The following is a 57671-nucleotide window of genomic DNA, read 5'->3' as shown; positions in this document are numbered from 1 at the left end:
ATCGGGGCCGGTCACGGCATAGATGCAAAAGGCCCCGCCGCGGCGCTTGTCAAACGCGCCGATGTCGATCCAGATTCGCGCGGTTTCGAACAACATTTCAGCGCAATCGCGCCGAAGCGCCTCGTCCCCCGTCGCATCGACATACAGCGCCAGCGCATGGGCGATATCGCCGTTGATATGATATTGCGCCGACCCCGTGGGGTAGTGCGAAGAACATTCGGCCCCCGCGATCGTCCGCCAGGGATAGAGCGCGCCCCGCCCATGCCCCATCGCGGCAGCATGGGCGCGCGCCGCGTCCAGCTTTCCGCGCCGATAGTCCAGCAGCGTGCGCGCCCGGTCGGGCGCCTGGAGCGCCAGGACGGGCAACATGAACGCCTCGGCGTCCCAGAAATAATGCCCCTCATACCCCTCGCCCGACAAGCCCTTGGCCGCGATGCTGTGATTGGGGTCGCGACTTGCCGACTGATGGAGCTGAAACAGATTGAAGCGCAGCGCATCGGCGAGCGTATCGTCGCCGTCGATCGACAAAGCCGCACCCGCCCATAACGCATCGACCGCCACGACCTGTTCGGCGGCAATTTCATCGAAGGATTGCGGCGGCGCGGCGGATGCCATCAGCTCGACCGGGCGGCCCCGCGCCGAAGCGACATGAACCACCCGGTCGACGGCCAGAACCTCGCCAGCGGCCACCCGCCCCCACACGGCATGCCCAGCCGCGACGGCGGCGACCCGCGCGCTCGGCGCATGGACATGCTGACGATAGGCCAGCTCGACGACATCCTGTCCGAACCGGGTGACATCTTGGTCCCCACCCGGCGTGTTCGAACGCAAGACCCAGGCCGAATCCAGCCGCGCCGCGATGCGGGGATCATTGGCGTCGGCCGCCGCCCCCGCCTGGGTTCCAAAGGTCAGGAAAAGTTCGACGTCGGCATCGAAATCGACCGGCACGATCCGAAGGCGCGTCGCCACACAGGCTTCGCCGCCTAGCGGCACGATGCGCCGAACCTCGATATCGATATGTCGTCCGTCGACAAGCCGCCACCGGGCATGCCGACGCAGCTGCCCCGACGCCAGGTCGAGCATGCTCGTTATGTCGACCAGCGTTGCAGCCGCAAAGTCGACCGGCGTGCCGCCGATCGACAGGCGCAACAGGACGGGGCTGGGACATTTGATCCGCGTATCTGTCGCGGTCGCATAGCCAGGAAAGCTCTCATGATAGGCGATGGGGCGACGGACATAGGCGTCGGGCACGTAACAGGCCGGGGCATCGGCGAGTTCATCGAGCACCCCGTCAACGCCGATCAGGCCATTTGCGAGCGCGAAGAGAGCAGGAGCCGTGGCATCGGTCGCGGCATCACCCCGCCGAACCAGACGCACCGCATCACAACCTGCCCCCAAAGTCGCCATCATCACCCTCGCCCACGGCACGCCGTTCCCCGGCGCGCCTTTCAGCGACGGTTTCGGACAAAATGGTATCGATGTCAAGATATCGATACCATTTATGGAAACGCTTAGATTTTCCGGCGTTTCTTCTCAACTTCGATCAGCTTTCGCGGAGGATCAGATCCACTGCCATGGCATGCGATTCGGACGCCCGCCCCGCGACAAGCTCCAACACCTTGGCCGCCAACAATTCACCGCCAGCCGCCCAATTTTGACGGATTGTGGTGAGCTTGGGGGTAAAGATTGCCGCCCCCGGTGAATCGTCGAACCCGATCACCGACACATCACCCGGGACATTGCGCCCCGCCGCTTGCAACGCCTCTATCGCCCCCATCGCGATCGCATCGCTGGCGGCAAAGACGCCATCAAAGTCGCTGCCACGCGCCAAAAGCGCGGCAACCGCCGCGCGCCCCGCCGCAACGGTAAAGGTCGCGGTCAGCCGGTCGACAATGACGGCATCCGATCCCGCAAGCCCCGCCTCGAAACCGGCGAGCCGGTCCTCCGCCTCGCCATGTTCGGCGTCGCCCAGGAACAACAGCCTGCGCCGCCCGGCCGCAAGCAGATGAGCCGCGGCCAATCGCCCTCCCTCATGATTGTCACTACCCACAACGACACGCTCGGGCGGCCCATGCGCGGCCCCCCAAACCACATAGGGCAATCCCGTCTGAGCAATGGCGCCCGCCGCATCGTCATGGACGCCCTGACCCAGCAGGATGACCCCATCGACCGACGGCGGATGCTGAAGAAACAACTCCAAAGTGGTCAGCACCATATTCTGCCCCGCCCCGGTCAATATCTGCATGATCCCACCGAGCAGGGAGAGCGGATAGGGCTCGCTCATCAACCGATCGTGCGACGGCGCCATTTCGATCACCACCGCGATCGTCCGGCTGCGTTGCTGTCGCAGATTCCGGGCCGACACATTCAGCCGATAGCCCATGCGTTCGGCGGTCTCGCGGATCAGCCGCCGCGTGCTTTCCTTGACCGTCGTGCTGTCGGACAGTGCGCGCGACACCGTAATCTTCGCGACGCCCAGTTCACGCGCCACATCGGCCATGGTCGGACGCGCAGCGCCGGATCCGGTTTCCTTTTCCATAGCCGCCCTTTAACGCGCCGCTTCCCCTGTTCACAACCCGTCATGCTGTACCTGCCGGGGCGCGGGATATTGCCAAAGCATCACCCCTCGCTAGGACAGGAACGCAAGGAAGGGAGAGCGTGGTGCGATGAGTCTGCAAGCTGCGGCGCTGCTCGCCCTGACCCTGATCCTGATACTGTTCGTCGTTGCGGCGCTGGTCGAGGCGCGCGGCGTCAGCATCGCCCGCCGCCCCGCCATACGCCACTATGCCTACACGCTGGCGCTCGGCGTCTATTGCACCAGCTGGACCTTCTACGGCGCGGTGGGCAGCACCGTGCGCGACGGATGGAGCTACCTGCCCATCTATGCCGCGCCGATACTGCTGTTGATCGCCGCCCCTCGCCTGTTGCGCCGCTTGGCTCAAGCGGTGGCAGAGGAACAGGCGAAGACGGTTTCCGACTTCATCGCGGCCCGCTTCGGCCACGACATCGTCGTGGCACGGCTCGTGACGGTCATCGCGCTGCTTGGCACCATCCCTTATATTGCCTTGCAACTCCGTTCGATCGGCGCGGCATTGTCGATCGTGTCGGGGTCCGACGTCGCGGTACAGGCCATGCTGACCGCCGCACCGCTTTTGGCGCTGTTCGCGATTCTGTTCGGCGCCCGCCGCTTCGAACTCGCCGGCCGCAGCGAAGGGCTGCTTTTCGCAATCGCACTCGAATCGGCGATCAAGCTCTTGGCGCTGGTCGCGGTCGCCGGACTGGCGCTGTTCGTCATTACCCGCGCTCCGACAGCCGACCTCGCCGAGGGGTTGGCGGCGCTCGGCGAGCGTTTCGATCCGGCTCGCCTGTCGCTCGACGTCGGCATCATCTTTCTGATCGCGATGACAGCGATCGTTTCGCTTCCCCGCCAATTCTACATGGGCCTGGTCGAGGCGCGCGGGCCCGACGATCTGGTCAGGGCACGCGGCGGGCTCGCGCTCTATCTCGCCGCGATGGCCGTGCTGGTCCTGCCGATTGCGCTGGCTGGCCTCACCATTTTCGGCCCCGGCGTCGCCCCGGATCTTTACGTTCTCGAACTTCCCGCCGCAGAGGGACAGGGACTAATTCTCGCCGCGGCGTTGCTCGGCGGGGTAAGCGCCGCGGCATCGATGGCGATCGTCGATTCGACGGCGCTGGCGACCATGGTGTCGAACGACCTGCTGTTCCCGACGCTGATCCGCAAACAGTCCGCGACCCGCCCCGGCGCCATCGGCCGGCGGATGCTGGCGGTGCGGCGACTGTCGATCCTCGTCATCATGGCACTCGGGCTGCTGTGGGCGCTATTGGTGTCGGCCCAGGATTCGCTCGCCTCGATCGGCCTGATCGCCTTTGCCGCGATGGCCCAGTTTACCCCTCACCTTCTTCTCGCCGCGACGGGCACCGGCCGCGATCCGCTCGCCGCGCGCGCCAGCCTGTCCGCCGGACTGCTGCTGTGGCTCTATACGCTCGCCTTGCCGCCGGTGATGCCGACGGGTTGGCTCGATGCCCTGTCGGGGACACCGCTCGACCCGTTGCGGCTGTTCGGCATCGGAAACGCCGCGCCGCTGTCGCATGGCGTGATCTGGAGTGTCGGGATCAATCTGGCCATCTATGCCGCCATCGCGGCTCGAAAGGTACAGACACCTCCGCTGCCGCGCCTGGTTCGCGCCGAAAGGCCGATCACCAATTTGGGCGATCTGGCCCAATTGACCGGAAGCTTCATCGGCGAGGAGCAGGCCGAACGCGCCTTTCCTGTCGCCGGGCGCGCATTGCCGGTCGATCGCGCGGCGGCGCGCCGCGCACGCGAGCTGATCGCCCAGGTGGTCGGCGCCTCATCGGCCCGCGCGCTCGTCGCCTCGGCGCTCGCCGGCGGCAAGCTCAGCCTGCCCGAGGTCACGCGCCTGCTCGACGAAGGCGGTCAGAGCCTGCGCTTCTCGCGCCGTCTGCTGGCCTCGACCTTCGAAAATGTCGGCGCGGGAATCAGCGTCGTCGATGCCGAACTGAACCTCGTCGCCTGGAACAGTCGCTATCTGGAACTCTTCCGTTACCCGCCAGGGCTTGTTCGCGTCGGCGTCCCGATCGCCGAGTTGATCCGCCACAATGCGATCGAGGGCGATTTCGGCCCCGGCGACATCGAGCATCATGTCGAAAAGCGGCTGGAGCATCTGCGGCGCGGGCAGGAACATAGCGTCGAGCGTCACCGCAACGACGGCCGGGTGATCAAGATCGTCGGCGGGCCGATGCCCGGCGGCGGTTATGTCATGTCCTTCACGGACATCAGCGAGGAAGCCCGTGTTCGCGAGGAACTGCGCCGCACGCTTGACGAACTGGAACAGCGGGTCGCCGACCGGACACGCGAACTCAGCGACGCCAACCGCCGCCTCGCGCGGGCCGATCAGGACAAGACACGCTTCCTCGCTGCGGCGAGCCACGATCTGTTGCAGCCCTTGCACGCTGCGCGCCTGTTCACCGCCGCGCTCGGTCGTGACGTCTCGGGCCCACAGAATGAACTGGTCGCACGGGTTGAAAGCGCGATTGTCGCGGCCGAGGATCTGCTGCGATCGCTGCTCGACATCAGCCGCATCGACGCTGGCGGCGTAACCCCGGAAACCAGCCCGATCGCGCTGGCCCCCTTCCTTGCCGATCTGGCCGCCACCTTTCGGCCGATGGCGGAGGCACGGGGCCTCGCCATGCGGACCGGACCGCTGCGCGGCACGATCGAAAGCGACCCCGGGTTGCTGCGATCGGTTATGCAGAACTTCCTCAGCAATGCCGTTCGCTATACGGCACGCGGCGGGGTTCTGATCGGTGTCCGGCGACGCGGCGATCATTGGCGTATCGACATCGTCGACACCGGGGTCGGCATCGCCGAAACGCGGATCGAGGAGATATTCTCCGAATTTGTGCGGCTTGGCGAAGTCGAGGTTGAAGGACTGGGGCTTGGGCTCGCGCTGGTTCGCCGTATTGTGCGCCTGCTCGGCGGACGAATCGAAGTCCGGTCGGCGCCAGGCAGGGGCAGCCGGTTCAGCCTCTATCTGCCGGCCGGCGACGACGACGCGGCACAGGCAGCGGTTACGCCGCCCATATCCTCCGCAACGGCGATTGACAGCCGCCGCCTGCGCCTGCTGTCGATCGACAATGACGAACGAATCGTCGAAGCCAGCCGCCTGCTGCTTGAACGCCTGGGACACGAGGCGCTGGGCGCGCGCAACATCGCCGAAGCCCTCGCCGTGACGGGACCGCTCGACGCCGCACTCGTCGACTATCAACTCGACGCGGGCGAGAACGGCCTCGACCTGATCGACGCCTTGCGCCGGATGCGTCCCGGCCTGCCCGTGTTGCTGGTGACGGCTGAGAATGATGCAAGGATGCGCGCCCGCGCCGCCCGGATGGGTGTCGATATCCTGCCAAAGCCGGCCGCGCCGGATGCGATCAACGCCTTCCTGGCCGCCGTATCAATGCGACAGATCGAGCCCGAGTGAACGCGCGACCAATGCCGCCTGCGTGCGGTTTCGCACGTCCAGCTTGCGCATGATTGCGGTCATGTGCGCCTTCACCGTCGCCTCGCTGATCCCAAGATTATGGGCGATCTGCTTGTTGAGCTGACCATCGAGCACCGCGAGCAGCACCTTGAGCTGGGTCGGGGTCAACCCCGCGACCGTTTCGCGGATGGCATCGACACCGGCATCGCCCGCCTCCCCGACGGCCATCGCTGCGCGCCGCGACGGCGCCCCGCCCAGCGCACCTGCGATCGCCGCCTCGATGGCGTCGAGGTCGCTGCCCTTGTGCAGAAAGCCAATGGCGCCAAAGGCGCGCGCCTCGTCCGCCGCGGCCGCGCCCTCTGCGCTCGACACGACCAGAATCGGGACGGTGGGGCATTCGGCGTGCAGCAACGCGATGCCCGAATAACCGACCGCGCCTGGCATTTTCAGGTCCAGCAGGATCAGCCGGAGATCCTCTGCGCCCGCCGCGGCAGAGGCAGCAGCGGCCAGCGTTCCCGCCTCGACGATCCGCACGGCGGGCAGGGCGCGGCCAACGGCGAGGCGCAAGGCCTGACGGAACAGCGGATGGTCATCCGCGATCAGGATGCTGCCGGTCACGCCTCCGCCGGATATGGCCGGTTGGCTAGCAGATGATCGACCACCGACGGATCGGCCAGCGTTGACGTGTCGCCAAGGTTGCTCACATCATTCTCCCCGATCTTGCGCAGGATGCGGCGCATGATCTTGCCCGATCGCGTCTTGGGCAGCGAAGGTGCGAACTGGATGACGTCGGGGGTCGCGATCGGACCGATTTCGTGACGCACCCATTGGACCAGTTCCTTGCGCAGCGCCTCGTCGGGGTCGACTTCGGCATTGGTGGTCACAAAGGCATAGATGCCCTGCCCCTTGATGTCATGCGGCATCCCGACCACCGCCGCTTCGGCGACCTTGACGTGCGCGACCAAAGCGCTTTCGATTTCGGCGGTGCCCATACGGTGTCCCGACACATTGATGACGTCGTCGATCCGGCCGGTGATCCAATAATAGCCGTCGGCGTCGCGGCGACAACCATCTCCGGTGAAATATCGCCCCGGGAAAGTCGTGAAATAGGTCTGGAAAAACCGTTCATGGTCGCCCCATACGGTGCGCATCTGCCCCGGCCAGCTATCGGTGATGACCAGGCATCCGTCGCCCGCTCCCTTGATCTCGACGCCGTCATTATCGACCAGCGCAGGCTGGACACCGAAAAAGGGCCGACTGGCCGATCCGGGTTTCATCGGCGTCGCGCCCGGGAGCGGGGTGATCATCGCTCCCCCTGTTTCGGTCTGCCACCAGGTATCGACGATGGGGCAACGCCCGTCACCGACGACCTTGTGATACCATTCCCAAGCCTCCGGGTTGATCGGTTCCCCCACACTCCCCAGCAGACGCAGCGTCTTGCGGCTTGTCCGCTTCACCCAATCGTCGCCCTCGCGCATCAACGCGCGCAGCGCGGTCGGCGCACCATAGAATATCTCCACCCCGAATTTGTCGACGACCTGCCAGAAACGCGACGCATCGGGAAAGTTCGGCACCCCTTCGAACATCACGGTCGTCGCGCCGTTCATCAGCGGACCATAGACGACATAGCTATGCCCCGTGACCCAGCCGATGTCGGCGGCGCACCAGTAAATCTGGCCCGGCCGATAATCGAAGACATATTGGTGCGTGACGGCAGTCCACACGGCATATCCGCCGGTGGTGTGAAGCACGCCCTTGGGTTTTCCCGTCGATCCCGATGTGTAGAGGATGAACAGCGGATCTTCCGCCTTCATTTCCTCGGCCGGGCAATCGCCGCTCTGTCCGGCGACCGCTTCATGCCAATCGATATCGCGGCCCGCCACCATCGGCACATCGGCACCAGTGCGACGAAGCATGATGACCGTTTCGACGCCAGGACAATGGGCCAGTGCGGCATCGACATTGGCTTTCAACGGCACGCGCCTGCCGCCCCGCAACCCCTCGTCGGCGGTCAGGACGATGCGGCTGTCGCAATCGACGATGCGCCCCGCGAGGGCGTCAGGCGAAAAGCCCGCAAAGACGATCGAATGAATCGCGCCGATCCGCGTACAGGCGAGCATCGCGACAGCCGCCTCGGGCACCATGGGCAGATAGAGGGTCACGCGGTCGCCGCGTCCGATCCCCCTCGCCTTGAGCAGATTGGCAAAGCGGCAAACATCCCCATGCAGTTCGCGATAGCTGATTGCGCGGTGCGGTTCGTCCGGATCGTCGGCTTCCCAAAGGATCGCGGTCGCATCGCCACGTTCGGCAAGATGGCGGTCAAGGGCGTTGACCGACAGGTTCAACGTGCCATCCGCGAACCAGGATATCCCGAAATCTGCCTCGGCGAAGCTCGTGTCCTTGACGCGGGTAAAGGGCTGCATCCAATCGATCCGCTGCGCCTGTTCACGCCAGAAACCCTCGGGGTCCTCGACCGACTGGCGGTACATGGCATTATAGTTGGCTTCGTCGACCAGCGCACCGGCCGCCCATTCGGCGGGAACCGGGTAAACCAATTCTCCCATCGCTTCCTCCTGTTGACCGGAAAGGACTTTGGGGACGGCGCCTAGCGCATTTTCCTGCCGCCGCGATGCTAGACAAAAGTCGTAGATATACGACCATGGTCCGGATAGTCGCCGTCCGCACCTCGCATCAATCTGTCCCCAAGCCCGAGATCAAACATCGGGAAGCGGGAGACATCCGATGCATAGGCAGAAAAAGACCCTGTCGGGACTGCTGCTGGCGGCGACGGCTCTGGCGTCGCCGGGCGTGGCCCAGGCACAATCCACAACGCGCGAAGCCGAGCTCGAAGCAAGGCTCGCCAGGCTGGAAGCCGAAATGCAGCAACTGCGCGGGGACCTCGCCAGCGCGCGCAGCACCCCGACGGACACATCGACTTCAACCCCGGCGGCACCGGCCGACGGCTTTCGTTCGGGCGCGACAACGATCAAGCTCGGCGGCTTCATCAAGCTGGTCGCGTCGAACAGCCGTTTCAGCGATGGCGAAGTCGCGACCAACTCGCTGGGTCGCGACTTCCATCTGCCGCAGTCGATCCCGACCGGTGGCGGCTCCGCCAGTCGGGTTCAGGATTTCAGCGCGAAGCAATCGCGCTTCTGGCTCAATCTATCGAGCGATGTCGCGGGGCATGCGGTAAAGGCCTATGTCGAAACGGACTTTCAGACCTCACCGGGAACGCAGGGGTCGCAGCGCACGACCAACGGATATAATCTCGCGCTGCGCCGCGCCTTTGTACAGGTCGACCGCTTCACGTTCGGCCAGGACTGGACGACCTTCCAATATGTCGGCGCCTTGCCCGAAAGTACCGATTTCGTCGGCGCGACCGAAGGAACGGTGTTCGTCCGTCAGCCGCTTGTCCGCTATTCGGCGCCGCTCGGCGGGGGGCTTACGCTGCACGCCGCGGTCGAGAATGCCGAATCGGGAACGGCCACCCTCGGCGTTCCGGCGCTGGTTGAAAATGGCGACGACGCCATGCCCGATTTCACCGCCCGCCTCGCCTATTCGGGAACCGTCGGCGAACTGTCGCTGGCAGCGCTGGCGCGCGAGGTGCGCGTCGACAATGGCGGCGCAAAAGCCCACAATTTCGGATGGGGCGCCAGCGCGGCGGGGAAAATTTTCCTGACCGCCGACAAGTCGAGCGACGTGCGCTTCATGGCGACCTATGGCCGCAATGCCGGGCGCTATGTCGGGCTCAACTTTGCGCCCGATTCGATCTTCGTCCCGGCCACGGGTGCCTTGGCCGACGTTCGCCTGTTCGCTGCGTTCGCCGCGGTGCGGCTTGCGGTCGCACCACAGCTGCGGCTCAACGTGATCGGCAGCTATCAGGATGTCGATTATGACGACGCATTGCCGGCGGCCAGCCTGACCGCCTTCAATCGCAAGGCGTGGAGCGCCGCTGCCAACCTCTTCTGGTCGCCGGTCAAGAACATCGATCTCGGCTTTGAATATCGCCACGGGGTGCGCGAACTGGTCGGCGGCGCCAAGGGGCAACTCGACCGCTTTGAATTTGCCGCGAAATATAGTTTCTAGAACGAAAAGGGAGAGGAATCATGGCAACAGCATATGATCATCTGCCCAAGCATCATGAGGCGACACAGAGCGAAAAGCTCGTCATCACCGCCTCATCGCTGGGCACGGTTTTCGAATGGTACGATTTTTACCTCTATGGCCTGTTGGCCACGATCATTTCGGCGCAGTTCTTCTCGGGCGTCAATGAAACCACCGGCTTCATCTTCGCGCTCGCGGCTTTTGCTGCGGGTTTTGCGGTGCGTCCCTTCGGCGCGCTGGTCTTTGGGCGGATCGGCGATCTTGTAGGCCGCAAGAACACCTTTCTGGTCACGATGGGGTTGATGGGCCTTTCGACCTTCGTGGTCGGCCTGCTCCCTTCCTATGCCTCGATCGGGGTCGCGGCGCCGATCCTGCTGATCGTCATGCGGCTGGTTCAGGGGCTGGCGCTCGGCGGTGAATATGGCGGCGCCGCAACGTACGTCGCCGAACATGCGCCGAACCACAAACGCGGCCTTTACACCAGTTTCATACAGACGACGGCGACACTCGGTCTTTTCGCCGCACTGCTCGTGGTGATCGGTACCCGCACGCTGATCGGCGAAGAAGCCTTCAAGGATTGGGGTTGGCGCGTCCCCTTCCTCGTGTCGATCATCCTGCTCGCCGTATCGATGTGGATTCGCCTCCAGCTCGCCGAAAGCCCGGTTTTCCAGAAGATGAAGGATGAGGGCAAGACGTCGAAGGCGCCGCTGACCGAAGCCTTTGGCCAGTGGAAGAATATGAAATGGGTGCTCGTCGCGTTGCTCGGCGCGGTCGCGGGCCAGGCAGTGGTCTGGTACACCGGCCAGTTCTACGCGATGTTCTTCCTGGAAAAAATGCTGCTGGTCGACGGGGCGACCACCAACATTCTGATCGCCATCGCGCTGGCGATCGGCACGCCCTTCTTCATCTTTTTCGGCTGGCTGTCGGACAAGATCGGGCGCAAGCCGATCATCATGGTGGGATGTGCGCTTGCGGTGCTGACCTATTTCCCCGCTTTCCATGCGCTCTCGGCGGCGGCGAACCCAGCGCTTGCCCGCGCCGAGGCGTCGGCGCCCGTGTCGGTCGTCACCAACGACGCCGATTGCTCGCTGCAATTCGACCCGGTCGGCAAGAACAAGTTCGACAGCAAGAGCTGCGACATCGCCAAGGCGTTTCTGGCAAAGAATGCGATCAGCTATTCGAACGTGGCAGCCCCGGCTGGCAGCGTCGCGGTGGTCCGGATCGGCGATGCCAGCTTCACCGCACCCGACCCGGCCAAGCTGACGGGCGATGACCGTACGGCGGCAATCGCGGCCTTTCAGGGCGAACTGAAAGGCGCATTGACCGACGCGGGCTATCCGTCAAAGGCCGATCCCGATGCCATCAACAAACCGATGGTGGTCGCGGTCCTGACCTATCTCGTCCTGCTGGTGACGATGGTTTACGGCCCGATCGCGGCAATGCTGGTCGAGCTTTTCCCCAGCCGCATCCGCTACACCTCCATGTCGCTGCCCTATCATATCGGCAACGGCTGGTTTGGCGGCTTTTTGCCTACCACGGCCTTTGCGATGGTCGCGGCGACCGGCGATATCTATTACGGCCTATGGTATCCGATCTTCGTCGCAGGGCTTACCCTGGTTGTCGGCCTGCTGTTCCTGCCCGAAACCTTCCGGCGGAATATCGACGACTAACCACCGCCACGCTCGGGAAGGGCGACACCACCACCGCCCTTCCCGATTTCTTTCGGCTTTGCGCTGGATCAACGCATCGTCCGGACGATGTGGCAAGGAGGCCGGGTTCATTCCAGAAAGGCTCTTCCATGGAAACGACCCTCCTCCTTCCCACCCGTTCCGGCATCGACCTTCTGGTCCGTCCGGCAAGCGAACAGGATGCCGCCGCGCTGACCGACTTTTTCGACCGGGTCAGCGATCAGGATCGCCGCTTTCGCTTCTTTTCGGCTGGCGCGCATATCAATCCCCGGCAGCTCGAACCGCTGATCCACGCCGACCATTATCGAAGCGAGAGCTTCCTTGGTTTTGACGCTGCCAATGAGCAACTCGTCGCTTCGGGATTGCTCGCCTGCGATGCCGACATGGATACCGCAGAGATCGCCGTGTCGGTCCGCAGCGACTATCGCGGCCGCGGTGTCGGCTGGGCGCTGCTTGATTTCGTCAGCCAGGAAGCCGCGCGCCGCGGCGTTCGCCGCGCCATTGCGATCGAGGCACGCGAGAACCACGCCGCGATCGAGCTGGAACGCGAAAAGGGCTTCCTTCCAGAACCCTTCGACGGCGATCCCACGCTGGTCATTCTGGCGAAATATTTTCGGTAGCGACCAGGCTTTGGGCCGAGGGCCGCCGGCCAAACCGCGCGGCTCTCGTTCATAGCAGGCGTCGGCGCAAGCGCGCCGACAACAATTCGAGCAGCAGCACCGACACAACGATGATCAGGATGATGGTCGCGACGTGATGATATTCATACATGTCATAGCGCCCTTTCAATTCCTGACCGATGCCCCCCGCGCCGACCAGGCCGATCATGGTCGCCATCCGAAAGTTCCGATCGAGCAGATACACGGTATAGGCGACGAACTGGGGCAGCACCTGGGGCAGAATCGCGTAACGGAACAACAGCAGGCGGTTCGCGCCGATTGCACGTAACGCCTCCTGCGGCCCCGATGGCGCATTCTCCATATCCTCGGCATAGAATTTTCCGAGAAACCCGGTGCCGTGCAGTGCCAGCGCCAGCACTCCGGCCGCCGGACCGAAACCGAAGACCAGAACCATCAGCAGGGCGCCGATCAGTTCCGGTATCGCGCGCAATATGCTGAGCATCCCGCGAACCAACCAGCGCACGGCGCCGTGATCCATGGTCGGTTTTGCGGCCAGAAGCGCCATGGGCAACGACAGGACGGCGGCGATCAGGGTCGCCCACACCGCTATTTCGAGCGTTTCGAGCGCCTTGATGAGCAGTTGTCTCAGATAGCCATAGCGTTCGACCAGAACGACCCGCCGTTCGGCGGTGCGAACCGGCTTCAGGCTTTGCGGATCGATCCGTTCGCTGACGGTTTCGCGCGTTTCGAGATGGCTGAACAGCGGCAATCGTTCCGGATCGAAATTCTGGATGCGATCGACGGGTGTCACCACGGACAGCTGGATCGGAATCATCGACCGGCCGATGCGGTCCGCGACGTCCAGCATGTGCGAATCATCCGCCAACCCCGCCAAGGCCAGCGCAGCCTGCCCGCTCTCGGCCGCGATCCGGTCGACCTCGACGCGCTTGCCCGTCCAAGCGAGCAAGACGATGATCAAACCGATCCAGAGCCAATCGCGTCGGCGAAGGCCGGTCCGAATCGCGGTGTCACGGCGCCTCGTTTCAGGCAACGGGCGAAACTCCGGACCCTCGATACAGGGTTTCGATGTCGGAGGCCGAAATCGACTGCGGCGCGGCGTCGAGGACGATGCGCCCACCGTTCAGCCCGACAATGCGGTCGGCAAAGGCCCGCGCAAGCTCCACCTGATGCAAGCTACAGACGACCGTGCTGCCCGTGCGGCTGGCCTGATCGCGGATCAGACCGAGGATCTTGATGCTGAGCGCAGGATCAAGACTCGCCACCGGTTCGTCCGCCAGCACCAGGTCCGGCTCCAGCATGAAAGCCCGCGCGATACCGACACGCTGTTGCTGACCGCCCGACAGCGTTTCGGCGCGCCGCCCCAGTTGCTCGCAATCCAGGCCGACCACGCCAGCGAGCGCCAAGGCCCGCTCCCTGCTCGCGCGCGCATGCAATCCCAACAATGCGCGCCAGCGCGGCAGGGCAGGCAGGGCGCCGACCAGCACATTATCGGCGACGCGCAGGCGCGGCGTCAGATTGAAATGCTGGTGAACCATCCCGATGCGCCTTCGTATCCGGCGCATGTTCGCGCGCGTCAAAACCTCTCCGTCGATCCGGATCGCCCCCACATCGGGCGCGATCAGGCCGTTGATCAGGCGGAGCAGGGTTGATTTTCCAGCGCCCGACGGCCCCAGCACGACACAGAATTGGCCGCGCGGAACCGAGAGGTCGATGCTGTCCAGTATCTTTCCGGCGCCATCGAAACGCTTCCCGACACCGCGAAGCTCGATCATCGCCGCGACGCCGCCGCAAGAATCTCGTCGCGCATATCGGGTGTAACGCCGTCGACCATTTCCGCGACCGCATCATAGGCGAGAGGATCGAAGTCGGACCGATAATCGTCGACCGGCTTGCCGCCATATCCCCGTATCAGCGCGGGATCGATCCCGGGCATGTGCGCGATGCCGTCAAAGGCGACGCGCAGCGTCTGCTTGGTTGCATCGTCCAGGCTCCGCCGCATCACGAAGGGCGGGTATGGGATCGGTTGACTGCGGGCGATCACGCGAATGTCGCTTGCCTTCACGACTTTGGACGCAAGTGCCTTGTCCAGGCTGTCGAGCGACAGAGCCGCTACGTCCACCTGTCCCGATATCAGGGCCGCCAGGCTGCTCGCATGACTGCCGATGAGCGCGACCCTCGCCAGGTCGCGCGTCGGGTCGATACCGGCTTTCCGGATCATGTCGATCGGTACGATAAAGGAGGAGGTCGAATTGCTGTCGCCGAAACCGACGCGCTTTCCGCGGAGATCGGCGACCTGCCGGATGGGGGAGGCTGCCCTCACGACCAAGGCGGAATAATAGACCGATTGTCCCCGATCGACGGCGACAGCCAGAAAATCGGTGCATCCGCGCCGCTGCGCCTGAACATAGGTAACGGGGCCGACGAACGCGATATCGGTCTGGCCCGAGCATAGGGCCTCGACGACCGCGCCATAGGATTGGGCGACGGTCAGTTCAAACGTCAACCCGGTGTGGCGCCCCATTGCATCAAAGACCGGAGCGAAATCTGCCCGCGTGCCGCTTTCGGTGCCGCCGTCCGCCGGAATCAAGGCGACTTTGAGCACCCGCGCCCCTGCGTCGGAGGAGGGGCCGCATCCCGCAAGCGTGAGGCACAACCCGAGCAGAAGGCTCGCAAGGGCGGTCATGCCGACACGAAATATGGGAACGTGGCTCACCAGACGTCTCTCACAGTGCAGCCGGGGACGGAGCGGCCCATGGCCATCAGCGGCGGCGGAATGGGTGAGCCGACTGACAGGTGCATATGACAGTTTAATGAACCATTTTCAGCGTCAATACATTACATTGACTTGAAACTGAGAAATATTCAATAAGCCGGCAACACATGCCTTTCTCGTCCAACTCCAAAGCTGTGCCGGAAAACAGCCATCACATCATAGAACGCAGTGCGGCCGTTTTGCTGGACTGGGACGGATGCATCGCGCTCTCCAACCAACTCCTGCCTGGCGCGGTACGGTTCCTGAGGAAATTTCAGGACAGAATAGCGATCGTATCGAACAATTCTACCGAGATGCCTGCACACTTCGCCGCGATGCTGAACGCACAGGGGTGCGACATCATGCCCCGCCGCATTCTGCTCGCGGGGCATGAAACCGTTGTCGAAGCCGCCCATGGCGGCGCGAGGCGAATCCTGTTGCTCGGCAATCCCGCCATGCACCGACACGCCAGCGACATGGGGCTGAAGCCGGTCGAGAACGATCCAGAAATGGTGCTTCTGATGCGCGACACCTGCTTTTCCTACGACCGGCTTCAGCGCGCCCTTCATGCGGTACAAGATGGTGCGCCAATGCTGGTGGCCAACTGCGATCGCACGCATCCCGGCCTCAGCGGACGACCGGTTCCGGAGACAGGCGCTCTGCTTGCGGCATTGCAGGCGTGCGATCCCGATCTGTCGTTCCGCATCGTGGGGAAGCCATCGCCCCATTTGTACCGGCGGGCCTGTCATGAATTGGGGGTGGCGATGGAACGGGCGGTGATGATCGGCGACAATCCCGAGACCGACATGGCGGGCGCGCAGCGGCTCGGCATGGCCGCCCTCCTGCTTGGACCCGGGGGGCATCTTCCCGTCCTGGATGTCCGCGCACCGGCCCAACATCGGCGGGCGGTCGCGCCGCTTATCAGAAGCGTTTGACCGACAGCACGTCGAAGGTCGACTGCAACGCCGCGATCGATCGGTCATAATCCTGGAGTGCAAGCCCGGCGATCAGCGCGTCGACCACACAAAGCTGGGCGATCCGGCTTGTCATCGCTTCGGTCCGAAAACGCGTTTCCCGCGCCATCGTAAAAAGGACATGGTCCGCGTGAGCATGGATCGGCGAGCGGCCATAATTGGTGATCGCAATGGTCGTGGCACCGGCATCCTTGGCAAGCTTGGTGGCCGTAACGGTCTCGTGCGTAGCGCCCGAATGCGAAATGGTCAGCACGGCGACATCCCGCGAGGTGCGCGACGCGCTGATCGCCTGGACGTGACTGTCGGTAATCGCCTTCACATCCAGACCGATTCGCAGCATCCGGTACTGCGCATCTTCCGCGATCGGTGCCGAAGACCCAATGCCATAGATTTCAATACGTTTCGCGCCGTGCAGCGCCGCGACCGCCTGTTCCAGCATGCGATGGTCCAGAACCGACAAGGAATCGCTCAGGGCCTGGATACCCGAATGGAATATCTTGCGGCAGACGGTGGCCATGTCGTCGCCTTCGTCCAGATCCTCGTGGATGAACTGTACGGGCTTTACCGATTCCTGCGCCAGGCCAAGCTTGAGCTGCTGAAAGCCGGAGAGGCCCAGTTTCTTGCAGAAATTGACGACGCTGCCTTCGCTCGAACTCGTCGCCTCGGCGAGATCGGTGACCGACATCTGCATCACGTCCTGCGCATGCTCGATCACATAATCGGCGATCCGGCGCGCGCCCTTCGGCAATCCGGGATGGGCCATACGGATACGGCTCAACACATTCTGCAACGCAAGACCCTCCTTGTCCGCCCTCGTCCGGCCCCATTCCAGATTTTATGAGGAAAACTCAATTCGACAGGCCCTGAATTTCGAGCCTTGATCCGCCTCGGTCAACCGCTTTGATGACACCCCGATGAAATCGGCTTGCCTCGAAAAAGGAAGAATCGCCATCATCGTCCGAACTGAGCGACGGCCGGCAGCCGATGAGCGAAACCGCGCCCAACGATCGCCGAGGCACAAAAAGCCCCGCCCCTTGCGCTCTTGCCGCTGATACTGGTGAATGCTGGATGCCCCGTGAGGATTCGAACCTCAATAGACGGAATCAGAATCCGTAGTCTTACCATTAGACGACGGGGCAATGAGGCGGGCGCAATATGATTACGTCGGCATCCTGTCAAGGCCGCTGCCGCGAATTGCGCGCGCCTCGTACACAAGCCCGCTTGCCCTGCCGCATTTCGCCGCTAGCATCGGTTCCGCCATGGAATGACATACAGGCAAAGAACAAGGGAGCCGCGCCCCGGCGCGAGCGCCCGACAAGGAGTGGGCTGATGCGTCATGTCGCAATCGTCGGATCTGGTCCGGCGGGCTATTACACGGCCGAAGCACTGCAAAAGGCGGATGACATCGCCATCGACGTGATCGATCGCCTGCCCGTTCCTTATGGGTTGATTCGTACCGGCGTCGCCCCCGACCACCAATCGATCAAGGCCGTTTCGCGCCGTTACGAAGGCGTCGCACTGACCGACAATGTCCGCTTTGTCGGCCATGTCGCGGTGGGCGACGATATCGGCATCGAGGAACTGACCGGCCTTTACGACGCGGTCGTGCTGGCGACCGGCGCGCCCAATGACCGCCCCCTCGCCATTCCGGGCGCCGACCTGCCGGGCGTGATCGGCAGCGCCGCCTTCGTCGGCTGGTACAACGGCCATCCCGATTTCGCGCGGCTCGCGCCGCCGCTCGACGCGGCGGGCGTCGCGGTGATCGGCAACGGCAATGTCGCCCTCGACGTGGCGCGCATCCTGGCCAAGACCCCTGCCGAATTCGGGGGCAGCGACATCGTCGCCCACGCTCGCGACGCATTGGCGGGGGGCAATGTCCGCCATATCCACATTCTCGGCCGCCGCGGCCCGCACCAGATTGCGATGACGCCCAAGGAACTGGGCGAACTGGGCCATCTCGAACGCGCCAGCCCGCGCGTCGATCCCGGCGACCTGCCGGACGAAGGCGACGATGCGATGCTGGAACCCGGCATGCGCAAATCGGTGACGCACCTGCGAAACTTCGCGTCCAATCTGGTCGCCAAACCGGTGACGATCGATTTCGATTTCTTCGCAATGCCCGTCGCGATCGAAGGACGCGAAGAAAACGGCGGCCGCGTCCAGCGTGTCATCGTCGAAAAGACCGCGCTCGATGCGGACCTGCGCAGCCACGGCACCGGCGAGCATTATGCGATAGAGGCCGGACTCGTCATCAGTTGCATCGGTTATCAGACGCCCCCGATTCCAGGCGTCCCCTATGAACATGGACGGGGACGCTTCGCCAATGACGACGGGCGCATCCTGCCCGGACTCTATTGCGTCGGCTGGGCGCGGCGCGGTCCCACCGGAACCATCGGCACCAACAAGCCCGACGGCGCGCGGATCGCTGAGCTGATATTGGAGGATGTCCCGCGCGGGACCGGAAAGACCGGACGGTCGGGCCTCGATCGCCTGCTGGACAGCCGCGGCGTGACGCCCGTGACCTTCCGCGACTGGCGCCGGATTGAAGCCGCAGAGGTGCAAGCCGCCATCGAAGGCGCGCCGCGCGAGAAATTCGTCAGTATCGAGGCGATGATCGAAGCCATCGGCCGGTGATAAACTGCGCCGGGCGCCTTCGCCCCGTGCTACGCATCCTGCTGGCCCTTGCCTATGGCTATGCTGGCTACCGCCATCTGGCGACGCCCGGGCCCTTTCTGGCGATCACCCCGCCATGGGTGCCGCAGCCCGAATGGGTCGTGATGCTGACCGGTGTAGCGGAAATCGCAGGCGCGGCAGGCCTGATGCTGCCGAACCTGCGCAAGACAGCCGGCTGGGCGCTTGCCCTCTATGCGCTATGCGTCTGGCCCGCCAATTTCCACCATGCGATCGCCGATATCGCGATCGGCGGAGAGACGCTGAGTTGGTGGTATCACGGCCCACGCCTCGCCGCGCAACCGTTGATCATCTGGTGGGCGCTGTGGGCAAGCGGCGCGATCGACTGGCCCTTCGGAAACCGGAGGCGCGCACCACATTCGCCGCGCCCCTGAACACGCGCCGCTCGCGGGGCAGGTACGCCCGTCGAACAAGGAAGCACCCTCCATCCCCCGCCGCGCCGCGACCGGGGATGGCGCCAGGGTGCGCCGCCTATTTCGCGACCGGCGTTTCGATCGGTGACTGCCCCTTCTGGCTAGCGGCATAAGCCTCGACCGCTTTCAGCACCCGGATCATGTTGCGGCTGGCGATCTTTTCCATGTCGGCCTGACTGTATCCGCGACGCGCGAGTTCGGCGAACAGCGCGGGATATCCGGACACATCCTCCATGCCGACGGGCGCCGATCCCATGCCGTCATAGTCGCCGCCCAGTCCGATATGGTCGACCCCGATCGTCCGCTTCAGATGGTCGATATGGTCGGCGACCTTGGCGACGTGCGTGACCGGCACCGGGTTCGCATCGTCCCACGCTTTCATGGCCGCCGCTGCACCCGACGGATTGCCGACGAACCGCGAATCGATTCGTGCCTTCTGCGCCGTGCGTGCCAGCCCATGTTCGCGCACCGCGGGGTCGAGGAAGGCCGGCAGAAAGACAATCATCACGATCCCGCCATTGGCCTTGACCGCGGGCAGCACGCTGTCGGGGACGTTGCGCGGATGGTCGTTGATCGCGCGCACCCCCGAATGGCTGAACATCACGGGCGCCCGCGCCGTTTCGAGCGCATCCTTCATCGTCGCTTCACTCACATGGCTGAGGTCGACGATCATCCCGATGCGGTTCATTTCCCGGACCACCTGTCGGCCGAAATCGGTCAACCCGTCATGTTCGGGCGCATCGGTGGCGCTGTCGGCCCAGGGTACGTTCTTGCCGTGGGTCAGCGTCATATAGCGTACGCCCATTCCGTACATTTCGCGCAGCACCGCAAGCGACGAGCCGATCGAATGGCCGCCCTCGATCCCCAGCATCCCCGCGATCTTGCCTGCCTTCATCTGGCGTTCGAGTTCGACCGAATCGGCCGCGAGCGCCAGATCGGCTGGGTAACGGGCCGCCAGCCGGCGCATGACGTCAATCTGTTCGATCGTCTGCTGCACCGCCAGCTGTTCATTCGGGTTCGACGGGACATAGACCGACCAGAATTGCGCCCCGACCCGTCCTTTGCGCAGGCGGACAAGGTCGGTGTGCATGGCGATATCGTTGCTGGTCGCGGTATCGCTCGTATCGTGGAAATCGAAATCATTGATGACATTGTCCGCGCGGTCACGCAGCGCCCAGGGCACGTCATTATGTCCGTCGAAAACCGGCGCGCGCTTCAACGCGGCTTCGGCGGCGGCCTCTGGCGAGGATTGAGCCGCAACGGGGTTGGCGACAAGGGCGAGTGCGGCAAAGCCGGCGAGCAGAAAGGACTTGTTCATAGCGCGCGACCTTACGCGCCACAGCGCGGAAATCGAGCCGAAATTTTCATTTCGCCGCCAACAGTGCAACGATGCCGTTTCACGGGCGTCGGCGGGCGCTGTCCGGCACCCTCTTGACGTTAACGTCAACTGTGCCCAGCATCGCGCCATGACCGCTTTCGACGACTGGCGCATGCGTTCGCCCTATTATGACGAAACGCACGATGCGCTCGCCCGGAATGTGCGCCGTTTCGTCGAGCGCGAGATCGCGCCGCACATCGACCGCTGGGAAGCGGAGGGCGAATTGCCCCGCGATCTTCATCGCAAGGCTGCCAGGGCGGGAATCCTGGGCCTTCGCTATCCCGAACAATATGGCGGGCACAGCGAAGGCTTCGACAATTTCCACAGCCTTGTCCTGACCGAAGAACTCGCAGCGGTTGGCGCGGGCGGCCTTGGCGCCTCGCTGATGACCCACGGCATCGGCTTGCCGCCGGTCCTGGCGCTCGGTTCCGATGACTTGAAACAGCGGATCGCGCCACCGGTCCTGGCCGGCGAGCGGATCATCGCGCTCGGCATCACCGAGGCGGGCGGCGGCAGCGACGTCGCCAATATCCGGACGCGCGCGGTGCGGGATGGCGACGACTATGTCGTGAACGGTGGCAAGATGTTCATCACCAGCGGCATGCGCGCCGACTGGCTGACCTGTGCGGTGCGCACCGGCGGCCCTGGCGCGGCGGGGATATCGTTGCTGCTGGTCGAAATGGACGCCCACGGTGTCGAGCGGACCCGGCTCGACAAGATGGGCTGGCGGTGCAGCGACACCGCCGCCATCCATTTCACCGACGTGCACGTTCCGGCGGCAAATCTGATCGGCCCGGAAAATGGCGGCTTCATCGGCATCATGCGCAACTTCAATTCGGAGCGGCTCGGCATGGCGATGGGCTGCTGCGCCTACGCCCGTGTGGCGATGGCCGAAGCAGCAGACTGGGCGCAGCAGCGCGAGACTTTTGGCAAGCCGCTCGTCGGCCATCAGTCGATCCGCATCAAGCTCGCCGACATGGAACGCCAGATCGAAGCGACGCAGGCATGGGTCGACCTTTGCGCCTGGCAGGTAAAGACCGGGCACGATCGCCCCGCCGATTTCGCGATGCTGAAGGTACAAGCGACCCGGATGCTGGAGCATGTCGCGCGCGAAGCGGCGCAAATTCTGGGCGGCGCAAGCTATATCACCGGCAGCAAGGTCGAACGCATTTACCGCGAGGTTCGCGTCAACGCGATCGGCGGCGGCAGCGAGGAAATCATGCTCGATCTAGCCGGACGGCAATTGTTTGGGGGAAAGCGCTAGCCTTCGTCAGCCTCATTGCCAGATCACGCTGCTGCCCGGCGCCGGTAACGATCAGCGCGGCCAAGCTCGCCTAGCAACAACACAACAAGCGCCAGTTCGGCGACGGCACTCGCCGCCATCAGCGGCAGTGGCGCCGCCCCTCCTGATGGGACAGCTTCCGCCGCGCGTAGCAGGCTGGCGCCCACTGACAGGGCAAGCAACCCCAACGCGACATGCAGCAACGGCGCAACTCGCGTCGGCGGAGACGGAAGGCGGCGCAGCCTCGCCCACGCCAGCAGGACACAGGCCAGCGCGGCGACCAGTCCGCCACGATCGATCAGTGTCAGCGGGTCGGCAGCAACAGGAAGATCAAGCCACAGCGTCCGAAGACGCATCAAAACGAACGTGACCCCCAGCAACAGCACCGCGATGAACCACGCCCGGCGCAGTCGCGCGGGAAGCCCCGCCTCAGCATAAGCCCGGGCGATGTCGGACGGCGCCCCGAAACGGCGGATGGCGACGGCTTCGCCCGCGACTTCGGCAGCCTCCCGAAGATGCGATTCGATCTCGGGGCGGACCCGTCGCGACAGGCCGGGGTCAAAGGCGAGCGCCCGATCCAGTTCGTCGAGATAGTCCGCGATATTCATGCAGGCGCGCCCAGCAACCGCTCGACCCCTTCCGCAAAGCGCGACCAGCCGTCGCGGCGCTCGACCAGAGACCCGCGTCCCCGATCGGTCAGTTGATAAACCCGCCGCTTGCGCCCGCTATCGGGCTGCACCCAGTGGCTGGCCAGCAGGCCCGCCTGTTCCAGCCGGTGCAGCGCCGGATAAACCGTTCCCTCGGGCAGGTCGAAATGCCCGCCGCTTCGCGTCCGTATCGCCTCGATGATCGCATAGCCGTGCAGTGCTTCCGCGCCGAGTACGGCAAGCAAAATGGCGTCAAGGTGCCCCTTTAGCATCTCCGATGTCATGACCGCGATTTACCTTTGCATTGCTAGGTATGCAAGTTATACCTAGCATTCCTATGTATTGAATGGAGGATGTGATGCGCCTTACGCCCCGCTGGATCGAAGGCTGGACCCTTTTCGCGCTGCTTGCGGCGGCACTAATCATCATGTCAGGCGGGCTGTTCCTGTGGGACGGCGGCGATAGCGACGCAGCGCGCCTGGTCATTCGCGCCACCGCCCGCACATCGCTCATCTGCTTTCTGGCCGCCTTTGCGGCGTCGGCGACGGTACGCCTGTGGCCGCGTCCTTTCACATATTGGCTCCGCCGCAATCGGCGTCAATTCGGGCTAGCTTTTGCCCTGTCCCACCTCATCCATGCCACCGCGATCATCGCCCTGCATCGGATCGATCCGTCGATCTTCTGGCGGCTCACCACACCGGGCTCGATCATCAGCGGTTCGATCGCCTATGCCTTCATTGCAGCGATGGCGGCGCCCTCGTTCGATGCGGCAGTACGCGCCATGGGACCGCGCACATGGGGAATTCTGCACCGCGTCGGAACCTGGTTCATCGCGCTCAGCTTCCTGATCGCCAACGGCAAGCGCATCCCGGCGAGCGGCACCTATGCCATCCCTGTGGCCGCGCTGCTCGTCGTCGTCATGCTGCGCCGCGCTGCCCACGGCACCCAGCTCCCGCAGACCTAGCTCGCCGCTCGACTTCCAGTGCGATCGGCGGCAAGATCAACGAACTGCACATCGCAACAAGAGACGAGGCCTGATGAATATCGCGACGACGCAACACTGGCCCGCCGAGGCCGAAACCCTGCTCCCCGACCTGGTGGCCCTGCGCCGTGCCATCCACCGCGAACCCGAACTGGGGCTGCAAAACCCGCGAACCCTTGCGAAGATCAAGGACGCCCTCGCGGGGCTGCCACTCGAATTTCGCGAGGGGCCGTCGACGACCGGGCTCGTTGCGATCCTGCGCGGCCCGGCCAATGGCCGCACCGTTCTGCTGCGCGGCGACATGGATGCGCTGCCGCTCGTCGAGGACACCGGGCTCGATTTCGCATCGGCGACCACGGGCGCGATGCACGCCTGCGGCCATGACACCCATGTCGCGATGCTGGTCGGCGCGGCAAAGCTGCTGTGCGCGGCACGCGACCGCCTGCCTGGCACCGTGATGTTCATGTTCCAACCGGGCGAAGAGGGGCATCACGGCGCGCGCTTCATGCTGGATGACGGGCTGATCGATCCACTGCCCGACGCGGCCTTCGCCCTCCATATCATGCCGAACGCCCCGCACGGCATCTTCGCCGGGCGCGCGGGACCGCTGCTTGCCTCGTCCGATGTCCTCTCGATCGGCATCAAGGGCGCGGGCGGCCATGCTTCGATGCCGCAGGATGCGATCGACCCGATCCCCGTCGCCTGTGCCATCGTGACGGCGATCCAGACGATGGTAACGCGGCGGATATCGGTGTTCGACCCTGCCGTCATCACCATCGCGAAGATCGCGGCTGGCACGACGAACAACATCATCCCCGAAACCGCAGAAATGCTCGGCACCATCCGCACCCTGTCCCCCGAGCGCCGCGCGATGGTGGCGCGCGAGTTGCAGCGTCTCGTTCCCGCGATCGCCGAAGCGCATGGCTGCACGGCCGAGGTCCATATCGAGCAGGGTTTTCCCGTCACCATCTGCGACAGCCGCGCCGCCGCATTCGGCCAGCGCGTCGTCGAACAAACCTTCGGCGAAGCGGCGTGGCTGACCATGGACAATCCGGTGATGGGGGCAGAGGATTTCGCCTATGTCCTCGAAAAGGTGCCCGGGGCGATGTTCTGGCTGGGCGCGAGCGAGGAAGGAAGCGACTGGCGCAGTTGCTGCGGCCTCCATTCGAACCGCATGATACTCGACGAAAAGGTGATGGCACGCGGCGCCGCGCTGCACGCCGCGCTCGCCGAACGCTTTTTGAACGAAGGATTCAGCGCATGATCAACATCGTCGGCGGGCTCGCCTCAAGAAGGGTCGATTTGCCCGAGCCATTCTCGCCGACGACGATCGTCACCGGACGCTCGAACCGCAGGTCGAGCCCCGGCATACTGAACGGATAGTCCTCAGGATCGGCTCAGTCGACCCCGCGTGCTTCGCCCTCGGACAGCCAGACGCGCGGGGGCGGCAGACGCATATCATGCGGCTGCCGCGCCATTTACGGCACCAGCACCGTATCGACAGCCTGCGGCAGCAGATCGGGATAGTCGAGCGTCGAATGCAGCCCGCGGCTTTCCTTTCTGTGCAGCGCGCTGCGGACGATCAGCTCGGCGCATTGGAGCAGGTTGCGAAGCTCGATCAGGTCGGTCGTCACCCGGAAATGGCCGTAATAATCGCCAACCTCGTCGGTCAGCATCTTGATCCGGTGCTGCGCACGTTCCAGCCTTTTGGTCGTACGCACGATCCCGACATAATTCCACATGAAGCGGCGGATCTCGGTCCAGTTCTGCTTGATCACCACCTCTTCGTCCGAATCGGTGACGCGGCTTTCGTCCCACGGCCGGATCGCGGGCGGAACGTCCAGATCGTCCCAGCTTTCGATGATGTGGCGCGCCGCCGCCTCGCCGAACACGAAACATTCGAGCAGACTGTTTGACGCCAGACGGTTCGCGCCGTGCAACCCGCTTTCGGTGACTTCGCCTGCCGCATAAAGGCCGGGCAGGTCGGTCCGCCCGTCAAGGTCGATCAGCACCCCGCCGCAGGTATAATGCTGCGCCGGCACCACCGGGATCGGCTGGCGCGTCATGTCGATGCCCAGTGACAGCAATTTTTCATGGATATTCGGAAAATGGCCCGCGACGAATTCGGGGTCCTTGTGACTGATGTCGAGATGGACATAATCGAGCCCGAAGCGCTTGATCTGGTCGTCGTTGGCGCGCGCCACGATGTCGCGCGGCGCCAGTTCGGCACGCGGGTCATAATCGGGCATATAGCGGTGGCCGGTGACAGGATGCCGCAGCAACCCGCCCTCACCCCGCACCGCCTCGGTAATCAGGAAGTTCTTGACGTCCAGATTATAAAGGCAGGTCGGGTGGAACTGCATCATCTCCATGTTGGAAACGCGCGCGCCGGCACGCCATGCCATCGCGATGCCGTCGCCCGTCGCACCGCGCGGGGCGGTCGAAAACTGATAGACGCGCCCCGCGCCGCCGCTGGCGAGGATCGTCGCGCGGCCGACATGGGTATGAACCTCTCCCGTCGCCTCGTCGAGGGCATAGACCCCCCAGACACGCCCCGATCCGGAATAGCGTTCCTCATGCCGCCCGGTGATCAGGTCGATGCACGCCTGTCCGGGCAACAGCGTGATATTCGGATGCGCTTCGGCTGTCTTGAGCAGCGCGGCCTGCACCGCCCAGCCGGTTGCGTCATCGACATGGACGATACGGCGGTGCGAATGGCCGCCTTCGCGCGTCAGATGCAACGCCCCCGCTTCCATATTGAAGGGGACCCCCATCGCGACCAGCCGCTCGATCGCGCGCGGAGCATTTTCGACCACAAACTCGACCGTCTCGCGCCGGTTGAGTCCGGCCCCCGCGACCATCGTGTCATCGATATGATTTTCGAACGTATCGCCCGCGTCGAGCACCGCCGCGATGCCGCCCTGCGCCCAGGCGGTCGACCCGCCGGTCAGATTGCCCTTGGCAAGCACCAGCACCTTGCAATGGTCGGCCAGGCTGATCGCCGCGGTCAGGCCGGCCGCGCCGGAGCCGACGATGATAATATCGGTTTCATTCATGGCGCCTCTGTTACACAGCGCGGCTCCGCGCGACAGGGGGATTCGCGGCCCCCGACAGAGGGATTTCGTCGTGACGCATAAAGGGAAAGTTGATCGCCGTTCGTTGCTCGCCGCACTCGCCGCCTTGCCAGTCGCAGCGTGCGCTCGCGGCCTGCCGGATGTGGCCCCGGCCACAACTAAGCCCCTGCGCGTTGCGACCTTCAACATCTGGCACGACGCTGGCGGGCGCTGGCCGGTACGGCGCGAATTGCTGACCGCCGCGCTGCGCGCCGCCGACCCCGACGTCATCGCACTGCAGGAAGTGCTGCAGGATGCGGCAAAGGGTCTGCCGAACCAGGCCGATACGATCGCCACGAGCCTTGGCTATCCGACGGTCCATTTCGTCGCCCCCGAACCCGAGGGCGCGCCCAAGCGCTATGGCAACGCCATATTGACGCGCTTGCCGGTGATAGAGGTGGCGCGCCGCAAGCTGGAGCCACTCGACGATTATCGGACCGCGATCCGCGTGCGCGTGCAAAGTACGGCGGGTCCGGTCGATATCGTCGCCACCCACCTCGCCTGGCAGCCGGAGGCCGGCGCGGTGCGCGCGCGCCAGGTCGCCGACCTGCTCGGCTGGCTGCCCGGCGACGGGGTGCCGACACTGTTGATGGGCGACTTCAACGCGCCGCTCGACGATCCCGGCCTCGCCGACCTGTCGCCGCGCTTTGCCTCCGCCCTGCCGCCTGGTGCAGCCACCACGACACTCAACCCGGCACAGGGGCACGCGCCGCGCGTGATCGACCATATTTTCGTGGAGCCCGGCGCCTTTGCCGTCCGCGATGCCCGCATCATCGGCGACCAACCGGTCGGCGAGGATTATCCATCGGATCATTTCGGCGTCGTCGCCCAATTGGAAAGAAGGGCATGACCCGCATGCGTACCGCAATCCGTCTCGCGCTGGGCATCGCGGCACTTGCCGCGTCAGGGCAGGCGCTCGCCGCGCCGCGCTGCGACATCGGCGCGAACGGCACCGCACAGCGCATAGCGATCGGCACCACCGGACGGTCGATGCTGGTCCATATCCCGGCCAACGCCCGCCCCGGAAAACCCCTGGCGCTCGTCTTTCTGCTCCACGGCAGCGGTGGCAATGGTGCCGCGATGCTCGAACGTTCGGGGCTGGCCGCAACCGCCGACCGCTATGGCTTTCTTGTGGCCGCGCCCGATGGCGGCATCCCGGTCGACCGCGGTTTCGTCTGGAACATTCCGGGCGTGCCGACGATCACCGGCGCGATCCCCACCGCCGCCGACGCCGACGATGTCGCCTTTCTGACCGGCGCGATCGGCTGGCTCGCCGACCAGGGCTGCGCTGACCGGCGGCGCGTCTATGCCACCGGCCTCTCGGGTGGCGGGCGCATGACATCATGGCTCGGCTGCGTCGCGGCGGACCGCTTCGCCGCGATCGCGCCGGTGGTCGGCCTGCGCGCGGGCAATCCTCTCGCCAGCGATCCGCGCCGTCCCGATCCCGCGACCTGCCGCCCGACGCACGCTATGCCGGTGCTCGCCTTTGCCGGCGACAAGGACAGCGTCAATCCGGTCGAGGGCGGGGGCGCGGGCTATTGGCAATATCCCATGGACGCCGCGCTGGCCCGCTGGGCTCAGCTTGGCGGTTGCCGCAGCGGCCCCAAAAGGGTGGAAACCACGTCCACGACCGAGGAAAGCCGCTATTCCCGCTGCCGCCGCGGCGCGCGCGTCATCGGCCATATCGTGCGCGGCGGCGGTCACGAATGGATTGCCGACAATGCGGCGATGTGGAAATTTTTCGCGCGTTACCGGCGCTGACGATCAGGCGGCGCGGCGCGTCAGGTTCAGGAACACATCCTCCAGATCGGCCTCGCGGGTCGATACATCGACGATATGGTGGCCCATCGCATTGACGGCGGCCAGCACCTCGCCCGCGTTCATCCGATCCTTGTTATAGCTGATCGCAAGGCCGCGTTCGCCTTCACGCTCGACCTTGTCGAACGCGGGATGCGCGGGCAGCACGGTGACGTCCTGATCGAGCGTCACGACAACGATCTTCTCGCGCGCCATATCGACCAGCTCGCGCGTCGGCTTGTTCGCGATCAGCTTGCCATGGTTGATGATCGCGATGCGGTCGCACAATTGCTCGGCCTCTTCGAGATAATGGGTCGTCAGCACGACGGTAACGCCGCGATCGTTGAGGCTTTGCACATATTCCCAAAGCTGTTGGCGAAGCTCGATGTCGACCCCCGCCGTCGGCTCGTCGAGGACGATGATCGGCGGCGAATGGACCATTGCCTTGGCCACCAGCAGGCGACGCTTCATCCCGCCCGACAGGGTACGGGCATAGGCATCGCGCTTGTCCGACAGATGGACCGCGGCGAGCAGCGCGTCCGAAATCCGCTTGTCCTTGGGCACGCCATAAAGCCCCGCCTGATTCTCGAGCGTTTCATAGGGCGTGAAGAAGGGGTCAAAGACGATTTCCTGTGGAACGATGCCGATCGAATATTTGGCATTACGGGGATCGCCATCGATGTCGAAACCCCAGATGCTGGCCGCCCCGCTCGTCTTGTTGACCAGCCCTGCCAGAATATTGATCAGCGTCGACTTGCCCGCGCCATTCGGGCCCAGAAGCCCGAAAATCTGGCCGCGCGGCACATCGAAGCTGACATTGTCGAGCGCCTGCTTGCCTCCCGCATAGATTTTGGAAACGGCGTCGATACGGATGGCGGCTTCGGTCATTCCCATTCCATAGCGGCGCGTCCCGCGCGGCGAAAGAGGGGCGAACACCGACCGCCGCCTCGCGCCGTTAATCCTATTTTGGGGCCTTACCGCTATTGCCGCGACGGTGAGGACCAGACACATGATCTACCGACAGCTTTTGCTGAGCGGCCTCGCCGCCTGTGCCATGACCGGCGCTGCGGCTTCGCCGGCCACCGCCCAGACCCCGACACCCACCTCGGCCGAGGCTGAAGCCATCGTGCTTCGCCCGCTGAGCTTCTTCAGGGTCAACGATCTCGATTTCGGCGACATCATTGCGTCGGGAAGCGCTGGGACGGTGCGCCTCGCCCCCGACGGATCGCGCAGCAGCACCGGCGGGGTCACGCTGGCCGGCAACAATGGCGCGCCCGCCCGCTTCGCCGGTCTCGGCAGCTATAACCGCCAGGTCAATATCTCGCTCGGGTCGAACAGCATCTGGATTACCGGGCCGGGGCAACGGATGCGCGTGCGGACCTTCGAAATCGGCAGCACTCCGACCGCGATTTTATCGACCTCGCCGACTCGCTTCCGCATTTCCTCGGCGCTTGGCAATTACAACTTCCCCGTCGGTGCGACGCTGGAAGTGAACGCAAACCAGGCACCCGGCGATTATAGCGGCAGTTTTTCGATCACCCTCAACTATCTTTGACCGGCTCTGGTGGGAGAGGACGGCACCGGGGACCACGGGCATCCCCGACGGGCGATGTCCGCCGGTGCCGTCATGCTCTCCACCGCCCTTCGCCATTTCCTTTCGCGCAGATGCGCAGAGCCGATTGCCGAGGGGCCGGACGCTTGCTATGGGCGCCCCTCATGACCCAGCCCGCCCCCGAAACGATCCGCACACCCAAGACCCGCATTGCCTGCGACGGCACCGGTGACGGTCTCGCCGATGCGGCGCTTGGCCATCCGCGCGTCTGGCTGGAAATCGATCCGGAAGAAGGCTTTGCCGACTGCGGCTATTGCGACCGCCGCTTCATTCTGGTCGGCGGCGTCGCCGACCATAGCTGATCGCCCGCCGCCGGTCGGACACGCTTCGACCGCGACGATCACCACCGCCCCTTGCGCAAGGCGCGCGATCAGACTCCCAAACGGCCGACGATGACGATGCGCCCTTTGCGCACGCGCCCCCGCATGCCTATATCGTCGCCATGACAAGCCCCACCGACCCCCGCCGCTTTCTCTACCGCGCCGACGCGCTCGACCCCGATCTGGCGCAAAAGCTGGCGCGTGAGGCGTTGGCACGCGCCGACGATGGAGAGCTTTATCTGCAATATCGCGCGACCGAGAGCTTCGGGTTCGACGACGGACGGCTCAAGACCGCCGACTATTCGACCGACGCGGGCTTCGGGCTCCGCGCCGTGTCGGGCGAGATGACGGGCTTTGCGCACGCCAGCGACATCAGCGCGGGCGCCATCCGCCGCGCTGCCGAAACGCTGGCGCTCCTGGACCCCGCGACCCAGCCTCCCGCGGCGGCACCCGCGCGCACCAACCGTCACCTTTATGACGAGGCCAACCCGCTCGACCTCGTGCCCTTCGCCAAGAAGGTCGCGCTATGTCAGCAGGTCGATGCCGCCGCCCGCGCGCGCGACCCGCGCATTGTCCAGGTGTCGGTCAGCCTGGCCGGCAGCTGGTCGGTTGTCGAAATCGTGCGCGCCGATGGTTTCCTCGCGACCGACATCCGTCCGCTCGTCCGCCTGAACGTCAGCATCGTGGTCGAAGAGAATGGCCGCCGCGAAAGCGGCTATTTCGGTCTTGGCGGCCGCTACATGTACGATCACCTGTTCGAGGAAGCGCAGTGGAACCGCGCGATCGACGAGGCGCTATCCCAGGCGCTCGTCAATCTGCGTGCCGTTGACGCGCCTGCGGGCGAGATGACAGTGCTTCTCGGCCCCGGCTGGCCCGGCGTGCTGCTCCACGAAGCCGTCGGGCATGGGCTCGAGGGCGATTTCAACCGCAAGGGCACCAGCGCCTTTTCAGGCCGTATCGGCGAGCGCGTCGCGGCGGCCGGCGTCACCGTGGTCGACGACGGCAGCCTCGAAAGCCCGGTCGGCGGCGGCCGCCGCGGCTCGCTGTCGATCGACGATGAAGGCACCCCGACCGGCGAAACCGTGCTGATCGAGGACGGCATCCTCAAAGCCTATATGCAGGATCGTCTGAACGCGCGGCTGATGGGGGTCGAACCCACCGGCAACGGCCGCCGCGAAAGCTTTGCCCACGCCCCCATGCCGCGCATGACCAATACGTTCATGAAGGGCGGCAGCGACGATCCGGCCGAATTGTTGAGCCGCGTCAAAAATGGCATTTTTGCCAAGAGTTTTGGCGGCGGACAGGTCGATATCGTGTCGGGCAAGTTCGTCTTTTCCTGCACCGAGGCCTATAAGATCGAGAATGGAAAGCTCGGCGATCCGATCAAGGGCGCGACGCTGATCGGCGACGGGCCAAGCGTGCTCACCAAGGTGACGGGCATCGGCAACGACATGGCGATCGACGAAGGCATCGGCATCTGCGGCAAGGGCGGCCAGAGCGTCCCCGCGGGCGTCGGCCAGCCGACCCTGCTGGTCAGCGGGCTGACCGTCGGCGGGACCGCCTGAACGCTCAGCCCCGGCTCCGATCCATTGCCCCCGGTCCGGGCGCCTTCGGCGCCGGGATCGCCGGGCGGTTGTGACCGGCGTCATTGGCTTGGCGGGTTCGCCACGTCAGCGTATAGGCGCATAGACCAAAGCAAAAGATTCGGGCCGCATCATCCGCCGGGCATCGCCCCCGGCAACAGGGAGGATTGGCATGCGTTCGACCTTGCGTTTCGTTTCCATGGCTGCGGTTGCAGCCGCGCTGGCCGCCGTTCCGGGCGCGGCGCAGAAAAGCAGCGGCCCGACCGAGCGATATGAAATGGACGTCGCGACCGCGTCGGGTTTTGCCGCGATGGCGGCCGGTGGGCGCGGCATGGGCAGTGCACTGGGCATGATGTTCGGCGGCGGCCCCGACGGCAAGGTCGCGTACAGCCTCGACATGCGGCTGGGGTCGATCCAGGCGCCGAACAGCCCCCCGGTTCGCGCCGATCATTTTTTCGAACCTCAGGCAAAGCTTGGAAAGTCGGTGCCCCTGCTGGGCCCCGAACCGGGCAAGTGGCAACCGCGCGAAGAAGGCAATGAAATGCCCCAGAATGTCGAGCGGCCCAAGGGGCGGCTGTTGCTGTTCTGGGGCTGCGGCGCAAAGGCGGGCCCCGGTCAGCCGGTGGTGATCGACTTTGCCAAGATCGCTGCGGGGCAAATGCCGCCCAACCTGTTCACCACCACCGTGCCGCGCGTGCGCGAGGTGACGACCGCGAACAGCAAAAGCTATGCCGGGTGGCCGAACAGCAAATCGTCGAAACAGCCGCCGGCGGGATCGTCGTTGCTCGGTGCGCACCGCATCGCGGGCAATGTCGGCCCCGACATCAGCTTCACCCTGGCACAGGATTATATGCCCGCGCTCAACGCCTCAACCGCGGCGCAGGCCGACGGGTCGGTGATGGTCCGCTGGAACCAGCTCGCCCCCGCTACCGGCTATGTCGCCTGGGCGTTCGGCGGCATGGATCGCGGCGGCGCGGGCGGCGACATGGTGTGGTGGACCAGCAGCAACGCGCGCGAGTTCGGCGGCGGACTGTGGGACTGGCTGCCGCCGGCGACGGTCGCAAAACTGGTCACGCAGAAAGTCGTCATGCCCCCGGCCCAGACGAGCTGTCAGATTCCCGCCGAGGTGAAAAAGGCGTCGGGCGATCTGATGCTGGGCAATCTGAACGCCTTCGGACCCGAGGCCAGTTTCGCCTATCCACCAAAACCGGCGGGCAATGCCCCCTGGGCCATCGATTGGACGGCCAAGATACGCTTTCGCTCGCATACCATGCTGATGATCGGCGCCGATTTCGGCGGCATGGGGGGCAGTGGCACCGGCGGCGCGACGCCTGCCGAGCCCGCAAAGAAGAAAAAATGCAAAGGGCCGCTCGGCATTCCGCTGCCCGATGGTGCCTGCTGACCCGCCGGTCAGCTTCGGTTCACCACCAGGGTGATAAGGGCGCCGCTTCAGGGAGGCTCTGTTCGGATTGTTTTTAGGAGTCTGACATGCGTTCATTTATCGCAACCGCTCTCGCCGCAGCGGCGCTCGCGTCATCGCCCGCCGCCGCCAAGGAAAAGCTTGAACCCGAAGCCCGGCTCGCAAAAATGCTCGAAGGCCGCGTGGCGGGCGAGCCGCGCAGCTGTATCCCGATGTCGACAGTCAACAACTCGACGATCATCGACGGCACCGCGATCGTCTATCGCAGCGGCGGGACCTTGTGGGTCAACCGTCCGCGCGGCGGCGCCGAATCGCTTGATGATGACGATATTCTGGTGACGAAGCTGACGACCAATCAACTGTGCAGCATCGACACCGTCGAACTGCGCGACCGGGCGTCGGGCTTTTACAGCGGCTTTGTCTCGCTCGGCGACTTCATTCCTTATCGCAAGGTCGATACCGCTGCGGTAAAGTGATCGGCATGACCGATCATGACGACGAAGCAACCCCGGCGGCCCCGCCGCCCGATTGGGCGCGGCGGCTGCTGACTTTCTGGTTCGACGCGCACGGCCGCGACGACTGGTATGGCGGGGGCGACGCATTCGACGATGCGGTGCGCGCGCTCGCGGGCGACTGGCTCGCGGCGCTGCGCTCCCAGCCGCCCGAAAGCTTCCTTGGCGATTCCGACACCGCCCTCGCCGCGGTGATCCTGTTCGACCAGGTGCCGCGCAATATCTTTCGCGGTCACGCCGACGCCTTTGCGACCGACAGCCTGGCGCGCGCCGTCGCACGCGGGATCGTCGAACGCGGCTGGGATCGCGATTGGGACGACGCCCGCCGCATGTTCGCCTATCTGCCCTTCGAGCATAGCGAGGATATCGCCGATCAGCGCGAATCGCTGCGCCTGATGGGCCAGCTCGCCGACCCGGAGGCGCTGCCCTATGCACAGAAGCATTTCGACATCATCGATCGCTTCGGCCGTTTTCCGCATCGCAACGCCGCGCTTGGCCGAACCAGCCGCCCCGACGAAGCGACCGCGATAGAAGAGGGCAGCAAATGGTGATAGGCCACGGCCTATTGTTTGTCCGGCGGAGCATAACATGGCCGAATTCACCGACAGGTTGACCGACAAGCACATCGCTTTCATCGAACGGCAGCCCGTGTTCTTCACCGCCACCGCGGCGGCGGAAGGGCGCATCAACCTGTCACCCAAGGGGTATGCGGACAGTTTTCGGGTGCTGGGGGAGGATCGGGTCGCCTATCTCGACCTTGGCGGGTCGGGGAACGAAACCCACGCGCATCTGGCCGCCGACGGCCGCATCACCCTGATGTTCTGCGCCTTCGACCGCAGCGCGCTGATCCTGCGCATCTACGGCCGGGGGCGTCCGATCCTGCCACAAGATGCCGAATGGGAGGCATTGGCGACGCATTTCACGCTGCTCCCCGGCACGCGCCAGATTTTCGTGATCGAGGTCGACAGCGTCCAGACCAGCTGTGGCTGGGGCGTACCGATGATGGACCTCAACCAGGAACGTGAAACACTTCAAAAATATCACCGCCAATCCGACCCCGCCCTCTGGGTCGAAAAGTTCCGCGAGCGCAACCGCAGCATCGACGGCCTGCCGACCCGCCCCACCGACCGGTTCATCGCGGGCGAGCCCGGCTGATGGCGCTCGTCGAGCTGATCCGCCTGCCCAATGGCGCAGAGGCCGAACTGCTGCGCGGCCGGCTGGAAAGCGCGGGGGTTCACGCGGTGTGCTTTGATGCGGGGATGAACATCGCCGAAAGTGTCGGATTGATGATCCCCGTACGCATCATGGTCCTCGACGAGGATATCGCCGAAGCCCGCGATCTGCTGGCCGAATTTGACGTAGGCTGAATGCATCCCCATCTCTGGCGGATCGACATGAAACAGACGACGAACCGGACATACCCCTCTCAGCCATGATCAAGGTCGCCTCCTATAATATGCGCAAGGGCATTGGCCTCGATCGCCGCCGCGATCCGGGGCGGGTGCTGTCGGTGCTCGGCGAACTCGACGCCGATATCGTCGCGCTGCAGGAAGCCGACCGGCGTTTCGGCACGCGGGCAAGCGCCATCCCGCCCCATATGCTCGAGGAACATAGCGATTATGTCCCGGTGGCGCTCGACAACCGGCCGCTCAGCATCGGCTGGCACGGCAATGCGCTCCTCGTCCGCAAGGGCGCAGAGGTGGAGGAAAGCCACGCGCTGCACCTGCCGACGCTGGAACCGCGCGGGGCGGTCGCCGCGACGATCCGCATCGGCGATACGCGCCTGCGCGTCGTTGGCATGCATCTCGACATTTCCGGGCTGCGCCGTCGGCATCAGGCGCGCGCTATTCTGGGCCATGTGGCCGAGGGCGAAGAGCTTCCGACCATATTGATGGGTGACTGCAACGAATGGCGCGCGACTGGCGGCTGCCTCGCCGATTTCGGCGAAAAGCACCGGCTCGTCGATACCGGCCACAGCTTCCACAGCCGAAAGCCCGTCGCGCGGCTCGACCGCATTTTCGCGTCGCACCATCTCGAGCCGATCGAGGCCGGGGTGCATCGCAGCGCGCTGGCGGCACGCGCATCGGACCACCTGCCGATCTGGGCGCGCTTCAAGCCCGTCTGACAACGCACCATCGGCACGCCGCATAAAGCCCGACACCCAGCCCGACGCCCCGCGTCGTTCGCGCCGGAGCCCATGCACAAAATTTAGGCATAGACGCCCGACCGCTGCCCAAGATTCAGACCAAATCTGTCGCGAGCATACGCCTCAGCTTCACAAAATATCAAAAATTACCCTCGGATAGCAATCTGGCATAGCTGTTGCACTGCAACATGATGCCACAAGCAAAAGGGGGCATCATGAAGCTGATCCTGGCTATCATCAAACCGTTCAAGCTCGACGAGGTCCGCGAAGCGCTCACTGCGCTCGGCATCGCCGGCATGACCGTTACCGAGGTCAAGGGTTTCGGGCGGCAAAAGGGACAGACCGAAATCTATCGCGGCGCCGAATATGCGACCAACATGGTTCCAAAGGTGAAAATCGAACTCGTCTGCGACGACGCGCTCGCATCGCGGGTCGTCGAAACACTCCAGCAAAGCGCGGGAACCGGCTCGATCGGCGACGGCAAGATCTTCGTTCTCGCCGTCGAACAGGCCGTGCGGATCCGCACCGGCGAAACCGGCGAGGCGGCGCTCTAATGACAAAGGGGGACAATATGACGTTCGCAAACAAGATGGCGTCCAGCGCGGGGGCCGTCGGCCTTGCGTTGTTCGCGGCGCTGCCTGCCTGGGCGCAGGACGCGGCACCCGCCGTGGCGGAGGCCGCCACGCCAACGCCCGACAAGGGGGACACCGCATGGATGATGGTCTCGACCGTGCTCGTCATGGCGATGATCGTGCCGGGCCTCGCGCTTTTCTATGGCGGCCTCGTCCGCACCAAGAATATGGCGTCGGTCCTGACGCAGATTTTGGCCGTTGCCGCGCTCGCGATGATCATGTGGGTGATGTTCGGCTATGGCCTGGCCTTTGGCGGCGACGCGAACCAGTTCATCAGCGCGGGCAAGTATTTCCTCGCCGGGATCACCGCCGACAGCAATGTCGCGACCTTCACCGACGGGGTGGTTATTCCCGAGTTCGTGTTCATCGCCTTTCAGATGACCTTCTCGGCAATCACCGTCGCGCTGGTGCTTGGCGGACTGGTCGAGCGGATGAAATTTTCGGCGGTGATGGTCTTTGCCATCATCTGGCTCACCCTCGTTTACTACCCGATCGCCCATATGGTCTGGTATCTCGGCGGCGACGATGCCTCGACCGGGCTGATCTTCGGCTGGGGGGCGCTCGACTTTGCGGGCGGCACCGTCGTCCACATCAACGCCGGTATCGCCGCCCTGGTCGGCTGCTTCATCATCGGCAAGCGCACCGGCTATCAAAAGGAAATCATGGCGCCGCATTCGCTGACGATGACGCTGATCGGTACCGGGCTCCTCTGGGTGGGCTGGTTCGGCTTCAACGCCGGCTCGGCACTCGAAGCCAATGGCACCGCCGGCCTGGCGCTGATCAACACCTTCACCGCCACCGCCGCCGGGGTCCTGTTCTGGATGCTCACCGAACGCGCACTCGGCCACAAGGGCTCGCTGCTCGGGGCTTGTTCGGGCGCGATCGCCGGGCTGGTCGCCGTGACCCCTGCTGCGGGCAATTCGGGTCCGTTCGGCGCGATCCTGCTGGGTGCCATCGCGGGCGTCCTGTGCTGCTGGTTCGTGATGAAGGCGAAACCGCGGCTCGGTTTCGATGACTCGCTCGACGTGTTCGGCATCCATGGCCTCGGCGGCCTCATCGGTTCGGTACTGACGGCAGTAACGATGCTGCCCGCGCTCGGCGGCCCGGCAGGCGACGATTATGTCCTCGGCGCCCAGCTCTGGATCCAGATCAAGTCGGTGCTGGTCGCCATCGTCTGGTCGGGCGTGGGTTCGGCGATCGCCTTTTCCATCGCCAAGGCCGTAACCGGCGGCCGCGTCACCCCAGAGATCGAACGCGAAGGGCTCGACCTCGGCGAGCATGGCGAGCGCGCCTATAATTATTGACGAAACAGGATCCTGCCGCCGCGGCTCTCTCCTCCGTCCTAAAAATGGGGGCGGCAGGGTCCAACGAGGTTCCTCCTGCGAACCCCTGGCCGGGACATTTGTCCCGGCCGCTTTTTACTGTGGCCTGCGAGCCACAGGCACCGGCCATAATTTTGTACCGTCGCGTAGCAATATTGCTTTGACGCTACGGAAAGCGCACCCTCTCGGTGACGGAACAAGATAGTTCCGCACATGCAGGAGAGGATAATATGTACGCTCGCAACATGCTGCTGGCCGGGCTGTCGACGCTTGCCCTCGCGGTTACGACCTCCGCCGCTGCGCAGGAGGCCGCGACCGAAGAGGATGACAATATCATCATCGTGACGGCGACCAAGCGCGATGCCAATCTTCAGGATATTCCCTTTTCGATCAACGCCCAGACCGCGGAGGACATCCAGAAGTCGGGGGCAGTAACGCTGGAGGATCTGTCGCGGAACGTCGCGGGCCTGTCGGTCCAGAATCTGGGGCCCGGACAAAGCCAGGTCTCGGTGCGCGGCGTGTCGGCAGGGCAGGTCGTGCGCGACCAGCCGGGCGTCAAGGAACAGGTTGGCGTCTATCTGGACGAAAGCGTCATCTCGCTTTCGCTCTTTACCCCCGACATCGATCTTTACGATCTCAACCGCGTCGAAACGCTGCGCGGACCGCAAGGCACGCTCTTCGGCTCGGGGTCGGTCGGCGGCACCATCCGCTACATCACCAACCAGCCGCGTATCGGCGTGACCGAAGGCAGCGTCGAGGCCAATCTGAACCTGGTGGATGGCGACGATGTCGGCGGACATCTGAAGGGCGCGATCAACCTGCCGCTGGGCGCCAGCGCAGCCTTGCGCGCCGTCGGATATTACACGCGCTATGGCGGCTTCATCAACGCGATCGGTCCGGCGGGCAAGGAAGATGTGAACAGCGGCGAGCGTTATGGCGGCCGCGTCGCCATCACCTTCGAACCCAGCGATACCATCTCCATCACCCCGCGCATCGTCTATCAAAAGGTGAAGGCGAACGGCTTCAACCGCCAGGAGTTCTACAACCTCTACGCCAATTCCTTTACAACGACGCGGCCTGCCGTGACCTTTGACGAGCGCGAACAATATCTTCTGCTGCGCGAGGCGTTCGAGGATGAAACGCTGATCGGCGACCTCAACATCAATATCGATCTCGACGGGATCGCGGTGACGTCGGTGACAAGTTACACGAACCGCGACATTTTGGTCAGCCGCGACGCCAGCGCATTGACGGGTTCGGTATCGGTCGACCTCGGCTTCCCCGATGCGGGCGTCCTCCTGCCTTCCAACCTTCTCGACACCACCGATCTCAAAAGCTTTACCCAGGAAATTCGGCTCGCATCCGATTATGACGGAGCCTTCCAATGGGTTTTCGGCGGATTTTACTCGAGCACCGACCGCGTCTATCGCCAGCGGCTACCTACCCCCGGCTATGATGCCGTCACCGACGCCACGCTTGGTGCTGGCACGTCGGCCGCAGTCGCCAACGGCTTCCCCGGCGACTCGCCGTATAACGCGGACCTGCCATATAAGATCAAGCAACTCGCGGTGTTCGGCGAAGGCACCTATTCGCTCAGCGATGCGTTCGACGTGACCCTGGGCGGGCGCTATTACGACTTTATCGAAACGCGCCGCTTCGTGACCGGCGGCCTGTTCGCCAACGGCGACAATCGCCGGGACAAGACACGATCGAGCGGGTTCAGCCCGCGTCTGTTGCTGAGCTACGACGTCACCGACAATGTCACCGTCAACGCACAGGCGTCGAAGGGCTTCCGTCTCGGCGGGGTCAATGACCCGCTGAACCTGCCGCTTTGCTCGCCGACCGACGCCGCACTCTTCGGCAGTTTTCAGGATTATAATGACGAAACGCTGTGGAACTACGAGCTAGGCGTGAAGTCGCAGGGACGAGGTTTCACCTTCAACGCTGCGGGCTTCTATAACGACATCAAGAATCTGCAGGTCACGCTCGACGCCGGCACCTGTTCGTCGCGTATCGTCTTCAACGTGCCCAAGGCGCACTCCATGGGTGTCGAATTCGAACTGGGCCTGTCCCCTGTCGACGGTCTCGATCTCAATCTGTCGGGCAGCTTTATCGAGGCCGAATTTGACAGCACACTTCCGCCGCCGTTGACCACCGCGACCGGCATTCGCGAGGGCAACCGCCTGCCATCGGTTCCGAAGTTCCAGCTTTCAGCCTCGGGCAGCTACGAATGGCCGGTGGGCGACCGCGCGAGCATGTATGTCGCCGCCTCCGTCCAGCATGTGGGAACGCGCTATACCCAGCCCGCCGACCAGGAAAACAACCCGCGCACCTTTGTCCACAATCTGCCTTTCGGCGACGCTCCCGCCAACGCCTCGACGACGGTGGACCTGAAACTTCCCGATTATCAGCTCGTCAACCTCAGTGCCGGTATCGATTTCGACAACGGCCTGTCGTTGATCGCCTATGTCAACAATGTGTTCGACGAAAACGCGCTGCTGTCGTTCGACCGCGAACGCGGTGGGCGCGCCCGTTTGGGGTTCAGCGTCGGCCAGCCGCGCACCTATGGCATCACTGCGCGAAAGACTTTCTGATGGGGGCTTGAAAAGGGCTCGCGGCGGGTTGGGCACAGGTCGCTGCGCAGACCTCCAACCCCCGCATTTTTGCGGCGGCGCAGCATGAAATTAGCCCTTTTCATCATGACATTAATATGGCATTCAGCCTGTCATCAGTTTCAGGAGGGGAGAGCCTGAAAGGCTGGGCCGGGACGCAAGTCCCGGCCCTCTTTTTTTGCGTCACGCACCGCAAGATATCAAAAAATCTTTTGTTTCAGTGCATTGAGAAAAATCGCGCGGGCTGCACGAACGATGCCCGTCGCACCCGAATCATGCCCAACAGATGCGGGATCAGCGCGCCATTTCCGATTTCGAAAGCATGAAACAATTGCCGTCGGGGTCGTAAAAGCTCAGCAGCCGGACCATGCCCGGAATGTGCTGAATCGCTCCATCCTGCCGAACCTCCAGCGCATCCAGATGGGCCTTGGCCGCATCGATGTCCGCAACCTCGAACACATTGGTTGCACCGCCGCCCTGCACCACCGATTCGACCTGGCTCAACCCGATGTTCACGCCGGCCATCGGGGTCGCCAGTTCGCACCAGCCGATCTCGTCGACACGGTAGAGCAGCTTGCACTGCATCACCCGTTCATACCAGTCGATCGACGCCGCCATGTCGGTGACGCCCAGCGAACAGGTCAGTTCGGATTCAATCTGTAACGCCATCCCACTCTCCCTTTGCCTTGCTGCTCCTTGCCGTGCTTCCCGGCGCACGCCGCCCCCTCGATCACGGCACTGCCACGATCATGGCTGCGCCATGCCGCCCGCAGCAATCGACACCGGCACGAAGCGGGGCCGGCGATTCTCCACGGAAAACATTGCATCGATAGTCTGGTTTGTATAGTTACTTTCTTATGCGGTCAAGAACGGTCGATCCCCTGCTTGCCAAGCTTGGAAGCCATCGCTGGCTGGTGCCGTTGCTAGCCGATCTTGCCGCGCATCGCGGCGCGCGCTTCGTCGAACTGCTGAACCGACTGGAAATGGCACGCGACAGCCTGACGCGAACGCTCGACGCCGCGGTCGCGCTCGGCTGGGTGAGGCGCAATACCGGTCATGGCCACCCGCTACGCCCCGAATATCTGCTGACCGACGAGGGCGCAAAGGCCGCCCTGCGCGCGGCGTCGATCCGCGATGCGCATATCGCCATCGGCCTGCCACCCGGCGCCACGACACGCTGGGGCTTGCCGCTGCTCGTGGGAATCGATGCCGGCCAGGACCGGTTCAATGCGCTGTCGCGCGCGCTCGCCCCCGCGACCCCCCGCGCCCTGTCACAAGGACTGACCGCACTTGGAAAACATGGGCTGGTGACGCGCGCGATCGTCGATATGCGCCCCCCCGCCAGCCGCTATGCACTGACCGATAACGGGCGCCTTCTCGCCGCCGCGAGCCGATAGCCCCCGGCGCGCACCGCCGTCAGGAAAGCGCTGCCTTCACAAAGTCGGCGGCACGCTCGCCGATCATGATGCTGGGCGCGTTGGTGTTCCCCGACACCAGTCGCGGCATGATGCTGGCATCGGCCACCCACAAACCATCGACGCCGTTGAGCTTCAGCCTCGGGTCGACCACGGCCGCGTCGTCACCCCCCATCCGGCAGGTGCCGACCGGGTGATAGACCGTGTCGGCGCGGCTGCGGATCATCGCGTCGAGCGCCGTGTCATCGTCCAGATCGACCGAATGGCGATCGACTCCCGCATAGTCCGCCAGCGGCGGCGCCGCGACGATCCGGTGCATCATCCGCACTCCGGCACGCAGCGTCGCCATATCGCGCGGGTCGGTCAGAAAGCCCGGATCGATGGCGGGCGCCACCGCGGCGTCGGGCGAGGCCAGCGTCACCATGCCCCGGCTTTCGGGCCGCAGCACGCAGGCATGACAGGAAAAGCCGTGCCCCTTCACCTTGGTGCGCCCATGATCCTCCAGCATCGCGGGAACGAAATGATATTGGATATCGGGCGCAGGCAAGTCGGGGTGCGACTTCCAGAAGCCGCCGGATTCGGCGAAGCAGGTCGTCATGATGCCGCTGCGCTTGCGCCGATGTTCAAAGATCGCCTTCACCATCCGCCAGCTTCCAGCCAGGCTGTCGCCGAAGGGATCGGTCGATCGCGTCTGCCAACTCGACACATAGTCGATATGGTCCTGCAGATCGGCGCCGACCCCGGCGCGATCGACCATCACATCGATCCCCATCGCGCCCAGATGCGCGCCCGGACCAATGCCCGACAACATCAGGATCTGCGGCGATCCGAACGCCCCCGCCGAAAGGATGACACCGCCGCGCGCGCGCAGCGTTTCGCGCCGGTTCCCGCGCCGGATGGCGACGCCGACAGCGCGCCCTTCCTCGATCAATATCTTTTCAACCAGCGCCCCGGTACGAATGTCGAAATTGGGCCGACCGCGAAGCGGTTCGACAAAGGCCCGCGCCGCAGACCAGCGTTCGCCGCCCTTCTGCGTCACCTGATACAGGCCGAACCCTTCCTGCCGCGCGCCATTGAAATCGTCGGTTCGCGGCAGTTGCAACGCCTCGGCGCTCTCGACAAAGCGGCGGCTCGTCACATTGGGCCAATGCTGGTCCATGACATTCAGCGGGCCGGTGGCGCCATGGAACGTATCGCCGCCGCGTTCATTGCCTTCGCTCCGCATGAAATAGGGCAGCACATCGGCATAGCGCCACCCCGTCGCGCCCAGTTCGGCCCACTGATCATAGTCAAAGGCGGCTCCGCGGATATAGATCATCGCATTGATCGCGCTCGACCCGCCCAGCCCGCGCCCGCGCGGTTGATAACCGATCCGCCCGTTCAGCCCCTTTTGCGGCACCGTATCATATCGCCAGTTCGACGCCTTGGGGATGAACGGCATCAAGCCCGGAGTCTTTACACGGACGATATCGTTCGACCCACCCGCCTCGACCAGGCACACGCTGCGCGTGCCGTCCTCGGCCAGCCGTCCCGCCGCTGCGCTTCCCGCGCTGCCGCCGCCGATGACGATGATGTCGAACTGATCCATGATGCGCCACTCTCCCTCGCCACCCGATCGGTGGTCATTCAGGACTTACATGGATGTCATTAGGATGGGAGGCAAGACCGAAGCTGTGGAAGGCAGCCCGGTCCCAGCATGCCCTCCGCTCCACGCGAACTATTCCACCGTCTCTTCGTCCGGCTGCCCCGCCTTCCAGCGCTCCTTGATCATGTCGCTCGTCATCCGGCTGCCGTCATGGCTCCAGCCTGGCTCGCGCCACATATAGGACAGCTTGTGCTTCCACGGCGCGGACCAGACGTCCTTCGCGATTCCGACCCATTCGTGCACTGCGGCCCAGAGGATGCTGAAGCTGCCGAGCTGCTTGACGATGCCGTAACGCACCGGTTCGTCGTCGCGCTCGGGAACGAAGCTGCCGAACATCCGGTCCCAGATGATGAAGACGCCGGCATAATTGGCGTCGAGGTAGCGCGGGTTGACGCCATGGTGGACGCGGTGGTGCGACGGCGTGTTCATCACCGCCTCGAACCATTTGGGGCAACGTCCAATCGCCTCGGTATGAATCCAGAATTGATAGATCAGGTTGAGCGCCGCGCAGAAAAAGACCATCGCGGGCGGAAAGCCGATCAGGAACAGCGGCAGGCGGAAAATGAAAGCCAGGCTGAAAAAGCCCGTCCAGGTCTGCCGCAGCGCGGTCGACAGATTGTAATGCTGCGAACTGTGGTGGATGACATGGCTTGCCCAGAACCAGCGGACGCGATGCGCGCTGCGGTGAAAGGCATAATAGGCCAGATCGTCGAGAAAAAAGCAGAGGATCCACGCCCACCACCAGGTCCGGAATTCGATCCCGATATCGAACAGGCGAAAATGATGCAGCCACACCGCGACCCCGACGACCATCCCGCCGACGAGCGCGCTGGCAACCTGGCTGCCGGTGCCGAGCATCAGCGAGGTCAACGTATCGCGCGCCTGATAGCGGCTTCGGTCCCGTCGCAACGAGACGATCATCTCGGCGATCAGCAGCAGCAGGAAAGCAGGGATCGCATAGGTGACTGGATCAGGCAATTTATCCACCCGGAATCTCCCGCATCCGCGCCGCCCATACCCCGGCCTCCTTGCCCAGTTGCAGCGTCACCGCGCCGAAACTTCGCTCGGGCGGGGTCAGGGTCAGGAAATCCTTGTCGAGCCGGGCGCTCATCTGCCGATCGACCGGGCGCGCGGCGAAATGATTGCCATGCGCGCGGACCAGCATCATGCGCCCCTCACCATTGCGGACGATCGCCGCAAAACCGGCGCGGTCGCGCGCCACGTCGACGCCGCCGAACCCGGTTTCGGCTTCCTCCGCCAGACGGATCGCATGGTCGGCATCGGCAATCCGCGGATCGCTGCCCAGCCCCATCGCCTTCACCAGCCAGGCGAGGAACAGCACCGCGACGACCGATGCTGCGGTCTGGATCAGAAACGCCGTCGTCACGCTTTGCCCGCGAGCGCTTCCATCATCGGCCGCAGTCCCGAAAGGTCATAGCCCGCGGCCGAGGCCGCGTTGCACAGGCCGTCGAGATCGTCTCCGGCCCGTGCGCGGGTCAGCGCCCACAAATGGGTCGAGCGTGTGCCCGATCGGCAATAGGCCAGAATCGGCCCCGTGGTATCGGCCAGCAACGTGTCGAGTGAATCGAGTTGAGGGTGGCTGAACCCGGCATGCCCCACCGGGATGGCGGCATAGGCGAGCCCTTCGGCCGCGCAGGCATCGGCGATATCGCCGCCTTGCGGCGCTGACGGATCTTCACCGTCGGGCCGGTTGTTGACGACCATGGAAAAACCGGCGGCCTTGGCCGCGGCGATGTCCTCGACGGCGATTTGCGGCGCGACGCTATAGCCGGATGAAAGATTACGAAAGTCGCTCATATCGGCGATCTATAGGCCGGCGGGGATAGCTGACAAGCGTGTAAAGCGGCGCGTTCAATATTGTCCGATAATATCCAGAAAGGCATCGCCCCATGCCTCGAGCTTCTTGGCGCCGACGCCGGGGATGCGGGACAGCGCGGCGCGCGTCGCCGGACGGTCCGACGCCATCGCCCGCAGCACCGCGTCGTGAAAGATGACATAGGGCGGGACGCCGGCCTCGGCGGCCAACTCGCGCCGCGTCGCGCGCAGCGCCTCGAACAGCGGATCGCCGATCGGGTTCGCCGCGGCACCGGTCTCAGGCCCGCGCCTTGTCCGGCGCAGCGGCGGTTCGGCGATCATGACCGGCGCCTCGCCTTTCAGGACCGGGCGGGCGGCCGGGCCGAGCATCAATCCGCCATGCTCGGTGGTCGACAGCGCCTCGCGTGCGACCAGACTGCGGACCAGAGGCTTGAGCAAACGCACATCGTCGCCCGCCACGATTCCGAACACCGACAGCTTGTCATGCCCGCGGCTCTCGATCCGTTCATCGCTGCGCCCGGTCAGCACGGCTTCGACGTGCCCGGCGCCATAATTTTGCCCTGTGCGATAGACCGCCGACAGCAGCTTTTGCGCCAGCACCGAAACGTCGAGTTGGGCAGGCGGGTCGATGCAATTGTCGCAATTACCACAGCGGAGCGGCGGATCTTCGCCAAAATGGCGCAGCAACAGCGCGCGGCGGCACTCGACCGTTTCGACCAGCGCCGCGAGGGCGTTGAGCCGCGCCCGTTCGCTCGCGACCCGCGCATCGGGCAGCTCGGACAGCCGCATACGCGCGCGCGCGAAGTCTTCGGCGCCCCACAGCATCAGCGCCTCCGCCGGATCGCCGTCACGGCCGCCGCGGCCGGTTTCCTGGTAATAGCTTTCAATCGATTTGGGCAGGCCGGCATGGGCGACGAAGCGGACGTCGGGCTTGTCGATCCCCATGCCGAAGGCGACAGTCGCGGTAACGATGCCATCCTCCGACGCGACAAAGTCGTGCTGCACCCGCGCGCGGTGCTCGGCATCGAGACCCGCATGATAGGCCGCGACCCGGCGACCGGTCGCAGCGGCAAGCCGCTCGGCCATGCGCTCGGTCCCGTCGCGGGTGGGGCAGTAAACGATGCCGGGGCCCGGATTGGCGACGATGAAATCGGTCAGCTGCCGCGCCGGACTGACACGCGGGGTGACGCGATAACGGATGTTTGGCCGGTCGAATCCCGCAAGAATCAATCCATCGGCCGGAATGCCGAGCTGAACCAATATATCGTCGCGCGTGTGGCGATCCGCCGTCGCGGTCAGCGCCAGGCGCGGTACGTCGGGAAAGGCATCGAGCAGCGGGCGCAACAGGCGATAGTCGGGCCGGAAATCATGGCCCCATTCCGACACGCAATGCGCCTCGTCGATCGCGAACAGCGCCGGCACGCGCGCCTCCATCAACGCCCGAAAGCCCTCGCCCGTCGCGCGTTCGGGCGCGATATATAGAAGGTCGAGTTGCCCGTCGCGATAGGCTTGGCGCGTGTCGGCCCAATCGGCATCGACGCTGGTCAGCGACGCGGCGCGAATGCCCGCCGCGCGCGCACCGCGCAGCTGATCGTGCATCAGGGCGATCAGCGGCGACACCACGACGACGCAGCCGCCAAGCGCCACTGCCGGCAATTGATAGGTCAACGACTTGCCTGCCCCCGTCGGCATCACCGCCAACGTCCGGGCGCCCGCCATCACCCGCGCCACCACCTCTGCCTGGCGGCCACGAAAGGCATCAAAACCGAATGTCGATTTCAGGAGCGGGAGCAGCGCGTCGGTCGTCATTGTGCCGCCGCGATAGGCAGTTTGCTTCGGCGAGGGAAGCCTTGGCGGCACCGCGCGGCCCGCGGCGCTTCAATCCCGCTTGCCGAGCCGGCCGATCAGAGTTCGCGATCAGAGTTCGATCGTGACCTTCACGCGGCCCGCGTCGACCCCGGCCGCCTGCGCGATCCGGCGTCGGCTGGTTTCAACCACCGTCTGCAAGGCGGGGGCGCCTGGTCCGCCACCGCCACCATGGTCGGCAAAGCCGGTCGAATCGCCTTCGGGACCGCGCCCCATCAACAACTCATCGTCGGACACGCCCAGCGCCGTGGCGATCGCCTGCAGACTGCGGATACGCGGCGCTGTCTTGCCGCTTTCCCATGCCCAGATGCTTGGCTTGCTCAGGCCAGCACGGCTGGCGAGCCCCGCAAGACTGAGGCCGCGCTCCTCGCGCAGGCGGCGCAGACGGGCCGCCAGCGGCTCGCGCGCTTCCTCGGCCGCAATATCGCCCAGCGCCGGGTCGAAATCCGACGGCAGCGGGTTGCGCAATCGCGCGGCGCTCAGCGCCGCCCGCGGCAGCGGCCGGTCGAACCGGCATCCGTACAGCGTTTCGCTACGCCAGACGATCGTCGCTGAAACCTCGCCGGTTTCGGGCAGGCCCACCTTGATCTGCTGCCCCATCGCCAGGTCCGACCGTGTTTCGACCAGCATCCCGGAAACCGAAAGATTGTGGACCAGCACCGTCGTGGCGCCGCCCGAGTCGATCGATCCCTCGACTTCGAGGTTGAGAAGCAGGCGCTCGGCGCCCCGTTCGTCGGTGGAGGGCGAACCCTGCTCTATCGTGCCGCGCATAGCCATAAGGGGCGCATAGTCGCAGCGACCCCTTTCCGAGGTGTTAACGTCCGACGAAACATCCCTCGGCGCGTCGGACGTCGCCGCATCCGCACCCCATTCGTCCATCGCCTCGTCAACGGAACCAGTGGGCAAGCCCCCCTCATCGCGCCGATGGCGCGCATGGCGCGTATCGGCGGGGGCTTCATCATCATGCGACGTGTACATTTCGGCTTTCTGGTCTGCGGACGCCGTTCTCCCGATGATGGTGCGCCCCGAGGCGGGTCAACGCACCATCCCGCCGAATGTTGCGCCACGCCGGACGGGCCGTGCAGAATTATTGACATGCCGAAAATTCGAAAAGGCCCGCCCTTTCGCCACAGGGCAAATTTGGGGAAGCACAAAAGGGGCGCAGCCGCGCCAATCGCGCGGGGGACAATCGTGCGGGGATGCCCGAACGCACCGCCGGCGACCGCGCATCATGCCCTGAGAGAGGGAGAGCAGGCAGGAGACCGTCGCCCTCCGCCCGACCGCTATGCGACGACCAGCTCTCGCTGCTCGGGACGCCCCATCGACAGCAAAATCGGGTCGGCCTTTTGCCGCTCGGCAAAGCTCGCCTTGTCCGATAGCCCCTGCCACCCGATGCCGATCAGCGACTGGGCGATCGCGCCGCCCAGCGTGTCGCCGGGCCCGGGCAGAATGATGACGTCGGGGGCGAACTCCCTGACCGCGACCTCGACCGACCGCGCAAAATCATAGGGCGCAAGTATCTGGTGGCCGAACGTATAGTCCCAGATGGCCGACGGGTCCGACGCAAAGCGCCGCCAGATATGGCCACGTCCGTCGACCATCGGGATCGATGGGCCGGCGAACAGGCTGGCGGGCAATTCGGCTTGCGCCTTGTCCGCGCTGCCGTACATCAGCGGGGTATGAAAGGGGCCATGTCCGGCAAGGCGCAGGGGGTCGCGCCCCGGCGTCGGGGGCGCCTCGGCGAGCAGCGCGGCAAGCCCCTCCTCATTGCCCGCGAACACCAGCATGCCGGCAAGGTCGATCGACAGCGCCAGCCCGACGCCGGGGCGCGCCGCAATATCGGCGACGCACGCGAACAAGGCCTCGCGCAGCCCCGGCACCGGCCGCCAATTTTCGTCGACGACCTGCATCAATATCTGTCCGCCAGGGCCGTGGGTCTGGCTGTTGAGCCCCATGGCATTGGCAATGCGAAAGCCGTCGCTGACCGACACCGCGCCGCCGAGCGCCAGGGCACTGTACCATCCCATCGAATTGCCAAGGGTCGCGACGACATCGAACCGGTCGCGATCGATGCTCAGCCAGTCGAGGACGGTGGCGGTATAGATCAGCGGCGCGGCGACATCGCCGCGCATGTGCGTCGCCACGCTGAAGCGCTCGGCGCCGTCCAGTTCGCTGACCGTCGGCTGGCCGCGCGTCCGGCGCTGGGCGTCAAAATCGGCGATGCGCGCGCCAAAGCGCGCGCCGTGCAGCCGCGCGATGCTGCCCAGTTCGCCCTTGCCATAGGTGCCCCGCCCGGGCGCGACGACGATGGCGGTCTTGCGCTTGCTCATGCCAGCAGCTCCTTTGCGGCGGCATAGATGGAATCGCGGCTCGGCAGCGTCAGGGTCGCGGCCTTGCCCAGCGGAATGAAACTGTCGTCAGCGGCGATGCGCGCCAGCTTCTTGTCGGGCGCGCGCTCGACGAACAGCGCCATCAACGCCTCGCTTTGCGACCCGGTGATACGGCATTCGTCGACGATCAGGATGCGCTGCGCGTCGCCAACCGCCGCAACCAGCTTTTCCTCATCGACCGGACCGAGCCAGCGCAAGTCGATCACCCGCGCCTTCACGCCATCTTCGGCGAGCCGCTTTTCCGCCTGGCGCGAGAGATAATAGCCGTTGCCATAGGTGACGATGGCAAGGTCGGTACCATGACCATGCACCCCGACATCGCCCAGCCGGATCGGGTCGCCGTCGCCGGGCGCCTCGTAAACGCTGGTCCAAAGCCCGTCGCCTTCGGCATGCAGGTCGCGGGTCATGTAAAGCGCGATCGGTTCGACAAAGACGACGACGCGCTGCTCTTCCCGCGCCAGCCGCACGCATTCGCGCAGCATCTGCACCGCGTCGCGCCCATTCGACGGCACCGCCAGGATGACACCGGGGATATCGCGGAAAACGGCCAGGCTGTTGTCATTGTGGAAATGACCGCCGAAACCCTTTTGATATCCCAGTCCCGCGATGCGGATGACCATCGGATTGGTGTACTGGCCGTCCGAAAAGAAGCTGAGCGTCGCTGCTTCGCCGCGAATCTGGTCCTCGGCATTGTGGACATAGGCAAGGAATTGGATTTCGGGCATCGGCACGAAACCATTGTGCGCCATGCCGATCGCCAACCCCAGAATCGCCTGTTCGTCGAGCAGCGTGTTGATGACGCGCGCCGACCCGAACCGCTGGTGCAGCTTGGCGGTGACATTATAGACGCCGCCCTTCGGCCCCACGTCCTCGCCCGCAACGACGATCTCCTGGTGCGCGAGCATCAGGTCGGCAAGCGCCCAGGAAAGCAGCCGTGCCATGTGCATCGGCTTGTCCATCGCGCCCGCATCGCTGCCGAAGGTCGCGGCGCGCGCCTCGGCAGAGGGCGTGTTGGACCGCGGCAGGTCGCGTTTCGGCGGCACGATGCTCTCCATCACCGCCGCCGGAGTGGTCAGTTTCGGGCGCCGGATCGCAGCCTCGGCCTGACGGGCCAGCGTCGCACCGATATCCGCATAGGCGTCGGCGATCTCGGCCTCGCTCATCCATCCCTGTTCGACCATCAGCGCCGCCCCGGCCAGCAACGGATCGCGCGCCTCGTCGGCTTCGATCAGCGTCTTGGGCAGATACGCCCCCTGCACGTCCGACCCGGCATGACCATAAAGGCGCACCGTCCCCATGTGCAGAAAAACAGGCTTGCGATATCGCCGGGCATAGTCGGCGGCTTCGCACGCGCCGGCATAGGCCGAAACAAGATCGGTGCCGTCGCACTGGATATAGTGCAGACCCGCGCGTTGGCGGAACTGCGCCTCGATCCACCCGGTCGGGGTGCGGGTCGAAATGCCGATACCATTATCTTCGCACAGGAAGATGAGCGGCATCGGCGTCCCCTGAAACGCCGACCAGCCGGCCGTGTTGAAGGCCCCCTGCGCGGTCGAATGATTCGCCGATGCATCGCCAAAGCTGGTCAGCACCACGGCATCGTCGGGCAGCGGGCAATCGGTCATTCCCAGCCGCCGCGCGATCCCGATGGAAAAGGCGGCACCGACCGCCTTGGGCAAATGCGAGGCAATCGTTGATGTTTGCGGCGGAATCGCGAGCGGTTTCGACCCGATCACCTTGTGGCGGCCGCCCGAAATCGGGTCCTCGGCCGACGCCGCAAAGCTCAGCAGCATGTCCCAAGTGGGCGTACCGCCGGGAAGCTGGCGCGCCCGGTGGAGCTGAAAGGCATTCGAACGATAATGCAAAAACGCCATGTCGGTGACGCGCAGCGCCGCCGCGACGGCGGCATTGCCCTCGTGCCCCGACGAACCGATGGTATAGAAACCCTCGCCGCGCGCTTGCAACGTGCGCGACAGCCGGTCCATCTGGCGACTGGTCATCTGCGACAGGAAAATGTCGACCGCATCGGCGCGTGCCAGCGCGGCCGTCGCCGGGTCCGGTGCATCGGCGCGGCGCGCCAATCGGCCATCGGCCAGTGCTGCCAGGAATTTTTCATGTACCGCTTGCGCCGCGTCCACCGGGTCCTCCCTTATTGCCGGGAACAGCCCGGTTGCGGCCGCTGTCATCGCGCGGCCGCGAGCGAGCTAGAACGCGCCATCGCGCGGTGCAAGCATCTCTTGCCTTGTCGCATCGCATCGCGCTACCCTCATCGACGATGACTGGATGGGGCGGGGCCTTAATTTCAATATGATGTCGGTGCTTTTTGCCCAGGCATCGGCCGCGCCCGCTGCCCAGAACCAGGGGTGGCTGATCGACCCCGAACTGGTCGATCCCGGCTATTCGCAAACAATGGCTGGCGGCGAAATTCAGACGCATTTTCCGCCACCCACGCCGCCGCCGGAATCGCCCGAATGGCTGATGTCGTTGCTGCGCTCGATCGGCAATTTTTTCGAATGGAGCGCGCCGGCGCTGAAACCGCTCCTCCTGATCGCCGCTGTCCTCCTGCTGCTGTTCATCCTCTATCACTTCGCTCCGGGCTTTGCGCGCTGGGTCGATGATCTGCGCTTCGGCCGCAAGGCGGTGCAGGATGGCGAAGACCAGGCCGGCCAGGCCGAGGCGGGAGCCGCGCGCGCCCTGCTGGCGGAGGCCGATGCGCTGGCGGCCCAGGGGCGCTTTGCCGAAGCCGTCCACCTGCTGCTCTATCGCAGCGTCGAGGATATAGAGGGGCGGCGCCCGGGGCTGGTACGCCCCGCAATGACTTCGCGGGATCTGGCGGCCGCACAGGATTTGCCGGGCATCGCGCGCGAAGCCTTCAGCCGCATCGCCCGCGCGGTCGAAATCAGCCTGTTTGGCGGCCGCGCGATCGACTCCGATGCGTGGCAACAATGCCGGGGCGCCTATGCCGAGTTGACCATCGCGAAAAATTGGGTGCGCGCATGACCGGGCGCGGCGCCAGCGATCATGGCTTCAACCCGCGATTGATGGCGGGCATCGTGCTGATCGGAGTGGTCGCCTTTATCGCGCTATGGGCGCTCGTCGCGCTCGGCCCGCAACTCAGCAAGGGCAATGACGGCGGCGGCCACGCGCTGTCAAAGGGCGCACCGGGCTATGCTGCGATTGTCGATCTCGCCGAACGCGCGGGCGCCGACGTCGAACTGCGCCGCGAGGTCGAACCGCCGCAATATGAAGATTATCAACAGCTCGTCATCCTGACCCCCACCGTCCGGACCAAGCCCGAGGAAATGACCAAGCTTCTCGCGGCACAACAGGGGGCGCCGGTGCTGGTCGTTCTGCCCAAATGGGTCAGCCCGCCGATGGCGGGTGAAGCCCCCAAGGCGGGATGGGTCGGTAACAGCGTTCCGATTTCGGCGCCGCCGCGATTGCTGCCGGACACCTATTTCGGGACCGTCAAAACAGCGGCCGCACAGCGCAGCAGCCAAAGTGCACGCGGCCACCTCGGCGGGCGCGAGGTCTTGTTGCCGCTACCGCCGGTCCTCCACACGGTCAGCGGAGAGGATCTGGAAACGCTGATCGCAGCGCCCGGCGGCGGCGCGGTCCTTGCGCGCACGCACGACCGGGATCTTTATATTCTCGCCGATCCCGACCTCATCAACAATCTGGCCTTTGCGTCGCGCGAAGGCGCGGCGGCGGCCATGACCTTGATCGACGCGGTTGCGGAGGATGCCAACGCCGAAGGGCTGGCCTTCGACCTGACCCTCAATGGTTTCGGCGGCGGCCGGTCGCTGCTGCGTTTCGCCTTTGTGCCGCCCTTCATCGGCATCACCCTATGCCTGATCGCGGCGGGGCTTTTCGCATTGTGGCAGGCGTGGGCGCGCTTCGGCCCAGCGCTGCGCCCCGAACGCGCCATTCCGGTGTCGAAAGCGGCGCTGATCACGAACAGTGCCGATCTGATCCGTCAGGCGCGGCGCGAACTCGATGGCGCCGACGCCTATGTCCACAGCCAGCGGAGCGCGATCGCGCGGCGGCTGCACGCCCCCGCCGGCCTCGATGCCGAGGCCACCGATGCCTGGATCGACCGCCATCTGCGCCCCGGCGGCGACCTGTTTTCGGCGCTCGCCCGCCGCCTCAGGCTGGCACGCAACACCCACGAGTTTCTGGCAGACGCGCAGGCGCTGCACGACATCAGAAAGGATCTTCTCCGTGACAGCCAATAATATCGAGCGCGTGCGCGCGTTGGGCGCCGCGATCGACGCCGAAGTCGCCAAGGCGGTGTTCGGCCAGCACGAACTGACCCGCATGGTGACGGTCGCGCTGCTCGCGGGCGGGCATATCCTGCTCGAAGGGCCGCCGGGGACCGCCAAAACGCTGCTCGCTCAGGCTTTCGCGCGCGCGGTGGGGCTCGATTTCGGACGCATCCAATTCACCCCCGACCTGATGCCAGGCGACATATTGGGTTCGAACCTGTTCAACTTCCAGACCTCGAGCTTCACCCTCACCAAGGGGCCCATTTTCACCGAGCTGCTGCTCGCCGACGAAATCAACCGCACCCCGCCCAAGACCCAGGCCGCGCTGCTGGAAGCGATGCAGGAACGGCGGGTGACGATCAACGGCGAACCGCATGCGATGAGCCCGCGCTTCACCGTGCTGGCCACCCAGAATCCGATCGAACAGCAGGGCGTCTATCCGCTGCCCGAGGCGCAGCTCGACCGTTTCCTGTTCAAACTGGTGGTCGATTATCCCGCCGCCGACGAAGAACGGCGGATTGTCGCCGATCATGGCGGGCGCTTCAAAAGCCCGGCGGTCGCCGATTTCGGCGTCGCGCAGGTCGCCGATGCCCAGACGATCGGCGAAGCCATCGACATCATCGCGACCGTCCGGCTCGCCGACGAGATCGTCGACTATATCGTCCGCCTCGTCCGCGCGACGCGCGAAAGTGCCGACCTTGAATGCGGGGCAAGCCCGCGCGCCGCCACCCTGCTCGCCCGCGCCGCCTGCGCCGCCGCCGCGCTCGACGGGCGCGATTATGTGATCCCCGATGATGTCCAGCGCCTCGCCTCCAGCGTATTGCGCCACCGCGTCATCCTGTCCGCCGCCGCCGAAATCGAAGGGCGCAGCGTCGAACAGGTGATCGCCGCGCTGCTGGATCATGAAGAGGTGCCGCGTTGAACGGCATCGACGCAATATCGTCGCTGCGCCGCCGCCGTGACGCGAACGATCCGCGCGGCGGTCGCGGGGATGGTCCGCAATGATCTACCCCACCCGCCGAGCCATTTTTCTGCTGCTCGCGGGCGCCCCGGTGGCGCTGGCTCTCGGCCTTTTGCGTCCCGAACTCTGGCTGGTCGCTCCCGGCTGGATCGCGGTCATTCTGGCGTGCGCGCTTCTCGACGCCGCGGCGGGCGCGCAACCGCGCCATCTCGCGCTCGATGCGCATTTTCCGTATCAGGTCGGGGTTGGGGATCCTTTTAAACTGGCGCTCTCTGCACGCGGACGCAGCGTGCCGGAACGGGCAGAGATCGCGTTGTCGCTCGACGAACGGCTGGCGCGCGGCGGGCGGCTTGCGGGTCACATGCGGGCGACCGACGACAACGAAACGCCGACGCTTGCACGCACCCTTCCGCTCACTGCAGCGCGGCGGGGGCAGGCACAGGTCGAGGCGCTATGGATTCGCTGGACAGGGCCGCTCGGGCTGGTTTGGAAACAGCGGCGCTTTGCGATCGACCGCGCGATCAGCGTCGTCCCCAGCCTGCGCGCCGTGACCGAGGAGGGCAGTCGCCTGTTCCAGCGCAACAGCTGGTTTGGCCTGCGCCAGCAACGGTTTCGCGGTGAGGGCACCGAATATGAAGCCCTCGCCGAATATCACCCGGGGATGGACCGCCGCGCGATCGACTGGAACGCTTCGGCCCGGCACGTCAAGCTGCTCGCCAAGGAATATCGGGTCGAACGGGACAATCGCGTCGTGTTGGCGATCGACGGCGGGCGCACGATGGCCGAGCCCGTCGGCGGCATGCCCCGCGTCGATCGCGCGGTCTCGGCGGCGTTGCTGCTCGCCTATGTCGGGCTCAAGCTCGGCGACCGCATCAGCCTGTTTTCCTTCGCCGCCCAGCCGCAGGCGATGACCCCCGCCTATATGCACACCCAGGATTTCCCGGCGCTGCAACGCGCCGCAAGCCTGATCGACTATGCCCATGTCGAAAGCAATTTCACCCTGGCCCTCACCACCCTGTCGGCGCAGCTCAACCGCCGTTCGCTGATCATCCTGTTCACCGAATTCACCGACGCGACGAGCGCCGACCTGATGATCCGCGCCGCCGGGCGGCTCGCAAAAAAGCACCGGCTGCTGTTCGTGGTGATGAAGGATGAGGAAGTGGAAAGCGAAGAACGCCGACGCCCCGAAAGCGCCGCCGACGTCACCCGCGCCAATGTCGCCGCCGCGATGCTGCGCGACCGCCAGTTGGTGATCGCGCGGCTGCAGCGGCTGGGCGCCGATGTCATCGAGGTGCCCGCCGACGCGATGGGCGCGGGGGCGGTCGAGGCCTATCTCGGCATCAAACGGGCAGGCAGCCTGTGATCCCGCCGCCGCCCGCCGCGACCACGGCCGCTGGTCCCAGCTTCTCGACCAGCCATTTTCGGGCCGAACGCGAAGCCGACTGGATCGCCTTCGACGAGCTGCTCACCAAGCTTGAACGACGCGGCGCCACGGCGCTTTCGAGCGAGGAGCTGCTCGAACTGCCCGTCCTCTATCGCGCCACCCTCTCGTCGTTGTCGATCGCGCGCGCGACCAGCCTCGACCGGGCGCTGCTCGACCATCTCGAGGCCTTGTCGATGCGCGGCTACTTCCTCGTCTATGGGGTACGCGAGACGCGGCTCAACCGGCTGCGGCGCTTTTTCCTCTATGACTGGCCCGCCGCCGTCCGCGCGGTGTGGAAGGAAACGCTGATCATCGCGCTCATCATGCTGCTCGGCGTGATGACCAGCTGGTCGCTCGTCGCGCATAATCCCGAATGGTTCTATAATTTCGTACCCGCCGAACTGGCGGGCGGGCGCGATCCGCGCGCTTCGGCCGAATATCTGCAATCGACGCTCGGCCACGGCAAGGCAGCGGGCGACGAAGAAACCAGCGGCCTGCACGTCTTTGCGACCTATTTGTTCACCCACAACAGCCGGGTGTCGATCATGTCCTTTGCCCTCGGCTTCGCCTTTGGCGTGCCGACGATGATGCTCGAATATTATCAGGGGATCAGCCTCGGCGCGATGATGGCGCTTTTCGCGTCCAAGGGGCTGGGGTTCGATTTCGGCGGCTGGCTGTTCATCCACGGCACCACCGAATTGTTCGCCGCCGTGCTGTCGGGGGCGGCCGGGTTGCGCATCGGCGCCGCGGTGGTCTTTCCCGGCGCGCGCAGCCGCCTGCAGGCCGCCTCCGACGCGGGACGCACGGCGGGCAAGGTGATGGTCGGGGTCATCATCATGCTGCTCGTCGCCGGTATTCTCGAAGGATTCGGACGACAGCTGATCACCGACACGGCGCTGCGCTATGGTATCGGCACGGTGATGCTGTTGCTCTGGCTCGGCTATTATTATGTCTCCCGGCGCGAGGACGCGACATGACCGCCGCCGCCCGCGCCAGGGAACGCGCCGCCGGTGCCAAGAAATTGCGTCAGTTCATCACCCCCGAAGGGGTCGATCTGGAACTGAAGATCGCCAGCTCGTCGATGCGGCTGGGCGCGTTGCTGATCGACGCCGGACTGATCATCGTAACGCTCATCCTCTTTACCCTGCTGATGATCTGGACCGGAATCGCGTCGCGGTCGAGCGTCGTGATCAGCATCTGGATGCTCGGAGCGTTCGTGCTGCGCAATT

Annotated in this window: 54 protein-coding genes and 1 tRNA gene (2 of these 55 running past the window's edge); 31 read left to right on the top strand and 24 right to left on the bottom strand. The window is 64.9% G+C overall.

Annotated elements, in window-relative coordinates:
* Positions 1–1410: the 5' end (the start) of a beta-phosphoglucomutase gene (gene pgmB, locus U0S50_RS10380; RefSeq protein WP_322308695.1), read on the bottom strand. 1548 nt of this gene lie to the left of the window's left edge; the window shows 1410 of its 2958 coding nt (coding positions 1–1410); its start codon is at positions 1408–1410; the stop codon falls past the left edge of the window.
* A gap of 133 nt (positions 1411–1543) precedes the next feature.
* Positions 1544–2539, bottom strand: a complete 996-nt coding sequence (locus U0S50_RS10375) for a substrate-binding domain-containing protein (protein WP_322308694.1) — start codon at positions 2537–2539, stop codon at positions 1544–1546.
* A gap of 127 nt (positions 2540–2666) precedes the next feature.
* Between U0S50_RS10375 and U0S50_RS10370 the strand changes: the two genes are divergently transcribed.
* Complete coding sequence (locus tag U0S50_RS10370) at positions 2667–6020, top strand: PAS domain-containing hybrid sensor histidine kinase/response regulator (RefSeq protein WP_322308693.1); 3354 nt, start codon at positions 2667–2669, stop codon at positions 6018–6020.
* Here the strand turns inward: U0S50_RS10370 and U0S50_RS10365 are convergent.
* Together U0S50_RS10365 and acs are read right to left on the bottom strand one after the other, a co-directional pair.
* Positions 5994–6638, bottom strand: a complete 645-nt coding sequence (locus U0S50_RS10365) for a response regulator transcription factor (RefSeq protein ID WP_322308692.1) — start codon at positions 6636–6638, stop codon at positions 5994–5996. The two genes, U0S50_RS10370 and U0S50_RS10365, sit on opposite strands and share 27 nt — an antisense overlap.
* The gene (gene acs, locus U0S50_RS10360) at positions 6635–8584 is read right to left on the bottom strand and encodes an acetate--CoA ligase (RefSeq protein WP_322308691.1); all 1950 of its coding nucleotides are present in this window, start codon (positions 8582–8584) and stop codon (positions 6635–6637) included. The genes U0S50_RS10365 and acs overlap by 4 nt, the downstream gene beginning before the upstream one ends.
* Before the next feature lie 178 nt (positions 8585–8762).
* Between acs and U0S50_RS10355 the strand changes: the two genes are divergently transcribed.
* From U0S50_RS10355 to U0S50_RS10345, 3 genes are all read left to right on the top strand, one after another.
* Positions 8763–10106 (top strand): DcaP family trimeric outer membrane transporter, encoded by a 1344-nt coding sequence (locus tag U0S50_RS10355; RefSeq protein WP_322308690.1) that lies wholly within the window; start codon positions 8763–8765, stop codon positions 10104–10106.
* 20 nt (positions 10107–10126) lie between these two features.
* A complete protein-coding gene (locus U0S50_RS10350) occupies positions 10127–11794 on the top strand; it encodes an MFS transporter (protein WP_322308689.1) in 1668 nt (555 codons plus the stop codon).
* A 128-nt stretch (positions 11795–11922) separates the two neighbouring features.
* Positions 11923–12432: a GNAT family N-acetyltransferase gene (locus tag U0S50_RS10345; protein ID WP_322308688.1), complete on the top strand. Its 510-nt coding sequence runs from the start codon at positions 11923–11925 to the stop codon at positions 12430–12432.
* Between the two features lie 49 nt (positions 12433–12481).
* On the opposite strand, the gene phnE is transcribed toward U0S50_RS10345, so the two are convergent.
* The 3 genes from phnE to U0S50_RS10330 all read right to left on the bottom strand — a co-directional run bounded on the left by phnE (position 12482) and on the right by U0S50_RS10330 (position 15166).
* Positions 12482–13411 (bottom strand): phosphonate ABC transporter, permease protein PhnE, encoded by a 930-nt coding sequence (gene phnE, locus U0S50_RS10340; protein ID WP_322308687.1) that lies wholly within the window; start codon positions 13409–13411, stop codon positions 12482–12484.
* Positions 13412–13475: 64 nt separating this feature from the next.
* Positions 13476–14225, bottom strand: coding sequence for a phosphonate ABC transporter ATP-binding protein (locus U0S50_RS10335; protein ID WP_322308686.1), 750 nt, complete (start codon positions 14223–14225; stop codon positions 13476–13478).
* On the bottom strand, positions 14222–15166 hold the full coding sequence (locus U0S50_RS10330) for a phosphate/phosphite/phosphonate ABC transporter substrate-binding protein (protein WP_322308685.1): 945 nt from the start codon (positions 15164–15166) through the stop codon (positions 14222–14224). The genes U0S50_RS10335 and U0S50_RS10330 overlap by 4 nt, the downstream gene beginning before the upstream one ends.
* Positions 15167–15333: 167 nt before the next feature.
* Between U0S50_RS10330 and U0S50_RS10325 the strand changes: the two genes are divergently transcribed.
* Positions 15334–16140 (top strand): HAD-IIA family hydrolase, encoded by an 807-nt coding sequence (locus tag U0S50_RS10325; protein ID WP_322308684.1) that lies wholly within the window; start codon positions 15334–15336, stop codon positions 16138–16140.
* On the opposite strand, the gene U0S50_RS10320 is transcribed toward U0S50_RS10325, so the two are convergent.
* Positions 16127–16960, bottom strand: coding sequence for a MurR/RpiR family transcriptional regulator (locus U0S50_RS10320; protein ID WP_322308724.1), 834 nt, complete (start codon positions 16958–16960; stop codon positions 16127–16129). The two genes, U0S50_RS10325 and U0S50_RS10320, sit on opposite strands and share 14 nt — an antisense overlap.
* 284 nt (positions 16961–17244) lie before the next feature.
* Positions 17245–17318 (bottom strand) — tRNA-Gln (locus tag U0S50_RS10315).
* A gap of 190 nt (positions 17319–17508) precedes the next feature.
* On the opposite strand from U0S50_RS10315, the gene U0S50_RS10310 reads away from it, so the two are divergent.
* Together U0S50_RS10310 and U0S50_RS10305 are read left to right on the top strand one after the other, a co-directional pair.
* The gene (locus U0S50_RS10310) at positions 17509–18813 is read left to right on the top strand and encodes an FAD-dependent oxidoreductase (RefSeq protein WP_322308683.1); all 1305 of its coding nucleotides are present in this window, start codon (positions 17509–17511) and stop codon (positions 18811–18813) included.
* A 26-nt stretch (positions 18814–18839) separates the two neighbouring features.
* Entirely contained in the window at positions 18840–19244 is a 405-nt protein-coding gene (locus tag U0S50_RS10305) for a DoxX family protein (protein ID WP_322308682.1), read from the top strand.
* A gap of 97 nt (positions 19245–19341) precedes the next feature.
* On the opposite strand, the gene U0S50_RS10300 is transcribed toward U0S50_RS10305, so the two are convergent.
* Positions 19342–20601 (bottom strand): dipeptidase, encoded by a 1260-nt coding sequence (locus U0S50_RS10300; protein WP_322308681.1) that lies wholly within the window; start codon positions 20599–20601, stop codon positions 19342–19344.
* A gap of 148 nt (positions 20602–20749) precedes the next feature.
* Between U0S50_RS10300 and U0S50_RS10295 the strand changes: the two genes are divergently transcribed.
* On the top strand, positions 20750–21925 hold the full coding sequence (locus U0S50_RS10295) for an acyl-CoA dehydrogenase family protein (RefSeq protein WP_322308680.1): 1176 nt from the start codon (positions 20750–20752) through the stop codon (positions 21923–21925).
* Positions 21926–21948: 23 nt separating this feature from the next.
* On the opposite strand, the gene U0S50_RS10290 is transcribed toward U0S50_RS10295, so the two are convergent.
* Positions 21949–22551, bottom strand: a complete 603-nt coding sequence (locus U0S50_RS10290; protein ID WP_322308679.1) for an HAAS signaling domain-containing protein — start codon at positions 22549–22551, stop codon at positions 21949–21951.
* Positions 22548–22874, bottom strand: coding sequence for a PadR family transcriptional regulator (locus U0S50_RS10285; protein ID WP_322308678.1), 327 nt, complete (start codon positions 22872–22874; stop codon positions 22548–22550). Before U0S50_RS10285 ends, U0S50_RS10290 begins: the two co-directional genes overlap by 4 nt.
* 74 nt (positions 22875–22948) lie before the next feature.
* On the opposite strand from U0S50_RS10285, the gene U0S50_RS10280 reads away from it, so the two are divergent.
* Complete coding sequence (locus U0S50_RS10280) at positions 22949–23554, top strand: ferric reductase-like transmembrane domain-containing protein (RefSeq protein WP_322308677.1); 606 nt, start codon at positions 22949–22951, stop codon at positions 23552–23554.
* Between the two features lie 73 nt (positions 23555–23627).
* Entirely contained in the window at positions 23628–24836 is a 1209-nt protein-coding gene (locus U0S50_RS10275) for a M20 family metallopeptidase (RefSeq protein ID WP_322308676.1), read from the top strand.
* Here the strand turns inward: U0S50_RS10275 and U0S50_RS10270 are convergent.
* Complete coding sequence (locus U0S50_RS10270) at positions 24826–24942, bottom strand: ATP-binding protein (RefSeq protein WP_322308675.1); 117 nt, start codon at positions 24940–24942, stop codon at positions 24826–24828. The genes U0S50_RS10275 and U0S50_RS10270 overlap by 11 nt on opposite strands.
* A 108-nt stretch (positions 24943–25050) precedes the next feature.
* On the bottom strand, positions 25051–26628 hold the full coding sequence (gene nadB / locus U0S50_RS10265) for an L-aspartate oxidase (protein WP_322308674.1): 1578 nt from the start codon (positions 26626–26628) through the stop codon (positions 25051–25053).
* Positions 26629–26698: 70 nt separating this feature from the next.
* Between nadB and U0S50_RS10260 the strand changes: the two genes are divergently transcribed.
* Together U0S50_RS10260 and U0S50_RS10255 are read left to right on the top strand one after the other, a co-directional pair.
* Positions 26699–27535 carry an endonuclease/exonuclease/phosphatase family protein gene (locus U0S50_RS10260; RefSeq protein ID WP_322308673.1) on the top strand — a complete coding sequence of 279 codons (837 nt, stop codon included), beginning with the start codon at positions 26699–26701 and terminating at the stop codon, positions 27533–27535.
* Positions 27532–28446 carry an alpha/beta hydrolase family esterase gene (locus tag U0S50_RS10255; protein WP_322308672.1) on the top strand — a complete coding sequence of 305 codons (915 nt, stop codon included), beginning with the start codon at positions 27532–27534 and terminating at the stop codon, positions 28444–28446. Before U0S50_RS10260 ends, U0S50_RS10255 begins: the two co-directional genes overlap by 4 nt.
* Before the next feature lie 3 nt (positions 28447–28449).
* Here U0S50_RS10255 and U0S50_RS10250 read toward each other — a convergent pair whose 3' ends face one another.
* A complete protein-coding gene (locus U0S50_RS10250) occupies positions 28450–29370 on the bottom strand; it encodes an ABC transporter ATP-binding protein (RefSeq protein ID WP_322308671.1) in 921 nt (306 codons plus the stop codon).
* Between the two features lie 121 nt (positions 29371–29491).
* Between U0S50_RS10250 and U0S50_RS10245 the strand changes: the two genes are divergently transcribed.
* The 12 genes from U0S50_RS10245 (at position 29492) to U0S50_RS10190 (ending at position 40623) form a co-directional block, all read left to right on the top strand.
* On the top strand, positions 29492–30037 hold the full coding sequence (locus U0S50_RS10245; RefSeq protein ID WP_322308670.1) for a DUF4402 domain-containing protein: 546 nt from the start codon (positions 29492–29494) through the stop codon (positions 30035–30037).
* A 161-nt stretch (positions 30038–30198) separates the two neighbouring features.
* Positions 30199–30396 carry a zinc-finger domain-containing protein gene (locus tag U0S50_RS10240; protein ID WP_322308669.1) on the top strand — a complete coding sequence of 66 codons (198 nt, stop codon included), beginning with the start codon at positions 30199–30201 and terminating at the stop codon, positions 30394–30396.
* 140 nt (positions 30397–30536) lie between these two features.
* Positions 30537–31979: a metalloprotease TldD gene (tldD, locus tag U0S50_RS10235; protein ID WP_322308668.1), complete on the top strand. Its 1443-nt coding sequence runs from the start codon at positions 30537–30539 to the stop codon at positions 31977–31979.
* A gap of 190 nt (positions 31980–32169) precedes the next feature.
* A complete protein-coding gene (locus U0S50_RS10230) occupies positions 32170–33399 on the top strand; it encodes a hypothetical protein (RefSeq protein WP_322308667.1) in 1230 nt (409 codons plus the stop codon).
* Between the two features lie 86 nt (positions 33400–33485).
* Positions 33486–33893, top strand: coding sequence for a hypothetical protein (locus U0S50_RS10225; RefSeq protein ID WP_322308666.1), 408 nt, complete (start codon positions 33486–33488; stop codon positions 33891–33893).
* A 5-nt stretch (positions 33894–33898) separates the two neighbouring features.
* A complete protein-coding gene (locus U0S50_RS10220; protein ID WP_322308665.1) occupies positions 33899–34480 on the top strand; it encodes a DUF924 family protein in 582 nt (193 codons plus the stop codon).
* A 37-nt stretch (positions 34481–34517) separates the two neighbouring features.
* A complete protein-coding gene (locus tag U0S50_RS10215) occupies positions 34518–35084 on the top strand; it encodes a pyridoxamine 5'-phosphate oxidase family protein (RefSeq protein ID WP_322308664.1) in 567 nt (188 codons plus the stop codon).
* Positions 35084–35296, top strand: a complete 213-nt coding sequence (locus tag U0S50_RS10210; RefSeq protein ID WP_322308663.1) for a DUF2007 domain-containing protein — start codon at positions 35084–35086, stop codon at positions 35294–35296. The genes U0S50_RS10215 and U0S50_RS10210 overlap by 1 nt, the downstream gene beginning before the upstream one ends.
* A gap of 65 nt (positions 35297–35361) precedes the next feature.
* Positions 35362–36054 (top strand): endonuclease/exonuclease/phosphatase family protein, encoded by a 693-nt coding sequence (locus U0S50_RS10205; protein WP_322308662.1) that lies wholly within the window; start codon positions 35362–35364, stop codon positions 36052–36054.
* Between the two features lie 236 nt (positions 36055–36290).
* On the top strand, positions 36291–36629 hold the full coding sequence (locus U0S50_RS10200) for a P-II family nitrogen regulator (protein WP_322308661.1): 339 nt from the start codon (positions 36291–36293) through the stop codon (positions 36627–36629).
* A gap of 17 nt (positions 36630–36646) precedes the next feature.
* Positions 36647–38011, top strand: a complete 1365-nt coding sequence (locus U0S50_RS10195; protein ID WP_322308660.1) for an ammonium transporter — start codon at positions 36647–36649, stop codon at positions 38009–38011.
* Between the two features lie 248 nt (positions 38012–38259).
* Entirely contained in the window at positions 38260–40623 is a 2364-nt protein-coding gene (locus U0S50_RS10190) for a TonB-dependent receptor (RefSeq protein WP_322308659.1), read from the top strand.
* 312 nt (positions 40624–40935) lie between these two features.
* Here U0S50_RS10190 and U0S50_RS10185 read toward each other — a convergent pair whose 3' ends face one another.
* Complete coding sequence (locus tag U0S50_RS10185) at positions 40936–41310, bottom strand: VOC family protein (protein ID WP_322308658.1); 375 nt, start codon at positions 41308–41310, stop codon at positions 40936–40938.
* A 188-nt stretch (positions 41311–41498) separates the two neighbouring features.
* On the opposite strand from U0S50_RS10185, the gene U0S50_RS10180 reads away from it, so the two are divergent.
* Positions 41499–42038 carry a winged helix-turn-helix transcriptional regulator gene (locus U0S50_RS10180; RefSeq protein ID WP_322308657.1) on the top strand — a complete coding sequence of 180 codons (540 nt, stop codon included), beginning with the start codon at positions 41499–41501 and terminating at the stop codon, positions 42036–42038.
* Positions 42039–42057: 19 nt separating this feature from the next.
* On the opposite strand, the gene U0S50_RS10175 is transcribed toward U0S50_RS10180, so the two are convergent.
* From U0S50_RS10175 to U0S50_RS10140, 8 genes are all read right to left on the bottom strand, one after another.
* Positions 42058–43644, bottom strand: coding sequence for a GMC family oxidoreductase (locus U0S50_RS10175; RefSeq protein ID WP_322308656.1), 1587 nt, complete (start codon positions 43642–43644; stop codon positions 42058–42060).
* A gap of 129 nt (positions 43645–43773) precedes the next feature.
* Positions 43774–44688 carry a sterol desaturase family protein gene (locus U0S50_RS10170; protein WP_322308655.1) on the bottom strand — a complete coding sequence of 305 codons (915 nt, stop codon included), beginning with the start codon at positions 44686–44688 and terminating at the stop codon, positions 43774–43776.
* Positions 44681–45088: a hypothetical protein gene (locus U0S50_RS10165; protein ID WP_322308654.1), complete on the bottom strand. Its 408-nt coding sequence runs from the start codon at positions 45086–45088 to the stop codon at positions 44681–44683. The genes U0S50_RS10170 and U0S50_RS10165 overlap by 8 nt, the downstream gene beginning before the upstream one ends.
* Positions 45085–45519, bottom strand: a complete 435-nt coding sequence (locus tag U0S50_RS10160; protein WP_322308653.1) for a TIGR01244 family sulfur transferase — start codon at positions 45517–45519, stop codon at positions 45085–45087. The genes U0S50_RS10165 and U0S50_RS10160 overlap by 4 nt, the downstream gene beginning before the upstream one ends.
* 54 nt (positions 45520–45573) lie before the next feature.
* On the bottom strand, positions 45574–47346 hold the full coding sequence (gene recQ, locus U0S50_RS10155; RefSeq protein ID WP_322308652.1) for a DNA helicase RecQ: 1773 nt from the start codon (positions 47344–47346) through the stop codon (positions 45574–45576).
* A 108-nt stretch (positions 47347–47454) separates the two neighbouring features.
* A complete protein-coding gene (locus U0S50_RS10150; protein WP_322308651.1) occupies positions 47455–48180 on the bottom strand; it encodes a helix-turn-helix domain-containing protein in 726 nt (241 codons plus the stop codon).
* Positions 48181–48686: 506 nt separating this feature from the next.
* The gene (locus U0S50_RS10145) at positions 48687–49733 is read right to left on the bottom strand and encodes an ACP S-malonyltransferase (RefSeq protein WP_322308650.1); all 1047 of its coding nucleotides are present in this window, start codon (positions 49731–49733) and stop codon (positions 48687–48689) included.
* The gene (locus U0S50_RS10140; RefSeq protein ID WP_322308649.1) at positions 49730–51931 is read right to left on the bottom strand and encodes a dehydrogenase E1 component subunit alpha/beta; all 2202 of its coding nucleotides are present in this window, start codon (positions 51929–51931) and stop codon (positions 49730–49732) included. The genes U0S50_RS10145 and U0S50_RS10140 overlap by 4 nt, the downstream gene beginning before the upstream one ends.
* A 169-nt stretch (positions 51932–52100) precedes the next feature.
* Between U0S50_RS10140 and U0S50_RS10135 the strand changes: the two genes are divergently transcribed.
* From U0S50_RS10135 to U0S50_RS10110, 6 genes are all read left to right on the top strand, one after another.
* On the top strand, positions 52101–52793 hold the full coding sequence (locus tag U0S50_RS10135; RefSeq protein WP_322308648.1) for a DUF4129 domain-containing protein: 693 nt from the start codon (positions 52101–52103) through the stop codon (positions 52791–52793).
* Positions 52790–54028, top strand: coding sequence for a DUF4350 domain-containing protein (locus U0S50_RS10130; protein ID WP_322308647.1), 1239 nt, complete (start codon positions 52790–52792; stop codon positions 54026–54028). Before U0S50_RS10135 ends, U0S50_RS10130 begins: the two co-directional genes overlap by 4 nt.
* Positions 54015–54980 carry a MoxR family ATPase gene (locus tag U0S50_RS10125; protein ID WP_322308646.1) on the top strand — a complete coding sequence of 322 codons (966 nt, stop codon included), beginning with the start codon at positions 54015–54017 and terminating at the stop codon, positions 54978–54980. Before U0S50_RS10130 ends, U0S50_RS10125 begins: the two co-directional genes overlap by 14 nt.
* Before the next feature lie 79 nt (positions 54981–55059).
* Entirely contained in the window at positions 55060–56382 is a 1323-nt protein-coding gene (locus U0S50_RS10120) for a DUF58 domain-containing protein (protein WP_322308645.1), read from the top strand.
* Positions 56379–57419, top strand: coding sequence for a stage II sporulation protein M (locus U0S50_RS10115; protein ID WP_322308644.1), 1041 nt, complete (start codon positions 56379–56381; stop codon positions 57417–57419). The genes U0S50_RS10120 and U0S50_RS10115 overlap by 4 nt, the downstream gene beginning before the upstream one ends.
* On the top strand, positions 57416–57671 hold the start of the coding sequence (locus tag U0S50_RS10110) for an RDD family protein (RefSeq protein ID WP_322308643.1). The gene runs 614 nt beyond the window's last position; 256 of the gene's 870 nt are visible here — the first part of the coding sequence; its start codon is at positions 57416–57418; the stop codon falls past the right edge of the window. The genes U0S50_RS10115 and U0S50_RS10110 overlap by 4 nt, the downstream gene beginning before the upstream one ends.

It is taken from the genome of Sphingopyxis sp. (assembly GCF_034380315.1).
Classification (GTDB): domain Bacteria; phylum Pseudomonadota; class Alphaproteobacteria; order Sphingomonadales; family Sphingomonadaceae; genus Sphingopyxis.
Note: the sequence above shows the minus strand (reverse complement) of the source record. Positions and strands in the feature narration are given on the sequence as shown.

Excerpts from the sequence above, each read along its gene's own strand:
- U0S50_RS10375 (WP_322308694.1), bottom strand. The coding sequence starts at position 2,539 with ATGGAAAAGGAAACCGGATCCGGCGCTGCGCGTCCGACCATGGCCGAT.
- U0S50_RS10370 (WP_322308693.1), top strand. The coding sequence starts at position 2,667 with ATGAGTCTGCAAGCTGCGGCGCTGCTCGCCCTGACCCTGATCCTGATA.
- acs (WP_322308691.1), bottom strand. The coding sequence starts at position 8,584 with ATGGGAGAATTGGTTTACCCGGTTCCCGCCGAATGGGCGGCCGGTGCG.
- U0S50_RS10355 (WP_322308690.1), top strand. The coding sequence starts at position 8,763 with ATGCATAGGCAGAAAAAGACCCTGTCGGGACTGCTGCTGGCGGCGACG.
- U0S50_RS10350 (WP_322308689.1), top strand. The coding sequence starts at position 10,127 with ATGGCAACAGCATATGATCATCTGCCCAAGCATCATGAGGCGACACAG.
- U0S50_RS10345 (WP_322308688.1), top strand. The coding sequence starts at position 11,923 with ATGGAAACGACCCTCCTCCTTCCCACCCGTTCCGGCATCGACCTTCTG.
- U0S50_RS10335 (WP_322308686.1), bottom strand. The coding sequence starts at position 14,225 with ATGATCGAGCTTCGCGGTGTCGGGAAGCGTTTCGATGGCGCCGGAAAG.
- U0S50_RS10325 (WP_322308684.1), top strand. The coding sequence starts at position 15,334 with ATGCCTTTCTCGTCCAACTCCAAAGCTGTGCCGGAAAACAGCCATCAC.
- U0S50_RS10310 (WP_322308683.1), top strand. The coding sequence starts at position 17,509 with ATGCGTCATGTCGCAATCGTCGGATCTGGTCCGGCGGGCTATTACACG.
- U0S50_RS10300 (WP_322308681.1), bottom strand. The coding sequence starts at position 20,601 with ATGAACAAGTCCTTTCTGCTCGCCGGCTTTGCCGCACTCGCCCTTGTC.
- U0S50_RS10295 (WP_322308680.1), top strand. The coding sequence starts at position 20,750 with ATGACCGCTTTCGACGACTGGCGCATGCGTTCGCCCTATTATGACGAA.
- U0S50_RS10290 (WP_322308679.1), bottom strand. The coding sequence starts at position 22,551 with ATGAATATCGCGGACTATCTCGACGAACTGGATCGGGCGCTCGCCTTT.
- U0S50_RS10285 (WP_322308678.1), bottom strand. The coding sequence starts at position 22,874 with ATGACATCGGAGATGCTAAAGGGGCACCTTGACGCCATTTTGCTTGCC.
- U0S50_RS10280 (WP_322308677.1), top strand. The coding sequence starts at position 22,949 with ATGCGCCTTACGCCCCGCTGGATCGAAGGCTGGACCCTTTTCGCGCTG.
- U0S50_RS10275 (WP_322308676.1), top strand. The coding sequence starts at position 23,628 with ATGAATATCGCGACGACGCAACACTGGCCCGCCGAGGCCGAAACCCTG.
- U0S50_RS10270 (WP_322308675.1), bottom strand. The coding sequence starts at position 24,942 with ATGCCGGGGCTCGACCTGCGGTTCGAGCGTCCGGTGACGATCGTCGTC.
- nadB (WP_322308674.1), bottom strand. The coding sequence starts at position 26,628 with ATGAATGAAACCGATATTATCATCGTCGGCTCCGGCGCGGCCGGCCTG.
- U0S50_RS10255 (WP_322308672.1), top strand. The coding sequence starts at position 27,532 with ATGACCCGCATGCGTACCGCAATCCGTCTCGCGCTGGGCATCGCGGCA.
- U0S50_RS10250 (WP_322308671.1), bottom strand. The coding sequence starts at position 29,370 with ATGACCGAAGCCGCCATCCGTATCGACGCCGTTTCCAAAATCTATGCG.
- U0S50_RS10245 (WP_322308670.1), top strand. The coding sequence starts at position 29,492 with ATGATCTACCGACAGCTTTTGCTGAGCGGCCTCGCCGCCTGTGCCATG.
- U0S50_RS10240 (WP_322308669.1), top strand. The coding sequence starts at position 30,199 with ATGACCCAGCCCGCCCCCGAAACGATCCGCACACCCAAGACCCGCATT.
- tldD (WP_322308668.1), top strand. The coding sequence starts at position 30,537 with ATGACAAGCCCCACCGACCCCCGCCGCTTTCTCTACCGCGCCGACGCG.
- U0S50_RS10230 (WP_322308667.1), top strand. The coding sequence starts at position 32,170 with ATGCGTTCGACCTTGCGTTTCGTTTCCATGGCTGCGGTTGCAGCCGCG.
- U0S50_RS10225 (WP_322308666.1), top strand. The coding sequence starts at position 33,486 with ATGCGTTCATTTATCGCAACCGCTCTCGCCGCAGCGGCGCTCGCGTCA.
- U0S50_RS10220 (WP_322308665.1), top strand. The coding sequence starts at position 33,899 with ATGACCGATCATGACGACGAAGCAACCCCGGCGGCCCCGCCGCCCGAT.
- U0S50_RS10215 (WP_322308664.1), top strand. The coding sequence starts at position 34,518 with ATGGCCGAATTCACCGACAGGTTGACCGACAAGCACATCGCTTTCATC.
- U0S50_RS10210 (WP_322308663.1), top strand. The coding sequence starts at position 35,084 with ATGGCGCTCGTCGAGCTGATCCGCCTGCCCAATGGCGCAGAGGCCGAA.
- U0S50_RS10205 (WP_322308662.1), top strand. The coding sequence starts at position 35,362 with ATGATCAAGGTCGCCTCCTATAATATGCGCAAGGGCATTGGCCTCGAT.
- U0S50_RS10200 (WP_322308661.1), top strand. The coding sequence starts at position 36,291 with ATGAAGCTGATCCTGGCTATCATCAAACCGTTCAAGCTCGACGAGGTC.
- U0S50_RS10195 (WP_322308660.1), top strand. The coding sequence starts at position 36,647 with ATGACGTTCGCAAACAAGATGGCGTCCAGCGCGGGGGCCGTCGGCCTT.
- U0S50_RS10190 (WP_322308659.1), top strand. The coding sequence starts at position 38,260 with ATGTACGCTCGCAACATGCTGCTGGCCGGGCTGTCGACGCTTGCCCTC.
- U0S50_RS10185 (WP_322308658.1), bottom strand. The coding sequence starts at position 41,310 with ATGGCGTTACAGATTGAATCCGAACTGACCTGTTCGCTGGGCGTCACC.
- U0S50_RS10180 (WP_322308657.1), top strand. The coding sequence starts at position 41,499 with ATGCGGTCAAGAACGGTCGATCCCCTGCTTGCCAAGCTTGGAAGCCAT.
- U0S50_RS10175 (WP_322308656.1), bottom strand. The coding sequence starts at position 43,644 with ATGGATCAGTTCGACATCATCGTCATCGGCGGCGGCAGCGCGGGAAGC.
- U0S50_RS10160 (WP_322308653.1), bottom strand. The coding sequence starts at position 45,519 with ATGAGCGACTTTCGTAATCTTTCATCCGGCTATAGCGTCGCGCCGCAA.
- recQ (WP_322308652.1), bottom strand. The coding sequence starts at position 47,346 with ATGACGACCGACGCGCTGCTCCCGCTCCTGAAATCGACATTCGGTTTT.
- U0S50_RS10150 (WP_322308651.1), bottom strand. The coding sequence starts at position 48,180 with ATGGCTATGCGCGGCACGATAGAGCAGGGTTCGCCCTCCACCGACGAA.
- U0S50_RS10145 (WP_322308650.1), bottom strand. The coding sequence starts at position 49,733 with ATGAGCAAGCGCAAGACCGCCATCGTCGTCGCGCCCGGGCGGGGCACC.
- U0S50_RS10135 (WP_322308648.1), top strand. The coding sequence starts at position 52,101 with ATGATGTCGGTGCTTTTTGCCCAGGCATCGGCCGCGCCCGCTGCCCAG.
- U0S50_RS10130 (WP_322308647.1), top strand. The coding sequence starts at position 52,790 with ATGACCGGGCGCGGCGCCAGCGATCATGGCTTCAACCCGCGATTGATG.
- U0S50_RS10120 (WP_322308645.1), top strand. The coding sequence starts at position 55,060 with ATGATCTACCCCACCCGCCGAGCCATTTTTCTGCTGCTCGCGGGCGCC.